We start from the raw sequence: 54319 nt of genomic DNA on the forward strand, positions 1-54319 counted from the left end.
GGCGTTCCTCCTCGATACGCTCGGTCGACTCTTCCGAAACTACTACCGCGCGACGACCGACGCGTTCTTGCCACCTCGGTGGGTGACGTCGGTCCAGTTCGCCGTCCCGCTGGGTCTCCTCGTCGGCGGAATCGGAGGATACCGCTGGGTGTCCAGCGGCCGCGCGGCGACGTCGGATTCGGCCCACCGCAACCGTGCGGTGTTCGTCGGGTCGCTCCTCGTCGGATGGGCGCTCGCCATCGTCCCGACGATGGCGTTCCAGTGGTTACTCGGAGAGCGACTGTTCACGGTGCCGTTTTTCGTCCTCCCGACCCTCGTCGCAGTCCTCGTCGCCGGTGGCTCGTACCTGCTCGCCTATCGAGTCGATGCGGCGCGGTATCGTCGCCATCGAAGTCGACTGCTCGGCGCAGTGAAGGGCGCTCTCGTCGGACTGGCGCTCGGGGTCATCGGTTTCGTCGCTTACGGGAGATACCTCGCGGCGACGCGGGACAGTTACAGCCTCGACGGCGGGCCGGGAATCGTCGCGGTCGTGTGTCTCGGTGCGTGCGCTGGCTACGTGCTCACCGACTCCCGGGGCGGCGGGGACCGCTCCGCGGAGTTCGTCGCCGCCTTTCTCGTGTCCGTTCTCGGGTTCAGTCTGGCGACGACGCTCGCGACGGTCGCACTCGGTGCGGTCGGCGTTTCTCCGTTCGGTTTCGTCCCGGCGTTCGCCTTGCCCCTCGTATCGGTCGTACTGGCGCTCGTAACCGCCGGGCATCTGGCGTACGGACTCCGGACGACGCTCTACAGACGGTTCGTCGGTCGATGATCGCTCCCGTCGCGCGACCGACGCGGGGTGCGTTCGGGCGACTCCCGTAACCGTTCCTCGTTCGGGGGTTCGACGAGACGGAACCGCCCCGCTCCCGGGGGCGAGTCTTTTGAGGACCGCCCGCCTACCTCGAAGCGATGAGCGATCTTCTGGGGTACTCGCGGTCGTCGGTCGCCGCCGACCTCGCGGTCGTGGCGGCGGTGAGCGTCCTCCTCGTCGCGGTCCACTTCGCGGTCCCCGGGGCGGTCCAGGACCGCCTCGCGTTCGACCACTCCGCGTTCGCCCCCGCCTCGCTGCTCACGGCCGCCTACGTCCACGCGGGCCGCGCCCACCTGCTGAACAACGTCGCGGGGTTCGTCTCGCTGTCGGTCGTCACCTACCTCGTCTGCCTCCACGCCGACCGCCGGTCGTGGTTCCGCCGGACCGTCCCCGCCTTCCTCGTCGTCCTCCCCGTCGCGGTGAACCTCACGAGCTACGCCCTGCTGGAGGCGCGCTATCCCGGCGCATCGCCCGTCTCGAGGGGCTTCTCGGGCGTCGTCGCGGGCTTCGGCGGCTTCCTGCTGGCCGCGCTCGCGGTCCAACTCCGGACCGTCTACTCCCGCGCGACCGCCTTCTTCGTCGGCCAGTTCGCCGTCCTGCTGTTGCTCGGCGAACTGCTCTGGATATACGCCGACCGCGTCGCGGTGCTCGAAGGCCTTGCGGTGGTTGGCGGCCTCCTGCTGTCGGTCACGGGCATCGCGTTCCAGGCCCGCGGTCGGTCGCTCCCCGGCGCGCACTTCCGGCGGGTCGGCCTCGACCTGACGTTCGTCTCGCTCGTGCTCGCGCTACTGGTCTGGCTGGTGTACGGCCTGTTCCCGGCCAATCCCCTCGCTGACGGGACGTTCACGAACATCTTCGCCCACGGCGCGGGGTTCGTCGAGGGGGCCGTGCTGTCGACGCTGATTCTGGTGACCTTCGACTGATAACTCTGCCCGAGCGACTCCCGTCCAACCTCTTCCTCGAGCACCGCCGCCGTCGTTCCGCGACCGTTTTAGTCCCCGCGAACGGCCGTCCGACCGACCGCTACCTCGCGTTTATGCACCGTTTAGTTATCTCCCGTCGGTCCGAATCGAGGGTGTGTTCGAACGCGGTTCGTTACTCGGCGGTCTGACAGCTTCCGTCGCGGCGGTGGTCGTCGCGGCGGCGGTGGCTCGCCTCGCGGGACTCTCGGAACCGTCCGCGACGCTCGAATCGGTCGTCCTGTTCGTCTCGTCGTTTCCCGGCGCGTTCCTCGCCGGATTCGTGCGGTCGTCCGGCGAACGCGCGGGTGCGACCGCGGGGTTCGTGGTAAGCTACCTCTTCTTCGTCGTGCCGACGGTGTTCCGCCTGCTGACCGACGGCGGCCTCTTCGCCGTCGTCCGGGCCGGCGATTCGACGCTCGTCGCGGCGGTGTTCGTCCCGGGGATGGGGCTGACGGTCGCGCTCGCGCTGGTGGTGGCGGTCCCGCTGGCGGTCGGCGGGTCGGTCGCGGGAGCGGCCGGCGGGTACGTCCGTCGCCGCCGGCGGTTCGGTCGGCCCTGACCTCCGCTCCGGACTCTCCGCTCCGACCCCTGCTCGGACGGGACGCGTTATCGCGGCGCGTCAGCCCTATATTCGACGCGTCCCTACGGTTCGACGACCAGAACGCATGATGGCGACCACCCACGCCCTGTTCGGCATGCTGTTGGGGGCGGTCGCGCTGTTCGTCGCCCCCGAGTTCGCGCCCGTCGCGATAGCCGCGGGTGCGGCCGGCGGCCTGTTTCCCGACCTCGACCTGCCGCTGCCGGGCGTCCACCGTAAGACGCTCCACTTCCCGGTCTACAACGCGTTCGCGGCGCTACCAGCGGTCGCGCTCGCCGCACTCGCGCCGACGACGCTCACTGTCGCCGCCGCGGCCTTCCTCGCGGCGGCCGCGGCCCACGCCGCCAGCGACGCGCTGGGCGGCGGCCTCGAACTTCGGCCGTGGGAAGCCACCTCCGAGCGCGCGGTGTACGACCACTTCCGAGGTCGATGGATTCACCCCCGGCGGTTGATTCGCTACGACGGCGCGCCCGAGGACCTCCTGCTCGCGGCCGCGCTCGCGGTTCCGGCCGCGGCCTACGACCGCCTCTCGCAGTTCGTCGCGCTCGCGTTGCTCGGCGTCTCGGTCGGCTACGTCGCGCTCCGCAAACCCCTCGTCGACGCGGGCGAGTCGCTGGTCGAGCGACTGCCCGACGGCGTGCGAGCGCGCCTCCCGATTTCCATCTGAGGCCGTCGATTCGACCTGGCCGACCGTCCGTCGCGCTTCTCGGCCCCGTCGCACTCGACCGCACGGGCCTCGAACGTATCACGGGCGTGTCGGGTCAAATTGGGGAACGTTTAACCCGTCCGACCGTATCCTCCGTGCCAATGAGTGACATCTCGAATCGGCTCCGGTCGGCGGCCGCGGCGCTCGTGCCGACCGCGGTTCGAACGCGCTTCGCGGCGAAGTTCTTCGCCGCCGTCCTGCTCATCATGATAGTCACGAGCGGGGTCGGCGCGTACAACTACGTCTCCGCGAAGGACACCGTCGAACGGCAGGCCCGCGACCAACTCGTCTCGACCGCCGAGTTGCAGGCCGACGGCCTCCAGGAGTGGCTCTCGAACGTGCGTCTGCAGACCCGGACGCTGTCGGACGCCGAGGCGTTCCACTCGACGAACGCGACCGCGGTCGACCAGTACCTCCGGGCGAAAGAAGAGAGCTACCCCGACGAGGTGGTGGCGATGCACTTCGTGAACGTCGACTCGCTGACGGTCGTCGCCAGTTCCGCCAACGGGACCGCGGGCACCGACCTCCGGACGGCGAACGTCTCGTGGGCCGACGACTCGCTGGGCTACTGGCTCGGCGACACCAGCAACGTCCTCGTCTCCACGCCCTACGAGAGCGTCGCGGGCGACGAGACGGTCGTCGCGTTCGTCAGCGCCGTCCCCGGCAACGACGACCACGCCGTCGTCGTGACCGCGACGCTGGCCGGTCGGGCCGACAGCCTCCACCAGACCGTCGCGGGCGGGTACACGAAGGTCCTGAACGAGGACGGTCGGACCATCCTCGACAGCGCGTCCGGCGACGAAGGCGGGTCGGGCGACGGGAGCGCGACCGGCGACTCCGGCGGGGGCGCGGCGGGCATCAACGAGTCGGCGGTCGTCGCCGACGGCGCCGAGAGCGACCGCACCGGATTCGTCTCGGGCGAGCGAACGGTCGCGGCGTACGCGCCGGTCGACGGGTCGAACTGGGTGGTCGTCACCTACGCGCCGAAGGCGAGCGCCTACGCGATGCGCGACGCGGTCGCGACGAGTCTGCTCTCGACGGTGCTGACCGCCGTCCTCGTCCTCGGCGTCGTGGCGACCGCGTTCGGCCGCCGGACCGCCCGCGCGCTCCGGACTCTGGCGGCGAAGGCCGGAGCCATGGAGGACGGCGACCTCGACGTGGAACTGGAGACGACCCGCGAGGACGAACTCGGCCGGCTCTACGGCGCCTTCGACGGGATGCGAGCCTCCATCCGCGAGCAGATACGGGCGGCCGAGTCGGCCCAGGACTCCGCCGAATCCGCCCGCGAGGAGGCCGAACGCGAGCGCCGCGAGGCCGAGCGCGCCCGCGAGCGCGCGGACCGGATGAACGACCGACTCGAAGCGACCGCCGCCGAGTACGGCGACGCGATGGCCGAGTGCGCCGAGGGCGACCTCACCCGGCGACTCGACGAGGAAACCGAGAGCGACGCGATGGCCGAGGTCGCCGGGTCGTTCAACGAGATGCTCGACGAGTGGGAGGCGACCATCCTCCACGTCCGGTCGTTCGGCGAGGACGCGGCCGCCGCCAGCGAGCGCCTGACCGACCGCACCGCCGAGGTCGAGGGCGCCGGCACCGAGGTCAGCGAGTCGGTCCGCGAGATTTCGGACGGCGCAGACGCCCAGGACCGCCGCCTCCGGGAGGCGGCCGCCGAGATGAACGACCTCTCGGCGACCGTCGAGGAGATATCCTCGGCGACCGACGAGGTGGCCGGCCAGGCCGACGCCGCCGCCGAAACCGGCGACGCGGGCCGCGAGTCGGCGACCCGGGCGCTGGCGGAACTCGACGCCATCGAATCGAACGTCGACGCCACCGTCGAGACGGTCGAGCGCCTCGACGACGAGATGGCCGACATCGAGGAAGTCGTCGACCTCATCTCCGACATCGCCGAGCAGACCAACATGCTGGCGCTCAACGCCAACATCGAGGCCGCCCGGGCCGACGCGGGCGGCGAGGGCTTCGCGGTGGTCGCCGAGGAAGTCAAGAGCCTCGCCGACCGGACCCGCGAGGCGACCGACGACATCGAGGCGTCTATCGACCGGGTGCGCGACCGGACCGAAACCACCGTCTCGGAGATTCGAGAGACTCGCGAGGGAGTCTCGGAGGGCGCCGAGACGGTCGAGGCCGCCCTGGAGGCGCTCGACGACGTCGCGGCCGCGGTCGAGCGCACCAACGACGGCCTCCAGGAGATAAGCGACGCCACCGAGTCCCAGGCCGAGTCGGCCGGCGAGGTGGTGGCGATGGTCGAGGAGGTCGCGTCCATCGGCGAGCAGACCGCCGCGGAGGCCGACGAGGCTGCGAGCGCGGCCGAACAGCAGACCACCGCGCTGGCGGCCGTCTCCGACGACGTCGCCGACGTGGCCGACCGGGCCGAGCGCCTCCGGGCGCTACTGGGCGAGTTCGACGTGGCCGTCGACGACACCGTCGAGCGAGAGGCGTCGCGGCCCGTGCGGGGCGACGGCGGGGTTCAGGATGCGGCTCCGCGAGACGGTGGCGACGGGAGCGGGGACGCCGACGGCTTCGAATACGTCGAATCCCCGGCCGACCGCGACGACCGGTAACCTCGGACGGAATCGGTGGTCCCGGGCGACTCGGCGATCCCGACCGTGTGTGTGAGGGCCATCGTTGCCCTCGCTTCGAAGGGTTTATCCGCGAAGTGACCCTCAGACACCAGTAATAACCATGTCCGACAAACCCGCCTCGATGTACCGGGAAATCAGTAAGCCGGCGTACACGCGACGCGAGTACATCACCGGCATCCCCGGTTCGAAGATCGCACAGCACAAGATGGGCAGCGTCGAAACCGACGAGGACGACTACCCCGTCCAGATCAGTCTCGTCACCGAGGAGGAGTGCCAGCTCCGCCACGGCGCGCTCGAAGCCTCGCGCCTGTCGGCCAACCGCTACCTGCTCAAGGAACTCGGCCAGGAGAACTACAAGATGATTCTCCGCAAGTTCCCCCACCACGTCATCCGGGAGAACAAGCAGGCGACCGGCGCGGGTGCGGACCGTGTCTCCGACGGAATGCGACAGGCCTTCGGTAAGGTCGTCGGCACCGCCGCGCGCATCCCGCGCAACGACCGCATCTTCACCGCGTGGTGCCAGCCCGAGGACGCGCCCGTCGTCAAGGACGCGTTCCGCCGCGCCTACAACAAGATCTCGCCGCCGTGCCGCGTGAAGGTCGAGCGCGGCGAAGAGCTCCTGATCTCCTGAAACCCACCTTTTGTTCCCACCTTTTTTCTTCGTCGGGTAGCTGACGTGCCGCTTCACGGCACGCCAGCTACCGCTCCTCGAAAAAATCTGGACCAAAAAAGGACACGCGCCGAGGCCGAGTCGCCGCGGCGACTCGGCCTCGGCGCATCTTCGACTTCTGGTGCGCGCACCGTCGGAGCGAAGCTCCGACGAGCCTGCGTTCGCTTCGCTCACGCAGAAGCCGAAGGCTCGCTGCAACGCGGGAAGTTCGGTATCGCGCCCGCGACGGTTTGCTGGCTGGCGCTAGCGGTCGCGTTCGGTTCTCGTATCCACCAAAAGTAATTTGTCGAGCTATGATAAGTCGGGGTATGGAACTGCGCGAGGTGGCGATATTCTCGGACGAGGTGGCGACGACGGCGGCGTTCTACGAGCGCCTCGTCGGCGAACCGGTGGTTCGGCGGGAGTCGATGGCGCTGTTCGACGTCGAGGGCGTCAGGGTGCTCGTCCACGAGACGTACGAACCTCAGGAGGGCGACCTGCCGTGCGAGGACCACTACGCGTTCGCGGTCGACGACGTCGACGAGGCGTTCGCTCGCGTCTCGGGGAGCGGGAGCGACCTCACCGTCTACCGTGAACCCGCCGACTACGACTGGGGACGGTCGGCCTACTTCCGGGACCCCGACGGCCGAATCGTCGAACTCACCGAGTAGCCGCGACCGCATTGCCGCCCGCGAAACCCACCTTTTTACCCACGCACTGCCACCGGTAGCGTATGCTGGACCTCGCGGTCGCCTACCGAGAGGAGACCTTCGAGCGCGTGCGCGACCCCCTCGCCGAGCGCGGGATTCGCGTCCGACACGTCCCCTGCGAGGCGACGACGTTTCCGCTGTCGGACCCGCCCTGGAGCCCCGACGACTTCGACGCGGGCTTCGTCTACCCCTCGCGGGCGATGGAGGGCGGCGTGCTGGAGACGATGCTCGACGTGCCGTGGGTCAACGACCGCGAGGCGGTGCTCACCTCGCGGAACAAGGCCGGGGTGATTTCGGCGCTGTCGCGGGCCGACGTGCCGGTGCCCGAGACGGTCTTCGTCTCGAACCCCGCCGACGAGGCCGACCTGCTCGCGGCGTTCGAGCGCCTCGACCCGCCGGTCGTCGTCAAGCCCAACTCGACCACGCGCGGGGCCGGCGTCGCGAAGGTCGGCGACGCCGACTCCTTCCTGGGCGTGACCGACTACCTCGATTTGGTCCACGACTACCGGGCGACCGGCGACAAATCGTTCCTCGTCCAGGAGTTCGTCCCCGACGCGGTCGACTACCGCGCGATGGTGGTCGACGACGAGTGCGTCGGGGGCGTCGAGCGCCGACTCCCGGAATCGTCGGACGCGGGCCGCTGGAAGCACAACGTCCACCGCGGCGCCGAGGCGACCGGCGTCGACCTCCCCGCGGACCTCCGGGACCTCGCCGAGCGCACCGCCGAGGTACTCGACATCCGGTACCTCGGCGTCGACCTGCTGGTTTCGGGCGACCGGGCGGTCGTCAACGAGACCAACGCCCGCCCGACCGTCGACGCGGCGACCAAGTACGACGACGGCTTCTACGACCGACTCGCGGGGCTGATTCGGAAGACGGCGGAGTCGTGACGACCGCGAAGAACGCGTCTCGACCGCGAGAAACGACCGGACCGAAGGAAGAAACGGCGCAGAGCGAACCCCTGCGAGCGCGCTACTGGACGTCGATGTCGGCCGAATCCTCCGACTTCTCGAACGTGACCTCGAGGACGCCGTTGTTGTAGGTCGCCGACGCGGAGTGTTCGTCGACGCGGGCGGGCAGTCGGACCTTCTCGTCGTACTCGCGGTGGTCGCTGGCCGCGCTGATGGTCAGCACCTCGCCGTCGCACTGGAGGTCGATGTCGTCCTTCTCGACGCCGGGGAGGTCGGCGATGACGCGGACCGACTCGTCGTCCTCGTGGATGTCGACGTGGGTTTCGGCGCCGAACCCGGCGTCGCCGCCGGTCCCGCGCTCGACGTGCATGTCGACGTTCTCGCCCATCATCTCGTTCATCATGCGCTCTATCTCGCGGAAGAGGTCGTCGAAGGGGTCGTCGCGGTCGTCTCGTCGCATGACACGAGGTAGGGAGTAGACGGAGAAAAGGTTTTGGACGGCGGCGAGCGGGTCGTCGAAACCTGAATACTGAGGTACCGGAATTGTGGGGGAGGCGCGAGAAGAACCGCGACGGAGGACCCATCGATGCCGATTACTCGATAATCGACCCGCGCTCGCATCGCCCTGAAACCGCCTCCGTTCTCGCGCCGGCCGAGGGCGTCGGTTGCTGACCGACGCCCTCGGCCGTTCTGCGTTCGCCGTCCTGCGTTCGCCGTTTTACGTCCGACGGAATTCCGTCGCTCGGCCGTTCAGATGCCCATGCCGAGCGCGGCGTTCGTCTTCTCGACGCTCGCTGCGGCGTCGGCGCTGTTGGTGACCGCCCGAATCGCGTCGACGTTCTCGGGCACCACGTCGCTCTCCTGGTGGATGGCCTGGAAGAGGTAGAGGTCGTCGCCCTCGGTGGTGACCGACTCGCCCCAGACGCAGTTCTCCCAGATGTCCCCGCGCGGGCGACCTGCGTCCTGGGCGTACTCCTTCAACTTGCCCGCGCCGTCGATGTCGTAGTGGTCGGGGATGACGAAGATGCGCGACTCGCCTTCGAGCAGTTCGCGGACCTCGTCGGCGTCGGCTTCCTCGCCGAGGGTGACGTTGACGCTGTGCATGTGCATCAGCGTCGCCGGCACCTTCAGGCCGAGCGTGTCGATGTCGAGGTCCGGGAAGATTGTGTTGACGTCCGGCCCGTGGTGGGAGGGGAGCGTCACCGGGTTCGGCACGATGTCGTTGATGGGACCGCGGCCGGTCTGGGCGGGGTCGCCGCCCCGCCGGACCAGCGTCGCCCGGACCTTCTCGACGCCGTACTCCTCGCGGAGCGGCGCAACGAGTCGCGAGAGTCCGGTCGTGTTGCAGGAGACGACCCGGACGTGGTCGGCCCCGTTGGCGTCGGAGTAGTTCGAGCGGGCGTTGAAACTGGTGTCGACGAAGTCGGCCGACTCGCCGCCCTGATAGAGCGCCGGCGTGTCGTACTCCTCGTACATCTCGGCGTTCTGCTCGCCGATGCCGGAGGGGCAGGCGTCGACGACGACGTCGCTCTCCTCGACCAGTTCCTCGACCATGCCGGCGAGTTCGATGCCCGCGTCGTCGAACAGTTCGACGCGCTCTTCGACGGCGGCGTAGAGGGGATAGTCCTTCTCGACGGCCCGCTCGGCCTCGAAGTTCGGGCGCGTCTTGGCGACGCCGACGACCTCCATGTCGTCCTGTGCGCGGACGGCGTCCGCGACGCGCTTGCCGATGGTTCCGTATCCGTTGATACCGACGCGTACCATGTACCCGAAAATCGGACGCTCTCGCGCATAATGGTTTCGGGGCTGGGGCGCCGAAAAGTAACTCTCCACCGAGTAAGTCGGTGCGCGAACGGGACGGCGATTCGCCCGGGAAGGGAACACCTAACCGCCCGCCGGACGACGCCTCGGACATGAGCCTGCGAGACGCGGCTGAAACCGCCATCGAGCAGTGTCTGGCCCTCGAGGAGACCGAGTCGTGCTGCATCGTCACCGACGACAGGCGTCTGCCCATCGGCGAGGCGCTCTACGAGGTGGCGAGCCAGGTGACCGACGACGCCACCCTCCTCCGGTACCCGCCGGGCGTCCAGCACGGCGAGGAACCGCCCGAACCCGTGGCGGCCGCGATGGCCGCCGCCGACGTATTCCTCGCACCCACGACCAAGAGTTTGAGCCACACCCGCGCCCGGGGGAAGGCCAACGACGCCGGCGCGCGCGGCGCGACGCTCCCCGGCATCACCGAGGAGGTGTTCACCACGGGGCTCGACGCCGACTACGACGCCATCGCCCGCCACTGCGACGACGTGCTCGAACAGGTCGCTGACGCCGAGGAGGTTCGGGTCACCTCGCCCCAGGGCACCGACATCACCTTCCGGCCGGGTTCACGGGAGTGGCTCGCCGACACCGGCATCGTCCACGACGCCGGCGACTTCTCGAACCTCCCCGCGGGCGAGGTGTTCGTCAGCCCGGAAACCGCGACCGGCACCTACGTCGTCGACGGGACGATGATGCCCTACGGTCTGCTCGACGAGGGACAGGAACTCGAGTTCGAGGTCGAGGACGGCTACGTCACCCGGATCTCGGACGACGACGTCCGCGAGCAGGTCGAAACCGCGAGCGAGGAGGTCGGCGACGCCGCGTACAACCTCGCTGAACTCGGCATCGGCACCAACGTCGCGGTCACGGAACTCGTCGGGTCGGTCCTGCTCGACGAGAAGGCCGGCGGCACGGTCCACGTCGCCATCGGCGACGACGCGGGCATCGGCGGCGACACCGACGCGCCCATCCACCTCGACGGCATCCTCCGGGAGCCGACCGTCTACGCCGACGGAGAGGAAGTCGACCTGCCGCGACCCTGAACGATGGACTCGGACCGCGGGGCGGCCGAGCACGAAGTCGGCGGCCACACCGTCCGCGGCGTCTCCGTCGACCCCGAAACCCGGTGCGCCCACTACGATTCGGAGCGCGACGTGGTCGCGCTCCGGTTCGCCTGCTGTGACGCCTACTGGCCGTGTTTCCGGTGTCACGAGGCGCTCGCGGACCACGACGCCGAGCGACTGCCGGTCGACGGTTCGACCGACGCGGCGCTGTGCGGCGTCTGCGGGTCGACGCTGACCGCCAGGGAGTTCGTCGACGGCGACCACGCGTGTCCCGACTGCGGGGTTGCGTTCAACCCCGGCTGTGCTAACCACTACGAGTTGTACTTCGAGTTCGAGTCGAACCGCGACGCCGCCGAACGCTGAAACGTTTGTTTCACTCTCCTGAAGACTTTTACCCCCGCGGCGAATCGTCGCCGACATGCGACGACGACGCCTCCTCGCTTCACTCTCCTCGCTCGCCGGGGCGACGGCCCTGGCCGGGTGTTCCGGCAGACTGGCCGAGGAGTCCGGCGGAACGACCCGGACCGCGACGACGTCTCGGAAGACGACGAAGGCGGCCGCGACGACCGACCCCGACTCGGCCGAGACGACGGACGACCCTGAGACGACCGCGGCCGACGGCGACTCGGAGTGGCCGCCCCGGGCGAGCGTGGTCGAACTCGAAACCGGCGACCGGACGCTCGCGCTGAACCCCACCTCCTACCGCTCGGACGACGGCGCGTCGGTTTCGGTCGCGTTCGCGGCGACGGCGACCCCCGACCGCCCGGCGCAAGTCCGGGCGACGCTGACCAACGAGAACGACTACGACAACACCTTCAGGCTGAACGAGACGCCGCCGTTCGCCGAGGTCAACGACGCCCGACTCCGCGACCGTCGGGGCCTCACCTACCGCTCGAACTGGTACCTCGTCCCGACCGAGAACCACGAACTGGTCAACGAGGAACCGAACTACCGGCGCGGGCCGGCGGGCTACTGGCGACTCGCCGACCGCACCGTCGCCCCGCAACTACCGCCGACCGTCCGCCTCGCACCCGGCGAAACCGTCGAGGGCGAGTACGTCCTGCTCGGTCAGGCCGAGGGCGAAGGTCGTCCGACCGGGTCCTACGAGTTCCGCGGCTACGACGATTCGTCGGTGACGATTACGGCCTGGACGACGAGCGCGCCCGGTCCCGAAACCGAATCGCGGTTCGAAGGCGCGTCGCCGCCCGCGCTCTCGGAGGGGATGGAGGCCGGGACGCGGTGGTACCACGATGCGGGCCCCGAGACGCCGGTCTACCTCGAACCGAGCGCCGAGCGCGGGCGCCTCCCCGAGCGCATCGACTTCACGCTCCGCAACCGCGCCGACGAACCCGTAACCGGGAATCCCTACCACTGGGTCCTGTACAAACTCCACGACGGCGAGTGGTTCCACGTCGCGCCGTGGGGGTGGCCGGCCCCGATGTCCTCGGTGCCGCCGGGCGACACCGAGGACTGGACGCTCTACGCCTTCGGGAGCGAGGCGGTCGACGTCGACGACGGAAACACGGTCGGCTTCCTCGGCGGCGGCCGGTACGCCTTCGAGGTCGGCATGTCCCGCGGGAAGCACTCCCACGCCGCCCTGTTCGAACTGACGGGGCCGTCGGTCGCCGTCGAACCGACGCCGGGCGTCGAGTCCTCGCGCGACGGCGATACCGTGACGGTGAACGCGCCGGACCCCGAGCACGAGTGGCGACCCGCGACCCTGACGGTGACCAGGGCGGCGAACGCCGACGACCGACTCGTCGCCGAGCAGGTGATGCAACGCCGGTTCAGCGCGCTCCGCGACGCGCTCGCGTTATTCGAGTCCGGCGTCGAGACGGTGGTCGTGAAGACGACCCGGAACGCCGCGTCACGGGTCGTCGGTTACGACAGGAAGCGCCGCCGGTTCCGGTTCGACGGGCAGGCCTACGAGGCGACGATGACCGTCGCGTCGGAGGAGTGACCGGTACTCTTGGCGGACGACCGCCCCCGGGGAAGTGATCGGCACTCCCGGCGAGTGACCGTCGACTCTGGGGAACGACTCGGCGGCGCCGAGTCGTTCCCGCGGAAATGCGCCCGCATCGGCGTTCGCGGCCCGCGGAACTCCACGCGTTTTTACGCTCCGAACACGTAGCCACCGATATATGAGCGAGACAGCAGAACGCGTCCCGGTCGCCTGTCCGTCGTGTTCGCCCGACGAGGCGACGGTCCACGAGGTGCTGACGACCGGCGGCGGACGCGCCACCGTCCGCTGTACCGAGTGCAGTCACGTCCACAAGGTCACGCCCGACGAAGACGAGGAGGTCGAGCGCGACGTCATCGTCTCCCAGGAGGGAGAGTCGTTTTCGGCCACCGTCGACGCCCCGCCGCAGGAGACCGTCGCGGTCGGCGAGGAGTTCGTCCTCGAAACGCCCGAGGCCATCATGGTCGTGCGAATCACCGACCTCCAACTCGGCGAGGAGCGCCGGACCGACGAGGCGAAAGTCGAGGACGTCGAGGCGTTCTGGACCCGCGCGGTCGACAACGTCCGCGTCAACGTCACCATCAACCCTAACGACGGGAGCCACGACGACTCGACCAGCGTCAAGATCGACGTGCCCGGCGACCGCGAGTTCGAGGTCGGGAAGGTCGAGGAGTTCGGCAACGAGGAGTTCCGCGTCAAGTCCATCGCGGTGCGCGAGGACGCCCACGGCTACGACTTCAACCCGCTTCGCGAGGAGGGCGACACCGCGCTCGCCAAGGACATCAAACGGCTGTACGGCGACGACCAGACGTCCTCGGCCTGGTCGGCGTGGTGATTTAGCGTGACGCGGGGGTGGGACCACGCGACCGACGGGGGCGAACGAGACGACCGCGGCCGGGGCAACCGCGACGACCGTGGCGAGTACGCAGCGGCCCGCGACCGACTCGTCGAGGTCCTCGCGAGCCGCGAGGACCTCGACGAGCGGACACTCGACGCGATGCGGGCGGTACCGCGCCACGAGTTCGTCCCGCCGAACCGCCGCGACCGGGCCTACGAGGACACGCCGCTGCCCATCGGCGACGGCCAGACCATCAGCGCGCCCCACATGGTAGCGGTGATGGTCGACGACCTGGCCCTCGAACCCGGCGAGTCGGTACTCGAAATCGGCACCGGCTGCGGCTACCACGCCGCCGTCACGGCCGAGGTCGTCGGCCCGGAGAACGTCGCCAGCGTCGAGTACCACGAGTCGCTGGCGCGGGAGGCCCGCGAGCGACTAGACCGCCTGGGCTACGGCGGCATCTCGGTCCGCGTCGGCGACGGCCACGAGGGCTGGCCCGAGCGCGCGCCGTACGACGCGGCCTACCTGACCTGCGCCGCCGCGGAGTTGCCGGACGCGGTGGTCGAGCAGGTCCGACCCGAGGGCCGACTGCTCGCACCCGTTGGCACCGCCAACCAGCGACTCGTCTTTGCCCGCCGACGCGCCGACGGCGGACTCGACCGCGACACGCGCGGGCGGGTCCGGTTCGTGCCGATGCAGGAGGATTAAGCCGGCGCCGACGCTACCGACCGACATGGACTACCGGGAAGCCCTGCTACTCCGGGCCGCCCGCGAGACGGGCGTCCTCGACGCGGTGACGACGCGCGCCGGAACGCCGACCGAAGTCGCCGACGAGACGGGCGTCACCGAGCGCGCCGCCCGTATCACGCTCGACGCGATGGTCGAACTCGGCTACCTGGAGCGAGTCGGCGACGGCTACGAGATTACGAACCGCGGCCTCGGGTTCGTCGCCAAGGCCGACGTCCACTCCGTCGGCCGGACGCCCCACGCGCTCGACTGCGTCGACCGCTGGCTCGAACTCCCCGAGACGATGCGGACCGGCGACCCGCCCGACCCGCCCGAGGACTGGACGGTCAACTTCGTCGGCGCGATGGCGGCCACCGACGAGACGACGGTCCGGGCCGGCGTCACCGCGGCCGTCCACGCCAACCCGGACGCCGAGCGCGTCCTCGACGTCGGGGGCGGCCCCGGCCTCCACGCGAAGGAGTTCGCTCGCCGCGGGTTCGACGTGACCCTTCTCGACCGACCCGAGGTGCTCGACGTCGCGCGGCCGTCGCTCGAACGCGAACCGGTCGACCTCGTGGCGGGCGACGCGACCGAGGAGTTACCCGGCGGCTTCGACGTCGTCTTCTGCTCGCGGGTCGCCCACGGACTCGGCCCCGAGGAGAACCGCCGACTGTTCGAAAACGCCTTCGACGCGCTCGAACCCGGCGGCGCGGTCGTCGTCCTCGACCGGGTGCGTAGTCGGTCCCCGGACGCCGCGCTGTTCGCGGCCCACATGCTCGCGAACACCGAGCGCGGCGACACCTACACCGAAGCCGAGTTCCGGGAGTGGCTCACCGCAGCCGGCTTCGAAGACGTCGAGGTCGGCGACGTTCCCGGCACCGACCGGCAGGCCGTCACCGGATTCCGGCCGCGCGATTGAAGTCGCTCTGGCTCTACGGTCGGGGTATGGACCCCGTGGTATTGCGCGACGACATGGTCGACAGCCTGGAGCACGACTCGAAGCGGGTCGTGCGCAGCGACGCCGTCAGCGCGGCGATGCGAGCGGTTCCCCGACAGGAGTTCGTCGGCGACGGCGACGAGCGGCAGGCGTACGCCGACCGGTCGTACGAACACCGGGGGACGCGCGTCCTCTCGCCGAGCAACGTCGCCCGCCTGCTCGAAGCCCTGGAAGTCGAGTCCGAGAACTCGGTGCTGGTCGTCGGCGCGGGCGTCGGCTACACCGCCGCCGTGCTCGCCGAAATCGTCGGGGAGCGGAACGTCCACGCGGTCGACATCACCCGCCACGTGGTGTACGACGCCCGCGAGAACCTCGCCTCGGCGGGCTACGACGGCGTGTTCGTCGACTGCCGCGACGGCGCAGACGGTCTGCCGGAGTACGCGCCGTTCGACCGCATCCTCGTCGAGGCCGCAGCGATCGAACCGCCGCGGGCGCTACTCGAACAGCTCGCGTCCGACGGTCGACTCGTCATCCCGCTGGGCGTCAGCAATCAAACGCTGACGGTCGTCGACGGCGACGACGCGGCCGCCACGCTGGCGGGCGAGCGCAATCACGCCCAGCCGCTGGGCACCGTCGCGTTCGAACCGCTCCTCGTGGAGGGCGAGCAGGCCGGCGCCATCGAGCGAAACCGGACGGTGCGCGAGGACCGCGAGCGCGCCCAGCGCGCCGCCGAACGCCGCACCGGCTGGGAGCAGGAGTGGATCGACTGGGACGGCTACCGCTGACCGATTTCGCCAGTCGTCACTCTTCTACGACCAATATCGCGGTGTTCTCCCGCTCGTCGGCGTACTGACTTCCCGCGGGCGGCTTGATGCCGATTTCGAGCGTTCCCTCCCGCTGGTTCGCGCCGAGCGTCGGGTCCAGGGTCACCTCCGCGACGCCGTCGTCTCCCGTCTCGGCCGTCCGCACGCCGTCGATGCTGGCCGTCTCTCCGCGCACAACCACCGTCGCGTCGGAGACGGGGTTGCCGTCGGGGTCGACGACCTCGATTTCGAGGGTCTTCTCGTCGGGGGAGATGACGTCCGGGGCCGGGCGCGCGTCGAGTTCGGTGACGGTCAGACCGTTGAGTCCCGACAGCATGTTCATCATCACCGAGAGGCTGGCGACTCCCACGACGAGGGCGATGACCAGGCGAATCGGAAGGCCTTCGATGCCGCGACTGTCCGACCGAAACCGCCGCCGGAGCGAACGTGACGAACGCATACCCCGCTCTGGTCCCGTCCTCCGATGTAAACCCTCGCGCGAAGGTTCAAGTGCGAAGCCGGGACCAACCTCGGCCGTGACTGAAGTCCTCGGACGGAAGCGCGCGGACGACGGCGACGCGACCGCGGAACGAGACGAGGCTACGGGCCACCTCGGGGCGTACCGCGCCCGCGACGGGAGCCCCGGCGCGACCGTGCGCGTCGACATGAACCGGCCGCACGCCGGTCTAGTCGTCGGCAAACGCGGCTACGGTAAGTCCTACACGCTCGGCGTTCTCGCGGAGGAACTCGCCCGAACTGGCGGGGTCGCGCCGGTCGTCGCCGACCCGATGGGCGTCTTCGGGTCGCTGGCCGACCTCGGTGAGGGAGACGTTTCCATCGTCACGCGCCCGCGTGTGAGTGCAGATGCACTCGCACCCCGAGCGTGGTGTGACCTGCTTGGCCTCGCCCCCGACTCGGCCGCGGGGACGCTCGTGTGGCGCGCCGCGGCCGAGCGTGACTCCCTCGCCGGCATGACCGAGTACGTCGCCGACGCCGAGGCGGTCCGTCCGGCACGCCGGGCGGCGTCCAACCACCTCGCGCTCGCGGCGTCATGGGGCGTCTTCGACGCCGGCGGCCTCGCGGCGGGCGACCTCCTCGACTCGGCCGCGACCGTCCTCGACCTGTCCGCGCTCCCGTCCGAAGCCGCCAACGCCGTCGTCCGAGCCGTCGCGAGCGGGCTGTACGACCGGTGTGCGGGACGCGGTTCGCGTTCCGAGCGCGAGGACCTCGACCGACTGCCGTGGCTGCTCGTCGACGAGGCCCACGCCTTCTTCGACGGGGTGGCCGGTCCCGCTCTCCGGACGCTCCTGACCCGCGGCCGCCAACCGGGCGCGAGTTTCGTCGCCGCCACCCAACGTCCCGGCGCGCTTCCCCCGGTCGCCGTCTCGCAGGCCGACCTGCTCGTCGCCCATCGGCTCACCTCGCGGGCCGACCTGGACGCGCTCGCGGCGGCGCGACCCACCTACGTCTCCTCGCCGCTGGCCGAACGGCTCCCCGAGCGACCCGGCGACGCGGTGGTGGTCGACGACGCGACCGAGAGCGTCCATGCCGTCCGAATCAGGGAACGGGAGACGCCCCACGGCGGCGAGAGCCCGCGCGCCTCCCGCGTCGCACGCGACGCGGGAGGCGCGCGAGGCGCACGTGACCCGCGAGGTGCGGAATGCGAACCGGAGTAGCTTCGAAAGCGGTATCTCGCCCGCGGCGGTGGTCGACGACGAAACGATGTCGGAGACGAACGCGCGGTCGGCGGGCGACGAGTCGGCGACGGCCGGGACCGAGCGAAGCGGGTCGCCGGCGACCGATTCGGCCGCCGGCGACCCGTCCCACCTCTCGCGGCTGAAGCCCGCGCTGCTCGTCGCGGCCGGCGGGTTCGCCGGCGCCGTCTGCCGTCATGCCGTCGCGCTCGCGCTCCCCGGCGGATTCCCGTGGGGGACCCTCGCGGCGAACGTCGCAGGGAGCTTCGCGCTCGGGGTGGTCATCTACGAAACCCGCCTCGTCGGCCACCTCGGCCGGGAAGCCCGCCTCGTCGTCGCCACGGGTTTCCTCTCGTCGTTCACGACCTACAGCACCTTCGCGGTCCAGACCGCGTCGCTGTCGCCCACGCTGGCGGCGGCGAACGTCGGCGCGAACTACGCGCTCGGCTTCGCGGCGGTGCTCGCGGGCCGGTCGGTCGTCCGCTCGCTCGCGGGTCGCTCCGCTGAGACGGAGGGGCCGGAGTGAACGCGTTCGTTCTGGTTGGCGTCGGCGGCGTTCTCGGTGCGCTGTCGCGGTACGCGGTCGGTCTGTGGCTCCCCGGCGAACGCTGGGACACGCTGGTCGTGAACGTCCTCGGGAGCGTCGCACTGGGCGTGCTGACGGTCGGATTCGCCGACGGCGCGGCCCTGCTGGCGCTGTTCGGCACCGGCTTTTGCGGGGCGTTCACCACGTTCTCTAGCTTCGCGGTCGAGACGGTGCTGTTGTTCGAAGACGGCGAGCGGCGACTCGCCGCCGGAAACGCGGTTGTGAACCTGGTCGGCGCGCTGGTCGGCGTCACCGTCGGCGGTTGGGCGGCGGCGCTGTTGGGGTGACCGCCGTCGGGTCACCGCACGAGGTCCCACACCCACAGCGCGACGCCGACACCGACGAGAGCGATGCCGAGGGCCGACGTGACGGGTTCGGGGACGAGGAACAGGACGACGCCGACGAGCACGAGCGCCGGAACCAGTTCCTCGTCCAGAAACGCCTCGTTCTCGTCGGCGTTCGAATCGGTTTCGGTCACGATTCGACGGACGGTTCCCTCGGAGTTACTCCTTGGGGCGCGGGTACGAGAAACCGGACGAACGTCGGACGTGACTCGAACTCGAGAACGCTGTCCCTCGATGAGTCTTCGACAGATATTCGATGAAGCTGCTCGCTCGCCGGTTAGTTCGTTGCAGAAAGCGCCCGAGGCGGGATTTGAACCCGCGTCACAACCGTGACAGGGTTGTATGATGGGCCACTACACCACCCGGGCTTTCGAACGCATCTCTACGTATTCCCCGCCCTTATTAAGCAGTGTCGGTTTCGTCCACCATTGGTAGCTGATGGCGTGGGTCTAATACGGGATCTCCCCGGTGAACTCGTACTCCGTCGCCCAGTTGATGGAAGGGTGGGGTATTTCGGCGTCGAAGCGGAGTTCCATCTTCTGTTCGGTCGCGTCGTCGATGCCGATCCAGTACATCTTCCCGTTTCCCGGATATCGGACGAAGAAGGCGTCGACTTCCCCGAGGTACGTACTCTCGTGATACTCCCCTTCTCTGGTCGTCTGTGAGTGTGTGTTGAACCGCATCGTATTCGCCTTGTTCTTCCACGCGGTCTTACACTGAATTCGGAGTAAGTGACCGTCGTCGTCAACGACAAGGTCGTACCTGTCGTTGTCCCCGAATGGAACTGAGACACTGTATCCTGCCGAAAGGAGTTCGTAAATCGCCTTCGCCTCCGTTTCGTCTCCAGTGTGCTTCGAGTTCGTCATCTCCCCCTTTTCGGCTCTTTCTCCGTGATAAATAGTCGCCCTCGTCGTAGACGACTCACGTCTGTACGGTGGTGGTGTCGTTCTACTATTCGGAAACTACGTCAACAGAAGGCGTCTAGGACGAGGCCCAATTTGGTCCAAGGATAACCTTGGATTCCGACACTCGCTCGAAGCTTCGCTCCTCGTTCGGAAGTTGAAATCGAAAGGAACGCCCGAGGCGGGATTTGAACCCGCGTCACAACCGTGACAGGGTTGTATGATGGGCCACTACACCACCCGGGCTTTCGAACGCGTCTCAGCGTTGTCCCCGGTCGAACTTAAGGCTTCTCAAACGAAACCGAGGTGCGGAACCGCCTCGGGATGGGGCCGCGGCCCGTTCGTGACCGCCGCAAACGATATATACCCAGATAGAGACTGTGCCACCAGTGGGCATCCTCCCCGCGGTCGGGTACTCCGGCGCGAGTGGGGTCCGGTAGACGACGGTCTGCGGCGCACTTAGCAAGTCTTAAATGAACTCCGCGAGTAATACCCTGTAGTATCTCGTGACAGCCATTTCTCCATCTGCGCAGAGACCACCCCACACATGGTAGACGTAAGCCAACACAACATGGTTCCGGACCACAGCATCGTCGACGACGAGGAGTTAGACGGTGTTTTGGAGGAGTACGACATCAAACCGACCGACCTACCCAAGATAAAGCGCACCGACCCGGCGTTGCCCGACGACGCCGAGATCGGCGACGTCATCAAGATCGTGCGAGACTCGCGAACGACCGACACCGCGACCGTATACCGACTCGTCGTAGAATAAAATGAACCGGGAAGACCGACGCGCGATTTCACGAGAGTACTTCTCGAAGGAACGGCTCGCAGAACACCACTACCGCTCGTTCAACAGCTTCCTCCTGCGCGGGATGCAGGAGGTCGTGAGCGAGAAGGGGACCATCGACACCGACATCGGCGACAAGGAAGACGAGGAACCCGTCCACGTCGAACTCGGCGACATTCGCGTCGTGACCCCACGCGTGCGGGAGGCCGACGGGAGCGAGGAACTGCTCTACCCCCAGGAGGCCCGCCTGCGCAACATCACCTACGCCGCGCCGGTGTTCATGGAGATGAGCATCGTCAAGGGCGAGGGCGAGGACGAGCGCGTGGTGGACTCCACGGAGACCAAGGTAGGCCGGATGCCCATCATGGTCGGCTCCGAGAAGTGTAACATCGCGGGCTTCTCGGACGAGGAGCTCATCGACATCGGCGAGGACCCCGCCGACCCCGGCGGCTACTTCATCGTCAACGGCTCCGAGCGGGTGCTGATGACGAGCGAGGACCTCGCGCCAAACAAGATCCTCGCGGAGTACGACACCAAGTACGGCGACGAGATTCAGGTCGCCAAGACGTTCAGCCAGCGCCGGGGGTACCGGGCGCTCGTGCTGGTCGAGCGGACCCGCGACGGTCTGCTCGAAGTGTCGTTCCCCTCCGTCTCGGGCAGCGTCAACTTCGTCACGCTCGTCCGGGCGCTCGGCCTAGAGTCCGACGAGGAGATCGTCCACCGCGTCTCCGACGACCCCGAGATCGTGAAGTTCATGCTCGAGAACCTGGAGGCCGCCGACGTCCAGACCGAGGAGGAGGCCATCGAATCGCTCGGCAAGCGGGTCGCCTCCGGCCAGGGCAAGAACTACCAGCTCAAGCGCGCCAACTACGTCATCGACCGCTACCTCCTACCCCACCTCCACGAGGAGGGCGTCGAGGAGGAGGACGTGCGCATCAACAAGGCGTACTACCTCTGCCGGATGGCCGAGGCCTGCTTCGAACTCGCGCTCCAGCGGCGCGAACCCGACGACAAGGACCACTACGCCAACAAGCGCCTGAAGGTCAGCGGCGACCTGATGAAGGACCTGTTCCGGACCGCGCTGAACAAACTGGCCCGGGACGTGAAGTACCAGCTCGAACGCGCCAACATGCGCAACCGACAGCTCTCGGTCAACACCGTGGTGCGCTCGGACGTGCTGACTGAACGGCTCGAACACCCCATCGCGACGGGTAACTGGGTCGGCGGCCGCTCGGGAGTCTCCCAGCTGGTCGACCGGACCGACTTCATGGGCGTGCTGTCGCACCTGCGCCGCCTGCGGAGTCCCCTCTCGCGGAGCCAGCCTCACTTCGAGGCCCGGGACCTCCACGCGACCCAGTGGGGTCGCATCTGTCCCTCCGAAACCCCGGAGGGGCCGAACTGTGGGCTGGTGAAGAACTTCGCGCAGGCGATGGAGCTCTCACAGAACATCGAGGACGAACAGGGGCTGAAGAAGGAACTGGCGTCGATGGGTGTCGAGGGCATCCCCGGCATCGAAGGCGTCAACACCACAGCGAGTGCGGACGACTAGCCATGAGTCAGGGACGAGAAGCCAAAGTGTACGTCAACGGTAGCCTGGTCGGGACGCATCCCGACCCCGAACAGCTCGCAGAACAAGTCCGACACGCCCGCCGACGCGGCGACGTCAGCGAGATGGTCAACGTCTCGGTCAAGGAGCGCACCGCCGAGGTCATCATCAACGCCGACGCCGGCCGTGCCCGCCGACCGCTGCTGGTGGTCGAGGAGGGCGAGGCGCTCATCACCGAGGAGGAGGTCGAGGCGCTCAAGAACGGCGACCTGGACTTCGAGGACCTCGTCGAGCGCGGCAAGGTCGAGTTCATCGACGCCGAGGAGGAAGAGGACATCTACGTCGCGGTCGACCGCGACGACCTGAACGAAGACCACACCCACCTCGAAGTCGACCCGCAGCTCATCTTCGGCATCGGCGCGGGGATGATTCCGTACCCCGAACACAACGCCTCGCCCCGGATTACGATGGGGTCGGGGATGATCAAGCAGTCGCTGGGCCTGCCCGCCGCGAACTACCGCATCCGGCCCGACACCCGCCAGCACCTGCTGCACTACCCCCAGCTCTCGATGGTCAAGACACAGACCACCGAGCAGATCGGCTACGACGAGCGGCCGGCCGCGCAGAACTTCGTCGTCGCCGTAATGAGCTACGAGGGGTTCAACATCGAGGACGCGCTCGTGCTCAACGGCGGCTCCGTGGACCGCGCGCTCGCCCGCTCGCACTTCTTCCGGACCTACGAGGGCGAGGAGCGCCGGTATCCGGGCGGCCAAGAGGACCGCTTCGAGATTCCGTCCGACGACGTGCGCGGCGCGCGCGGCGAGGACGCGTACAACCACCTAGACGAGGACGGCCTGGTCAACCCCGAAACCGACGTCGACGAGAACTCCGTCCTGCTGGGCAAGACCAGCCCGCCCCGGTTCCTCGAAGAACCCGACGACATGGGCGGCCTCTCCCCGCAGAAGCGCCGGGAAACCTCCGTCACGATGCGTTCGGGCGAGTCCGGCGTCGTCGACACCGTCACCCTGATGGAGGGCGAGGACGGCTCGAAGCTCTCGAAGGTGTCGGTGCGCGACGAGCGCATCCCGGAACTCGGCGACAAGTTCGCGTCCCGGCACGGACAGAAGGGCGTCGTCGGCCACATCGCGCCCCAGGAGGACATGCCGTTCACCCAGGACGGCGTCGTGCCGGACCTCATCGTCAATCCCCACGCGCTGCCGTCGCGGATGACGGTCGGCCACGTGCTGGAGATGATCGGCGGGAAGGTCGGCGCCTTCGAGGGTCGGCGCGTCGACGGTACCGCCTTCACCGGCGAGAACGAGGACGAACTCCGTAACGCGCTGGAGGAGCGCGGCTACGAGTCCTCGGGCAAGGAGACCATGTACTCTGGCGTCACCGGCGAGAAGATCGAGGCCGAGATCTTCATCGGGACGATTTTCTACCAGAAGCTCTACCACATGGTTTCGAACAAGCTGCACGCCCGCTCGCGCGGGCCGGTGCAGGTGCTGACCCGCCAGCCCACCGAGGGCCGCGCCCGCGAGGGTGGTCTGCGGGTCGGCGAGATGGAACGCGACGTGCTCATCGGACACGGCGCGGCGCTCACGCTCAAGGAGCGCCTGCTCGACGAGTCCGACCGCGAGTGGATCTACGTCTGCGGACAGTGCGGCATGAGCGCGGTCGAGAACGTCGAGCAGAACCGCGTCTACTGCCCGAACTGCGAGGAAGAAACCGACATCCACGAGATAGAGATGTCCTACGCCTTCAAGCTCCTGCTCGACGAGATGAAGGCGCTCGGCATCGCCCCGCGACTCGAACTGGAGGACGCAGTCTAACAATGTCGACCGGACAAACACCCAAGGAGATCGGCGAAATCAGCTTCGGGCTGATGGACCCCGAGGAGTACCGCGAGATGTCGGCGACCAAGATCATCACCGCCGACACCTACGACGACGACGGCTTCCCCATCGACATGGGGCTGATGGACCCCCGACTGGGCGTCATCGACCCCGGTCTGGAGTGCAAGACCTGCGGCAAGCACTCGGGGTCCTGTAACGGCCACTTCGGCCACATCGAACTGGCCGCGCCCGTCATCCACGTCGGGTTCACGAAGCTCATCCGCCGACTGCTCCGGGGGACCTGCCGGAACTGCTCGCGGCTCCTGCTGACCGAGGAGGAGATGGAGAATTACGAGTCCCAACTCACCCGGACCCGCGAACTCGGCCAGGACCTGAACGACGTCACGAAGGCCGCCATCCGCGAGGCCCGAAAGAAGGACCGGTGTCCGTACTGCGGCGAGATCCAGTACGACATCAACCACGAGAAGCCCACGACCTACTACGAGGTCCAGCAGGTCCTCACCAGCGAGTACTCCGAGAAGATCGCGGTGGCGATGCAGGGCAAGAACGAGGACGGCGAGGAGGACGAGGAGCGCGAACCGATGGCGCCACAGGAACTCGCCGACCAGACCGACATCGACCTCTCGCGGGTCAACGACATCATGTCCGGGGAGTTCCGTCCCCGCGAGGCCGACCGGAAGGCCATCGAGAAGGCCCTCTCCATCGACCTCACCGAGGAGGACATGAACAAGCTGATGCCCAGCGACATCCGCGACTGGTTCGAGGACATCCCGGACGCGGACATCGCGACGCTCGGCATCAACCCCGACCGCTCGCGACCCGAGTGGATGATTCTGACCGTCCTACCGGTGCCGCCGGTGACGGCCCGACCCTCCATCACGCTGGACAACGGCCAGCGGAGCGAGGACGACCTCACCCACAAACTGGTCGACATCATCCGCATCAACCAGCGGTTCATGGAGAACCGCGAGGCCGGCGCGCCCCAACTCATCATCGAGGACCTCTGGGAACTGCTCCAGTACCACGTCACCACGTTCATGGACAACGAGATCTCGGGCACGCCGCCGGCCCGCCACCGCTCGGGGCGCCCGCTCAAGACCCTGAGCCAGCGCCTGAAGGGCAAGGAAGGCCGGTTCCGCGGGAGCCTCTCGGGCAAGCGCGTGAACTTCTCGGCCCGGACCGTCATCTCGCCCGACCCGACGCTCAGCCTCAACGAGGTCGGCGTTCCCGAACGGGTCGCCCGCGAGATGACCCAGACGATGAACGTCACCGAGCGCAACAAGGAGAACGCCCGCCGGTACGTCGCCAACGGCCCCGAGGGCCACCCGGGCGCCAACTACGTCAAGCGCCCCGACGGCCGCCGGCTGAAGGTGACCGAGAAGAACTGCGAGGAACTCTCGACGAAGGTCGAGGCCGGGTGGGAGGTCAATCGCCACCTCGTCGACGGCGACATCGTCATCTTCAACCGCCAGCCGTCGCTCCACCGGATGTCCATCATGGCCCACGAGGTCGTGGTGATGCCGTACAAGACGTTCCGACTCAACACCGTCGTCTGTCCGCCGTACAACGCCGACTTCGACGGCGACGAGATGAACATGCACGCGCTCCAGAACGAGGAGGCCCGCGCGGAAGCTCGCGTGCTGATGCGCGTCCAGGAGCAGATTCTCAGCCCGCGCTTCGGCGAGAACATCATCGGCGCCATCCAGGACCACATCTCCGGGACGTACCTGCTCACCAACGAGAATCCGCACTTCAACGAGACGCAGGCGCTCGACCTGCTGCGGGCGACCCGCATCGACGAACTGCCCGACCCCTCGGGCACCGACGACGAGGGCGAGCCGTACTGGACCGGTCGGGACATCTTCTCGGAGCTGCTGCCGAGCGACCTCAACATGGAGTTCACCGGCACGGTCGGCGAACCGGTCGTCATCGAGGACGGCCAGCTGATCGAAGGGACGGTCGCCGAGGACGAGGTCGGCGAGTTCGGCGGCGACATCGTCGACACCATCTGTAAGGTGTACGGCAACACCCGCGCCCGCATCTTCATCAACGAGGTCGCGGCGCTGGCGATGCGCTCGATCATGCACTTCGGGTTCTCCATCGGTATCGACGACGAGTCCATCCCGGTCGAGGCCCAGGAGCGCATCGACGAGGCCATCGACAACGCCTACGACCGCGTCGAGGAACTCATCGAAACCTACGAGAACGGCGACCTCGAGTCGCTGCCCGGCCGCACGGTCGACGAGACGCTGGAGATGAAGATCATGCAGACGCTCGGGAAGGCCCGCGACTCCGCGGGTGACATCGCCGAGGACCACTTCGCCGACGACAACCCGGCCGTGGTCATGGCCGAGTCGGGCGCCCGCGGTTCGATGCTCAACCTCACCCAGATGGCCGGCTGCGTCGGCCAGCAGGCGGTTCGGGGCGAGCGCATCAACCGCGGCTACGAGGACCGCACGCTGAGCCACTACAAGCCCGACGACCTCTCGGCGGAGGCCCACGGCTTCGTGGAACACTCCTACACCGGCGGGCTCAACCCCCGGGAGTTCTTCTTCCACGCGATGGGCGGCCGCGAGGGGCTGGTCGACACGGCGGTCCGGACCTCCAAGTCCGGCTACCTCCAGCGCCGGCTCATCAACGCGCTGTCGGAACTGGAAACCCAGTACGACGGCACGGTTCGGGACACCTCCGACACCATCGTCCAGTTTGAGTTCGGCGAGGACGGCACCAGTCCGGTGATGGTTTCCTCGAACGAGGACAACAACATCGACGTCGACCAGATCGCCGACCGCGTCCTCGACCAAGAGTTCGGCGACGACGACCGCAAGGAGGAGTTCCTCGGCGAGGCGCTCCCGCCGACGAACCTCTCGGAGCACGTCGACGCTCGACAGGCCCAGAGCGACGACTGACGCCACACCAACACCCATCTCACCCAAACCATGACAGACTACGACGTATCCGAGGACATCGAGGCCGTCGTGGAGGACACCGACCTCCCGCGACGGCTGAAAGACGAGGTGTACAGCACCGTCGAGGCCCGCGACGGCGTCACCGTCGAGCAGGCCGACCAGATCGCCCGCGCGGTCGAAACCCGGTACCTCGACACCCGCGTCGACCCGCTCGACCCCGTCGGGACCGTCTCGGCCCAGTCCATCGGGGAGCCCGGGACCCAGATGACGATGAACACGTTCCACTACGCGGGCGTGGCCGAGATCGACGTGACCCAGGGGCTGCCGCGACTCATCGAACTCGTGGACGCCCGGAAGACGCCGGACACGCCGATGATGACCGTCCACCTCGAGGACGAGTACGCCACCGACCGCGAGAAGGCCCACGAGGTCGTCTGGCAGATCGAGGCGACGAAGATCCTCGCGCTTGGCGACATCTCGACGAACGTCGCCGACATGATCGTCTCGATCAACCTGAACGAGGACACCCTCGAAGAGCGGATGATCACGCCCGAGGAGGTCGCCGAGATCATCGAGGACGAACTCGGCGTCCAGACGAACCAGCAGGGCACCGTCATCGAGTTCGGCCCCGAACAGCCCAGCTACCGCGAACTCCTGCAGCTGGTCGAACAGCTCCGCGAGATCGTCTTCAAGGGCATCGAGGACGTCACCCGGGTCGTCATCCGCAAGGAGCAACTCGACGACGGCGAGGAGTTCGTCCTCTACACCGAGGGGTCGGCGTTCGGCGACGCCATGGAGATAGAGGGCGTCGACGCCTCCCGGACGACGTGTAACAACATCCACGAGATTCGCAAGAACCTCGGCATTGAGGCGGCCCGCGAGGCCATCATCGAGGAGACGATGGACACCCTCGAAGAGCAGGGCCTCGACGACGTGAACGTCCGGCACCTGATGCTGGTCGCCGACATCATGACCAACCGCGGCACCATCGAGTCCATCGGCCGCCACGGTATCTCGGGCAGCAAGGAGTCGGTGCTGGCGCGGGCGGCGTTCGAGGTGACGGTCAACCACCTGCTCGACGCCGCCATCCACGGCGAGGTCGACGACCTCAACGGCGTGACCGAGAACGTCATCGTCGGCAAGCCGATCAAGCTCGGAACGGGCGACGTCGACCTCCGGATGGGGTCGATGACCGGCGACGCCGAACCGGAGGCGTCGGACTAATCCGCACATGCGCGTCACGCTCTCGGACACGGCCCGCCAGTATATCGCGCTCTTCGAGGACGAAACGGGCGCGACCGCCCGCGACTGCGTCGTCGTTGAGGACGGCGGCGAGGACGACGACGGCGAGGAACGGGTCGTCTTCCTGGTGAAGGCCGACGAGATGGGCAAGGCCATCGGCTCGGGCGGCGAGACGGTCCGGCAGGTCGAGGACCAACTGGGCAAGCCGGTCACGCTGGTCGAGAACGACGACACCGCCGAGGGGTTCGTCGCCAACGCGCTCGCGCCCGCGGCGGTGTACAACGTCACCATCAGCGAGAACGACGACACGGTCGCCTACGCCGAGGTCGACTCGGCCGACACCGGCGTCGCCATCGGCGAGGGCGGGCGCAACATCGCGGTGGCGCGCCAGTTGGCCAAGCGTCACTTCGACATCGACGACATCCAGTTGACGTAGGAATCGTTTTTATTCGGGCGTTTTCGAGTCGGATTACGTTCCGCTTCGGTCGCGTGGGCCGCGAAGGTCGAGTTGCGATTCGGTCGTCGATGCGGAAACGGGGGGCGGCGTGACGAGTGCTAGCCCGAGCGGCCACGACCGACATCACCGGCCGACGCACCTAACGAGGTGCCAGACGGTCCACACCGTCCGTCGAAATCAATCTCGTTCGTTGCGAGGAGTTATATTTGGGAGGGAGTAAGGCTAGAATATGTCTGATACCTCCACCCTGTCCCGTCGTTCAATTCTCTGTACTCTCCTCGGATCGATTGCTGGCTGTAGCGGTCCTGTTCTCAATGACGATTCGCTAGGATTCGTAAGAATAATAAATAACACTTCTACGGCTCAGTCGTTCGATTTCGTCGTATATTCTATCAGTTCTGGGGATTCTGTCCTCTCTGAACATTTGATACTGGGTCCAAGTCAGACGAGAAACTTCGATAAATCCTTCCCTTCACCCGGTCGATACGCCATCGAAATAATCTTTGCGTCCGGGGAACGGAGTCAGAAACGGTATCCGATTTCTCGAACCGAGAAGAAAGATGTCGTGATAACTATTACTGGAGAAGACGAAGCAGGCTTCTCGTTAACGAAGGGGTTGTAAAAATCGACGCTCTACACGAGGCCTAACTCGCACTCAGTTCGACGCGTTCGCTTCGTAATTTTACGCGGACTGCCACTGGCCGCGAGCCGAAGCTAAATATCGACCACTACCGACTCTCCGTTGGGAATGGGGATGTCAAACGAACGCACAGACGGCGTCGACGCCGTCCCGACGGTGGACGAACGAGACAGACGTAACTTCCTGAAGATACTCGGCGTGGCCGGCAGCGTGGGGGTCGCGAGCGAGTTCTCGCTCGCCGACGTCCGCGAGGCGGTCGGCGCGGAGGGCAGCGAGGAACTCGCGACGATGGGTCAGGCCATCCGCGGGGACCTGACCGGCGAACTCGACCCCGACCGGCTGGGGACCGCGCTCGGCGGCATCGAGTCGGCCGTGGCGGAACTGCCGGCGCTCCGGGAGGCCGGCTTTCCCGACGAGCCGACGTCCGACTACGCCGCGCTGACCGAACCGGCGTGGGACGCCTACGAACACCTCGAATCAGTCGGCCTGTTCGAGGCGGCCGAGCAGCACCTGCCGGAGTTCACGGCCGACCACGTCCGGGCGACGACGACCGAACTGATCCGCTCCGAACCGCTGGTCGGGTCGCTGGCGACGGCGGGACTCGACGAGCGCGAGCGGACGGCCCTCGTCGTCGACGTGGTCAACCGCAACGAGCGGCTTGCCAACTGGGTTTCGACCGAGGCCCTGCCGGCGAACCCGGACGACTACGACCCCGGGGACGTCGCCCCGCTCCACCAGCGGGCGGTCGGCGGGTCGCTGCTCTGGATCGACGGACTCGACCAGCACCTCTGGCAGCGCGAGGTGCTGCTGACCGACGAGATGCTCGAACGCGGCCTCCGCGACGTCAAGCGGATGCTCGCGGGGACGTACCTCCTCGTCGAGGGCGTTCGGAACGTGGCCGATTCGGGGTCGGGGATGCTCTCTGACGGCCAGTTGACCGCCGCGCTCGCGGCCGGGAGCGCGGTGTCGATACTGGGCCAAGAGGACATCGAGGCCGACCTGTTCAGGATAACCGACGAGGAGCGTGCTCCGAGGGGAGGTGTCGCCAGATGAGCACCGACGAACCGCAGGACCACGCCCGCGTCACGCGGACCGAGGACGGGACGACGGTCGAGTACCTGGCGGACGGCCCGACGACCATCCGCCAGGACGGCCAGCGGATTCCGCGGCTGAACGTCACCCAGCAGATGCTGCTGGACTCGGGCGAGAACCCCCAGAGCTGGCTGATGTACGGCGGCGGCTATCACCAGCAGCGGTTCACGACCGCCGACGTCATCACGCCCGAGAACGTCTCGAACCTCTCGCTGGAGTACACCATCGGCGTCGAAACCGACGTCGAGCGCGGGAAACTGGAGGGAACGCCGGTCGTCGTTCCTTCCGACCCGCCCATCATGTACCAGACGAACGGGCCGGACGTGGTCCGGGCGGTCAACGCCCGGACCGGCGACATCATCTGGACTTACCGGTACGCCCCGTCCGAGCAGGGTGGCGAGCGCAAGCCGGCCATCTACTGCTGCGGGTCGAACAACCGCGGGGTCGCCGTGCTGGGCGACACGCTCTACATGACGACCCTCGACGCCAACGTGGTCGCCATCAACCGATACACCGGCGAGCAGAAGTGGCTCTATAGCTCCGCGCCCACCGCCCGGGGCTACTCCGCGACGTGGGCTCCGGTCGTCTACAAGGGGAGCATCCTCAACGGGAGCGCCGGCGGCGAGTACGGCGTCCAGGGGTTCATCGAGTCCATCGACGCCCAGACCGGCGAGCGCGAGTGGGTGACCTCGATGCTCCCGAAGGAGCAGTGGGTCGGCGACTCGTGGCGCAACGGCGCGGCGACCAACTGGATGACGGTGACCGTCGACCCCGACACCGACACGCTGTACGCCAACGTCGGCAACCCCGGCCCGGACGTCAACGGCATCGTCCGCCCGGGGCTGAACCCCTACTCCGACTCGGTGGTCGCGCTCGACACCAACTCCGGCGACGTGAGGTGGTACTTCCAGGAGGTGCCCCACGACTGGTGGGACTGGGACGCCTCGACGCCGCCGGTGCTGTTCGAAACCGAGGTGGACGGCCAGAACCGCAAGGTCGTCAGCCACCCCGGCAAGACCGGGTGGAACTACCTGCTCGACGCTGGTAACGGCAAACTCTACGAGCGCAGCCAGGAGTTCTGCCAGCACCTCAACATGTGGTACCTGCCCCAGCAGACCTACGAGGACTCGCCGTGGGTGATGCCGTCGGCCGACGGCGGGTCGGAGTGGAACCCGATGTCCTACAGTCGGGTGACGGGCAACGTCCACATCAAGGCGATGAACTACCCGAGCAAGTTCCAGTGGGACCCCAACCCGCAGTGGGAGTACCCCTCGACGTACCTCGGCGGCGGGTTCACCGTCTACCCGGAGATGGAGGACCCCGGACCGCCGCCCGAGGAGTGGGACCGGAACCGCGCCGTCTTCTCGGCCGTCGACCCGGTCAGCGGCGAGGTCCAGTGGCAAAAGCGGTGGCGGCAGTTCTCGATGGGCGGGTCGATGAGCACGGCCACCGGACTGACCTTCGTCGGAAAGGGCAACGGGCAGTTCATGGCGTTCGACTCCGAGAACGGCGACCGGCTCTGGAACCACAAGTTCGACGCCTCGGTGAACGCCTCGCCGATGAGTTGGTACGACCCCGGCACCCAGAAGCAGTACGTCGCGGTGCAGGCCGGCGGCGGCGGCCTCCGGACGTACCGGAACGGGAACACCATCGGGGTGTTCTCGCTCCAAGGCGGGAACTGACCGAGAGCGCCGACCGGACTACCGAATCCTCTTTTCGAATCTTCACCTTCGACGCGGCGCGCGCTGGCGCGACGCCGCGGTTTGGGGTCGCGACCATGCGCGCGAGGGATGACTGAACGAGCGCCGACGGCGCGAGTGAGGGAGTCGGCTGGGGAGGCGTGTGGCTGTCGCGGGGCGGTGCGGTACTCACTTGCATCGTGCAAGTAGCGGTCGCAGTTGCTGTCGGTCGTCTCGGTCGAGGTCGTCATCTGCGCTCCGGTTCACACGAGCAGCAGCCACCGTCGAGAGGTCGCGCGAGTCCCTGAGATAGTATCCCACAATAACACAGTTCTTACACCCAACCACCGACTCTCCTCGAAGAACCGAACCTAAGCGTCCCGCAGAACGCTTCGATTCGATTCGCTGAGACGGCCTCAAATCGGTTAATCGACCCCGCTAGAGCGACCTACAGCCGTAACTCCGTCCGCAAAGAGGGAGGCTTAAGTGTCTCCAACGGAAATCCACGAGCATAATGGCGAACGGCAAGTACGCAGCTCGGAAGCTGAAGAAGGACCGCCAGAACCACCGGTGGTCCGACTCCGATTACGCCCGACGCGAGCGCGGTCTCGGGGAGAAGTCCGACCCCCTCGAAGGCGCGCCGCAGGGCCGAGGCATCGTGCTGGAGAAAGTGGGCGTCGAGGCGAAACAGCCCAACTCGGCGATTCGGAAGTGCGTCCGGGTCCAGCTAATCAAGAACGGCAAGCAGGTCACCGCGTTCTGTCCCGGTGACGGCGCCATCTCGTTCATCGACGAACACGACGAGGTCACCATCGCCGGCATCGGCGGCGCGAAGGGTCGCGCGATGGGCGACCTCTCCGGCGTCAACTACAAGGTCGAGAAGGTCAACGGCGTGAGCCTGAAGGAACTCGTTCGCGGTAACGCGGAGAAACCGGTGCGATAACCATGGCGGCCGAAGACCAACCCGAACCCGACAAGCCCGCGGGTACCGACGAAGAGAGCAGCGCGGCCGCCGACCTGTTCGGCGTGTGGGACATCACCAACATCGAGTACAACAACCCCTCGACCGAGCGCTACATCACGGTGACGCCGGTCGCCCACACGATGGGTCGCCACGCCGGCAAGCAGTTCAAGAAGAGCGAGATCTCCATCGTCGAGCGCCTCGTCAATCGCCTCATGCAGACCGAGGAGAACACCGGCAAGAAACAGCAGACGCTCCAGATCGTCCGGGACGCGTTCGAGGACATCCACGACCAGACCGAGGAGAACCCGGTCCAGGTGCTCGTGGAGGCCGTCGAGAACGCCGCCCCGCGCGAGGAAACCGTCCGGCTGAAGTACGGTGGCATCTCGGTCCCCAAGGCGGTCGACGTCGCACCCCAGCGCGGGGTCGACCAGTCGCTGAAGTTCATCGCCGAGGGCGTCTACGCCGACTCGTTCAAGACGCCGACCGACGCCTCGGAGGCGCTGGCCTCCCAGCTCATCGGCGCGGCCAACTACGACGTCCAGACCTACGCCATCAACCAGAAGGAAGAGAAAGAGCGCGTCGCGGCCGCGGCTCGCTAATCTCGGTTTCTTCTCTCCCGTTCTCGAATTTCCGCCAGCGACGGCCGTAGCTTCCGCGAGCGACGGTGCTCGTTATCGCCGCAGGACGTACCACCCGACGCCGACCAGCGCCGCGGCCGTCCCGCCGCCGATGAGTGCGGGGGTGACGGCCCCGGCGAGCGCGACGAACAGCGCGAAGCCGAACGCGAGCAGTCCGAGGACGAAGCACGCGCCGGCGACGCCGCCCGCCCACCATCGCTCGGTCGGTTCTGCTCCCCTTGACGGCTCGCGGACGCGAACTCGCACGCGCGAGGTGACCACCGCCCCGACGATGGCGAGGATGCAACAGTAGCAGAAGACGGCGATTTCGAACGCGGTGCCGCCGAGCCCCGGCCAGAGCGGGTTCTGGACGATATCGAAACTCGCTATCAGGAAGTAGCCCGGCGGGAAGCCGACGTTTCCGAGCGCGTAGGTCGAAAGCAGGACGGCGAGCGCGACGCCGGCGTCGCGCTCGCGGGGCGTCGCTCGCTCGGCGGGGGTCGAGGCGGTCGCCATGTGCGCGAGTAGTTCTCGAACTTACAAATAGGTTCGTCCCGGTCGTCCGCTCGCACCGTCGGGCCCCGACTACTCGCCCGAAGCGCCGGCGAGGACGAACCTGCTCTCGGTGTCGCCGTTGTGAATCTGGCGGGTCGCGTCGGCGGGAATCCGGAGCGCCTCGCCCGCCGACAGTTCCACGTCCTCGCCCTCGACCGTGACGGTGGCTTCGCCTTCGAGTAGGACGTACACCTCCTCCTGGCCGTCCTCGGCGTGGTCGTGCTCCTTGCCGGTCCAGCCGGGGTCGACGTCGAGGATGGATACGCCGAGGTTCTCGCAGTCGAGGGGGTCGCGCAGGAACCGCAGACCCTCTCCGACCGGTTCGACGTCCTGTGAATCGACTTTGGTGTAGGACATGCGAGCAGAGGTTCGTCTTCCGGCGAGTAAAAGGTGGGTGTGGTACGGTCGGGGATGAGGAGTTCGCGTCGCCTGCTTCGAATCATCGCAACGGCCATTGAGAGGGACGATTCGAGAGCGTCTACCACTTCATCAGGAACGACAGCAACGACACTGAACGTGACCACTCCGAAAGTCCCACCAACCGCAGACCGCACCGCCACACGCTTCCCCAGCCGACTCCCTCGCGTGCATGGGCGCGGCCGAAACCGCCATCGACCGCGCCAGCGCGCGCCGTGTCGGAAATCAGTCGGCCGCCGTCTCGCCGTTTCCTATCGCGTACGCTCTGGTCGCTCCGACGAGCGCCTTGCGGTACTCGCTCTCGTCGGGGTCCGGCCCGAGCGACTTGAAGCGGTGCTTGAAGTCGGCGAGGCTCACGCCGGGTGCGTCGTTAGCGGCGGCATGGGCGAGGTCGTAGAGGCGGTGGTCGGGGTCGACGAGGTCGTGGCGTTCGACCAGCGCCAGCGCGAACGCCGCGTTGACCACCGTGATTTCGGGGTCGGCCGTGCTGGTGAGTCGCTGGCCGTCCTGAGCGCGGGCGGGTCGGTCGGCCACCGCGGCCGCCAGTTCGGATTCGAGGAACGCGACCAGTTTGTCGGTCGGGCCGACCCGCAGCGTGATGTCGTCGGCGTAGATGTCCTTCATGTGGTTGGCGATCTGATAGCAGTGGGTGAGCCGGCGGCGCTCGACCGATTTGCCGGTCAGCGCGAGGAACAGCGCCTCCTCCATCGACTGGGTGTGGGAGGGATGGGCCTGCTCGTGGCGGGCCATGTGGGCGAACTCGTGGAGCGCGAGTTCCCGGGCCATCGCGCTCGTGGCCGCCTGTCGAGAGATGTTCAGGACGTGCTCGCCGTCCGGGTGGGCGGTCCACGTCCGCTCGTCGGGGTTCTCCCGGACGTGGACGTGGACGGGTCGCTCGAGGTCGTGTTCGGTTTCGAAGAGGTCGCGGGCGCGGAGGAACGGTGCGGCGCGACCGGGGCCGTGAACGCGAACGTCCATGCGTTCGTACCGCAAGGTTCGCACGAATAAGACTCTTGTGTTGATTGTGACCGTTTCCCAGGGTATGGCGGCCGTTCACCCGGGTTTCGGTGAACGCGAAACACTACGCTTTTCAACTTCGTACAGGTAGAACATCCACAATGGGAAGACGAAAGAAGATCGTCGAACAGTGCGAGCGACTGATGGACAAGCCGGAGAACATCCGGAACATCGCCATCGCCGCACACGTCGACCACGGTAAGACGACGCTGACGGACAATCTCCTCGCCGGCGCGGGCATGATCGCCGACCAGGGCGAGGCGACCCAGCTGATGATGGACACCGAGGAGGACGAGCAGGAACGCGGCATCACCATCGACGCCGCGAACGTCTCGATGACCCACGAGTACGAGGGTGAGGACCACCTCATCAACCTCATCGACACGCCGGGCCACGTCGACTTCGGGGGCGATGTGACCCGCGCGATGCGCGCCGTCGACGGCGCGCTCGTGGTCGTCGACGCTGTCGAGGGCGCGATGCCCCAGACCGAGACGGTGCTCCGGCAGGCGCTCCGCGAGGGCGTCAAGCCGACGCTGTTCATCAACAAGGTCGACCGCCTCATCTCGGAGCTCCAGGAGGGCCCCGAGGAGATGCAGCGCCGCCTGCTCAACGTCATCGACGACGTCAACGAGCTCATCCGCGGCATGACCGACGAGATGGACGACGTCGACGACTGGACCGTCTCCGTCGAAGAGGGGACGGTCGGCTTCGGGTCGGCCCTCTACAAGTGGGGCGTCTCGATGCCGTCGATGCAGCGCACCGGGATGGACTTCGGCGACATCATGGAGCTCGAGCGCAACGACAAGCGCCAGGAGCTCCACGAGCAGACGCCGCTGTCGGACGTCATCCTCGACATGGTCTGTGAGCACTTCCCGGACCCCATCGAGGCCCAGCCCCGTCGTATCCCGCGCGTCTGGCGCGGCGACGACGAGTCCGAACTCGCCGAGCAGATGCGGCTGGTCGACCCCGACGGCGAGGTCGTCCTGATGGTCACCGACATCGGCATCGACCCCCACGCGGGCGAGATCGCCGCGGGCCGCGTCTTCTCCGGCACACTGGAGAAGGGCCAGGACCTCTACGTCTCGGGCACCGCCGGGACGAACCGCGTCCAGAGCGTCGGCATCTACATGGGTGGCGAGCGCGAGGAAGTCGACCGCGTCCCCGCGGGTAACATCGCGGCGGTCACCGGTCTCAAGGACGCCATCGCGGGTTCGACCGTCTCCAGCGTCGAGATGACGCCGTTCGAGTCCATCGAACACATCTCCGAGCCGGTCATCACGAAGTCCGTCGAGGCCAAGAGCATGGACGACCTCCCGAAGCTCATCGAGACGCTCCGGCAGGTCAGCAAGGAGGACCCCACCATCCAGATCGAGATCAACGAGGACACCGGCGAGCACCTCATCTCCGGACAGGGTGAACTCCATCTGGAGGTCATCACCCAGCGCATCGAGCGCAACCAGGGCATCCCGGTCAACACCGGCGAACCCATCGTCGTGTTCCGCGAGGCCATCCAGCAGGCCACCGACACCATCGAGGGCATCTCGCCGAACCGCCACAACCGGTTCTACATCAAGGCCGAACCGCTCGACCAGGCCATCGTCGAGAAGGTCAAGCTCGGCGACGTCTCGATGGACATGCCCGAGCAGGAGCGCCGTGAAGTCCTCCAGGAAGCCGGCATGGACAAGGACACGTCCCAGAACGTCGAGCACATCCACGGGACCAACGTCCTCATCGACGACACGAAGGGTATCCAGCACCTGAACGAGACGATGGAACTCGTCATCGAGGGTCTCGAAGAGGCGCTCGACAACGGCCCGCTCGCCGGCGAACCCGTCCAGGGGACGCTCCTGCGACTCCAGGACGCAAAGCTCCACGAGGACACCATCCACCGCGGTCCCGCGCAGGTCATCCCTGCGGTCCGCGCGGCGGTCCACAACACGCTCGTCGCGGGTAAGGTTCGACTCCTCGAACCGATTCAGGACGTCCGCATCGACGTCCCCAACGAGTACATGGGCTCGGCCTCCGGCGAGATTCAGGGTCGCCGCGGCCGCGTCGACGACATGTACCAGGAGGGTGACCTCATGGTCGTCGAGGGTATCGCGCCCGTCGACGAGATGATCGGCTTCTCCTCGGACATCCGGAGCGCGACCGAGGGTCGCGCGTCGTGGAACACCGAGAACGCCGGATTCCGCGTGATGGCCGACAACCTCCAGGAGGAGACCATCATGGAGATTCGCGAGCGCAAGGGCATGAAGCTGGAACTGCCCCAGCACGTGGACTACTTCTAAGTCCGCGTCCGTCTCGCCGTTCTTCTCTCGTTTTCGTCTCGCTACCGCTTTCGACGAGTTCGGTCAGCGGCGTCCTCGCAAGCGCGTCTTCCCCTTCTGTTTTCGCTCGGGCCGACCGAGAGCCGCTCTCGCTCGACTCTCGCCGGATTCCGCCGACCGTTGCACACGGTTTCAGGTCGGGGTTGACCGGCGACTAGGAGGCACATAATGAAGGCACTTGTTAACATACTTCCACCCGGTCCCGGACAATGCTCCCAATCGTCACCCTCCTGTGGGTCGGGTTCGTCACCCTGCTCTGGGTCGGCATCACCGCGGGCGTCTGGGCGATGGTGTCCGCGAGCGGCGAGTACCCCGAGAACGTGACCCGGCCTCCCGCCGACGACTGACGGCCTTCCGCCGCTTCTCGGGCGGTTCGGCCGAGGACTCGACGCGTCGAGTCCTCGGCCGAACCGCCCGCCGGAACCGCATCCAGAACCGACGGTTTCACGACATCGCCGAGGCGGGCCGGGTTCCGGGAGTCCGGAACCCGGCCCGCGACGCGACCGGCGGTCGCCTCGACCGCTCGTCCCGCCCGGCTCGACTCGACCGCGAGCGATGCGTCGCGGTCAGTTCGCGCCGGTTTCCGCCCCCTCGACGAGTTCCAGGAGTCGTTTGGCGTCGGTGACCTTGGCGTCGATGCGGTGGCAGTGCACCTCGATCGTATTCTTCGCGATTCCGAGCCCGTCGGCGTTCTCCGCCTGCGTGAGCCTGCCCCGTCGCGGCACGGAGTTCGTCCTCGTCGACGCCGCGTCCGGTCGCGACGGCATCGACGAGCGCCGTCGGAAGAGCGTCCCGCTCGCCGCGGAGTTGTCGGTTCCGATGAGACGTTCGGAGACACCGCTTGCACAGACGGTTCACGGGTATCGTAAAATCGCTTCTGCGTCGGCACGCGCTACGCGCAGAACTGCGTCGCGTGTCGTCCGATACGGAGAGTTCGGAAGATCGTTCGCCCGACCTTGCGCGTACCGCTCGGCCGGTCGGCTGTTCGTCGCGCGGTTTCGGATTCGGAATGTGGTCGGCGAGCGCCGACCGGTACCGGAAAAAACAGACTACCGTGCTCCGCGGACGACGACTTCGGCGTCGCACAGCGGGCAGTCGGTCGTCTCGCTCACGTCGAAGACCGTCTGGCAGAAGGCGCAGACGTGTTCGTTCTCCGCGAGGCGCTTGCGTTCGGTCACGTGGTCTGACGCACTCATACCTGGGCCGACGATTCGACCGCCTATTATTATACGCCGACTAAGAGAATCGGTACCACACACCACGTTTCGGATGGTTGCGTCTACTCCCGACGTTCCTGACCGTTTCGCACCGTCCCCCGGCGTTCGACGCTCGTTTCGAGGGTTTCGCCGCTCGACCTACCGGCGGAACTCCCGGACGGTTTCGAGGAGCGGTCGTCCGAACATGGCGAAGACGATGCCGAACCAGAGGACCGAGAGGACGATTGCCCCGGCGTTCTGGGCGACGATACTCGTCTGATTCGAGGGGGTCGGCGCGAACCAGTACGCCGCGTCGCTCGTCCTGAGTTGCTCGACGAGCGAGTAGAGCCAGAACAGCCCCGGCGCGTTGAACACGGTCATCGTGAAGAGCATAGCGACGAGGTTCCGGGTCGACGCCCACTTCGAACTCCAGTCCTCGCGCAGGAACGCGTAGTCGACCGACGCCGCGTCGGACGCGGAGCCTTCCTCCCGTTTCGTATCCATGTTGGTTTTACTCCGTCCTCTGACACGGTTAAACGTTGCTATATTGACCATTCTGATCACACCTGCACTATTTGCGACCGCCTGAAGCCTTATGCCCGCCCGCGCGTGAGAGACGTACCATGAGCGACGACGCCGAGCGAACGGACGGGTCGGGCATGCAGGCCCACACCGTTCGGCTCGAACTGGTAGACGAACCCGGGGAACTCCTCCGGGCGCTCGAACCCATCGCGGCCAACCGCGGCAATCTCCTCTCGGTCTTCCACGAGCGAGGCTCGCTGACACCCCGGGGCCACATCCCGGTCGAAGTCGACTTCGAGTGTCCGCCCGAGCGCTTCGACGTCATCGTCTCGGCGCTCCGGGACGCGGGGGTCAACGTCATCCAGTCCGGCGCCGAGCGCTACGGCGAGGAGGTCACCGTGTTGCTGGTCGGCCACCTCATCGAAACCGACCTCTCCGGGACCCTCTCGCGGATTCAGGACGACGCCGGCGCGGCGGTCGAGGACGTCTCGCTGTCGGCCACCCAGGGAACCGACGAGGTGGCCAGCGCTCGGCTCAGGCTCGCGGCCGAAACCGGCCGCACTGGTGCGGTCCTCGACGCGGTGCGGGACGTGGCGGCCGAGAAGGACCTGCGCGTGGTCGCGCCGCTCGACGCGGAGGGGTCGGCGTGAAGTTGGCCATCCTCGGCGCGGGCGCGGTCGGCCGGTCGGTCGCGGAACTGGCGGGCGACTACGGACACACCGTGGCCGCGCTGGCCGACTCGACCGCCGCGGCGGTCGAGTCCGACGGTATCGACGTGGCGGCCGCGCTCTCCCGGAAGGACGCCGGCGAGGCGGTCGGGTCGAAGTCGCCAGAGGACGCCCTCGACGCCGAGTACGACGCGCTGGTCGAGGCGACGCCGACGACGCTGGGCGACGCCGAACCAGGCTTCGGCCACGTCCGGGCGGCCCTGGAACGCGACCGCCACGTCGTGTTGGCGAACAAGGGGCCGGTCGCCGAGCGCTACGCCGACGTGCGCGCGCTCGAAGCCGACAGCGAGGGGACGGTCCGCTTCGAGGCCACGGTGGGCGGGGCGATTCCGGTGCTCTCGACCATCGAGAGCTACGGTCCCGAGACCGTCACCGCGGCCCGCGGCGTGCTCAACGGCACCGCGAACTTCATCCTCTCGCGGATGGCGGCCGAAGGACTGGACTACGAGCACGTCCTCGCGGAGGCCCAGGACCTCGGCGTGGCGGAGGCCGACCCCGCGTTCGACGTCAACGGCACCGACGCGGCGCTGAAGTGCGCCATCCTCGCCAACGTCCTCGGCGACCGGGAGTACTCGCTCGACGACGCCGAGGTCGAGGGCATCGCCGACCTGCCGGGCACCGCGCTCGAACTCGCGGCCGAGGACGGTCGGACGGTTCGACTCATCGGCGAGGCGACCCCCGACGGCGTCCGGGTCGCCCCGCGACTCGTCCCCCAGAACGGGACGCTCGCCGTCTCGGGCACCCGGAATATCGTCCAACTCGACACCGAGAACGCCGGTCGACTGAACCTCAGTGGCCGCGGCGCCGGTGGTCCCGAAACCGCCAGCGCGGTGCTCGCCGACGTGAACCTGCTGGAGTGAGCCGACCGGTCGTGGCGGTCTGCCGTCGGGACGTCTCCGGTGCGACCGGCGAGCGAACCTGTCTCGCGTGCAACCCGTTGGCGTGCTAGGAGCCAACACAAACCGCCGGACGGCGTCGGGGTGGGGGTCGTAGCGTATCGAAATGGTTTTAACTGCTTCTGCCAAAAGATACCGACAGAGCGCGTCTGCGCGTGAGATACCAACCATGAGCGAAGACAAACCGCACCAGAACCTGGCCATCATCGGCCACGTTGACCACGGAAAGAGCACGCTGGTCGGACGACTCCTCTACGAGACGGGGAGCGTACCCGAGCACGTCATCGAACAGCACAAGGAAGAGGCCGAGGAGAAGGGCAAGGGCGGCTTCGAGTTCGCCTACGTCATGGACAACCTCGCCGAAGAGCGAGAGCGCGGTGTCACCATCGACATCGCCCACCAGGAGTTCGACACCGACGACTACTACTTCACCATCGTCGACTGTCCCGGCCACCGCGACTTCGTGAAGAACATGATCACGGGCGCGTCCCAGGCCGACAACGCCGTGCTCGTGGTCGCCGCCGACGACGGCGTCGCGCCCCAGACACAGGAGCACGTCTTCCTCGCCCGCACGCTCGGCATCAACGAGCTCATCGTGGGCATCAACAAGATGGACGTCGTCGACTACAGCGAGGACGACTACAAGTCGGTCGTCGACGAGGTCACCCAGCTCCTCAAGCAGGTCCAGTTCAACACCGAGGACGCGAGCTTCATCCCGATCTCGGCGTTCGAGGGCGACAACATCGCCGAAGAGTCCGAGAACACGGACTGGTACGACGGCGAGATCCTGCTCGAGGCGCTCAACAACCTCGACGCCCCCGAGCCGCCGACGGACGCCGACCTGCGCATCCCGATTCAGGACGTCTACACCATCTCGGGTATCGGCACCGTCGCGGTCGGCCGCGTCGAGACCGGTCTGCTGAAGTCCGGCGACAACGTCTCGTTCCAGCCCAGCAACTCGGGCGGCGAGGTCAAGTCCGTCGAGATGCACCACGAGGAGGTCCCGCAGGCCGAACCCGGTGACAACGTCGGGTTCAACGTCCGGGGCGTCGGCAAGGACGACATCCGCCGCGGCGACGTCTGTGGCCCCGCCGACGACCCGCCGAGCGTCGCCGAGACGTTCCAGGCCCAGATCGTCGTTATGCAGCACCCGTCGGTCATCACCGACGGCTACACGCCGGTCTTCCACGCCCACACGGCACAGGTCGCGTGTACGATCGAATCCATCGACAAGAAGATGGACCCCGCGAGCGGCGAGGTCGCCGAGGAGAACCCCGACTTCATCCAGTCGGGCGACGCCGCCGTCGTCACGGTCCGACCCCAGAAGCCGCTCAGCATCGAGCCGTCGAGCGAGATTCCGGAGCTCGGCAGCTTCGCCATCCGCGACATGGGTCAGACCATCGCGGCCGGCAAGGTCCTCAGCGTCAACGAGCCGTAACACATGCAGCAAGCACGTGTGCGACTGGCGGGCACCAGTCCCGAAGACCTGGACGACATCTGCGACGATGTCCGCGAAATCGCCAACAAGACCGGCGTTTCGCTCTCGGGACCCATCCCGCTGCCGACGAAGACGCTGGAAATTCCCACCCGCAAGTCCCCCGACGGTGAGGGGACCGCGACGTGGGAACACTGGGAGATGCGCGTCCACAAGCGTCTCATCGACATCGACGCCGACGAACGCGCGCTCCGCCAGCTGATGCGGATTCAGGTACCGAACGACGTCAGCATCGAAATCGTCCTCGAGGACTGAGCGGGTACCCCCGCTGACAGTTCGAGGACATCGGTCCGACTCGACGCCGGCCACCGCGGCCGGCGTCGAGTCGCGGCCGCTGTACGCCCGCCGCCAGCCGGCGGACTACCTTCTCCCTATTTCACTCTCCAGAGCCACGCACACGTGCGCGCAGACGCCAACCGTCCGTCTTCGCCCGGCTCTTTTCGCGACGCTTCCCGTCGCTGTCTTCCCCCTCGCCGAACTCCCACGCTCGTCCGTTCTCTCGCCCCTGTCTTTTTGTCGTCTCCTAGCCAATCGTCGTCCGTGAACGAACAGTTTCGCGCGGTTCGCCGCGTCCGGCGAACGCTCCGGCGCGAACCGGGAGGGCAGACGCCGTGAGCCGCGGTCGGCCGAGTCCGTCGAAGCGCAGGCCCCGGCGTTCGGGCAGTCCGACCCTCCAGACGCTGGCGATATTCGCCGTCGTGTTCGCGGTCCAGTCGCTATTCCGACTGGTCGCGCCGCGACTCGCGGTCGGCCTGTTCGCGCTCGCGCCGCCGGTGTCGGTGCGGCCGTGGACCCTGCTGGTCAGCGTCTACGCTCACGCCGGTATCGGCCACTTGCTGTCGAACGCCGTCGTCCTCCTGCTCGTGGGTTTCGCCGTCGAGCGGGTCACCACCACGTGGCGATTCCACGGGTTCTTCGCCGTCGTTGGGATGCTCGCGGGGCTCGCACAGATCGCCGTCTCGGGCATCGTCGGCCCCACTCCGGCGGTCCTCGGCGCGAGCGGCGCGGTGTTCGGCCTGCTCGGCTACCTGCTCGCTGGCAACGCAGTGACCGGTGCGGTCCTCCAGCGACTTCCGCTGGGCGGCCGAGCGAAGGCGGCGTTGCTCCTGGTCGTCGCGTTCGGCCTGACGCTGCTGACGGCCGCCCCGGGCGTCGCGCTGGTCGCGCACTTCACCGGTTTCGTGCTGGGCGCACTCGCGGGCCGTGTTCACCTCTTGCGCGCCCGCCCCGAAACATAAGCTTCTAATAAGTGCGGGCGCTACGAACAGTTGCGCTTGCGGGCTCGTAGATCAGCGGTAGATCGCTTCCTTCGCAAGGAAGAGGCCCTGGGTTCAAATCCCAGCGAGTCCATTCCACTTTTTGCTGCGTTCAGCACACCCGCGAGCCGTCGGCTCGCGGGTGTGCTTCACTGGCAAAAACTTGGGGAAAAAGCACGGCGTCACCGCCTCTGAAGCGCCCTTCGGGCGCTTCTTCGGGGGTTCCTTGGCCCGCTCGCTCACTTCGTTCGCTCGCGGTAGAACTATCTGGAGACACAACACCGCCCCGCCTGGCTTCGACTTTTGCGATGAGTATATCGCTTCCTACAGCTCAGTACCGGCTCATAGCCCTCCTAGTTCGAACTTTACGGCGCGACGACCTTCGGACGAACGGGGTGCCAATCCGAATGACCTCCCGCGCGAACGGGAACTGGTGTGCCGCCGAACGAACCATCCTGCAGACCATCGAGCGACAGAACACGTCCCATGTCGGGTCGCTGGAGGACGAACTCGACGCCGGCCCGGTGACGATAGACCGCCACTGCTACGACCTCCAGCGGAAGGGGTTCATCCGCCCCGTCGGCTCCGGCCGCTACCAACTGACCGCCGAGGGGAAGGACCGACTCCGGCGACTCCACGCCCTCGACGGGTAGTAGGGAGTTACTCCTTGCCTTTGAAATCGGAGAGCTCTGATTGGTACCAGTCTCTTTCCATCGTTAAGAGCATGAATATCGTCCCGAATGTCATATAAACGATCGAAAACGCTACCGACTGCATTGAGTGAACACCCAGACGGACTTCTTCCGTAACGTACACTGCTAGCATTGAACTTGCTATTATTGCGATTACAATGTTAGTCCAGAAATTGAATGGTCTGTTAGGATTGTAGAACTCTCCTGGTTTTCCCATGTTGTTTATTGCGTTTTGAATCCGTAGAGAGGCACCACCTAACAGAGACTCCACTATCTCACAGACAGAATACGCGGTCGCTATGGCCGCAATTGACCTTGCAGCTATCAAAAGTGGAGATGGCTTATTTACTGGAAGTGGTACGATTAGTAAGTAAGATCCTACAATCGCACCTAATATAATCGCTACAAAGAATGAAGAAGTAGAAACAATCCCGTGAATGACTCGTAGAATGACTTCTCCCACTCTTCCTATATTGATATTTGGAATTCTCAACGGGATTGGGTCTAGTTCGTGGAAAAATATCCGTCTCAGGCTCGGTGTTAGCACCGCAATTCCGAGGAATATGATCTCGAGATCCTCGTACGTCAACATATATGCTATGATTCTAATCTTACCATAGATGAGTCTTACTTTCACATTTTGGAAATATCGTCTGCCACCCGTCATACGCCGAAACACAGGCTTTACCACCTATGACCGTAAGGAACAGCACGATGAGTTTCAGGTGTTCGCTCCTCGGTCACACCTACGGGGAGGCCGAAATCGAGCGCGAACGGGAGGAAGAGGGAACCGAAGTCGTCGTCACAGTGCGCGAGTTCCAGGAGTGCGAGCGCTGTGGCGAACGGCGCATCGTCACCGAGAACAAGGAGGTCACGGCCATCGAGGCGCCCGACACCGAACCGGAACCCGCCGGAGCGGCTGGTGGCGGAGCGGCCTCCGGCACGGGCCAGTCCGGCGTCGCCTCCGGCGGCGTCGGCGGAACCGGCAGCGCGACCGACGTCACGGAAGCGACCGCGCCGTCGGTCGACGACGAGTTCGAGCGCCCACAATCGGCCGAGGAGGACGACGCTATCATCCTGGACGACGACGGCGACGATGAGGACGACGGGAGCGACGCCGGCGGCGACGACGACCGTCAACCGGGCGAGTGGCCCGAGGCCGACTCGACCCACCCCGCGGAGGTCGACGGCGACGGCCCGACCCCGTGGCCCGACGTCGGCCAGGAGGACGAGGGCTTCGACGCAGAGGTCGGCGACGGCGCGAGCGCCGACGTGGAGTTCGGCGGCGGCCTCCAGCCCGAATCGGCTCCCGAGGTCGACGAGAACGAGGAGGTCGAGTTCGTCAACGCCGAGGGCGACACCCTGGCGGCCCGCGACGGGTCGACCGGTGGGTCGTCGACCGCCCGGCGCTCCCGACCCGAACTCTCGACGGGGTTCACCTCCAGCGGGAGCGTCCCGGCCCCCGACGGCCCCTCCGAGGAGGCCGAACCGGACGCCGAGTTCGTCTGCCCGAACTGCGGCCACAGCGCACCCGTCTCCGGGTCGTCGATGCGCGCGGGCGACATCTGCCCGGAGTGCCGAAAGGGCTACATCGCCCGGGAGTGAGAATGGCGCTCACCCGAGGTAAAACGGACGATTCAAGAGTAGGACCGACGCGAAAAGGGTATACATCATCCTCACCAACAGGCAGATTACCATGAAAGAGTACAAAATGCGCCGCGGCGAGCATCTCGAGGATCGCATCCCCGACATGAAGGCGAAGATCGAGGATTACTTCGGCGAAGTCTCGGGTACCGAGGAGCACGACGGCCACGAACTCTACGTGGTCGAAGACCCGGACAACCCCGTCTTCGACAAGATCATCGCCGGCGCCGCCCAGTACAGCGGTAAGAAGGACAAACTCGCGGTCCACTTCGAGGAGCGACCCGCCGAGGACGTCATCGCCGAGGGCAACGCCGACGCCGCCGCCGACGCCGTCAGCAAGAAGAACAATTTCCTGCTCGAAGCCACCGGCCGGGACGCGAAGGCCCGCCGGGACTCGATGAAGCGACAGGTCGAGGACGACGCCGACAAGCCCGACGGCGTCTCGTAACTCGCGTCCGTTTCGCTCGCCGCAGAGCGCCGCCCGTCCCCGGTATCTGCGGACTCCCCACGTTTTCTCGACGCGGAAATGGACACCGCTAACTCCCAGCGACGGCTACCGTCGCAGATGCACTATCGACTCGCAGACGACCTGCCGACGCCCGCCGAGTACGTCGCGCTCCGCGCGGCGGCCGGGATGGGCGAGCGAACCGAGACGGCCGCTCGTCGCGGCCTCCCGAACACGATATACGGCGTGACGGTCCGCGAAGCGGACGGCGCGGGCGACCCGACCGACCCGCCGGTGGGCATGGGCCGCCTCGTCGGCGACGACGGCTGTTTCTACCAGCTCGTGGACATCGCGGTCCACCCCGACCACCAGGGACGGGGCCTCGGTTCGCGGGTCGTGGAGGTCCTGATGGAGTACGTCGAGGAGAACGCGCCCGAGTCAGCCTACGTGAGCCTCATCGCCGACGTCGACGGCTTCTACGAGCGATTCGGATTCGAGGACACCGCGCCGGACTCGAAGGGGATGTACCTGTGCGTGGAGTGATCGAGCGTCGGCCTAGATGCCGAGCCACTCGTCGTTCCGGACCTGGTACCCGTTCGCCCGACAGAACTCCGCCGCTCGCCGGCGGACGTCCCGGGACCCCGGGAGCTTCTCCTTGTCGCGAATTCGTTCGACGACCCAGTCCGTGACGACCTGAATCCCCTCGTCGTCGTCGTCGGCGTCGATCGATTCGAGTTCTCGGAGCGTCTTCTCGTAGGCCTCGCGCTGCGACCCGCGGAGATCGGCGTCCTGGAGCGTCTCGCTCGCTTCCACGATTCGCTTCATGGCCGCGGCGATCGTCGGCCGCTGTACCCGCAATCGGACGGCAGCGGGAGAGTCGAACGTCTCCTCGTCCGTGTCCGGGACGAGTTCCTCGACGGTGTAACTCCCGTCGACCGATTCGACCTCGCTGTCGCCGACCGCCTCGACGACCTCGGTTCCCGTCGCCGGAAACGCCAGCGAATCGAGTTCCGCCTCGAAGTCGGCGAGTTCGGCCGCTTCGACCGGCGGTTCCGTCTCGTCCCCGCGTTCCAGTTCGTCGGCGATGGCGCGCTCCTGTCGGCGCCGCTCGGCGTCGTGGGCTTGCTTGTCTCGGCCCCGCTTGTCGTCTGCCATCCTCGAACGTAGGCTCTCCAACCGGATAGCCCTGTGGTCGGTGAGGCGTATACGACTCTCGCGCGCGTTCGCCGTTTCGACTGCCGTCGCAGTCGAGGGATTTCGACGGGACCGAAAGAAGAGACGGAACGGTCGGCCGCTCAGCGCCCGAGTTTCTCGCGGCTCACGCCGACGCCGGTCGGCGTGACGATGATCTGGTCGTCGCCCTTCTGGACGATGTCGCCGTCGACCTCGCGGGCGACCTGCTGGAGTTCGTTGGTGATGCGCTCGACGGTGGTGTCCTCGGTTCGCAGGCGCGTGATGTCGGCGACCACGAGGTCGCCGTCGTAGACGGCGTCCTTGATGGCGATCATGTCCTGTTGTCCTTTGATCTCGGCGATGTGGACCTGCATCGCAGCGCCGTCGGCCGCCGTGTCGAAGTCGTCGAGGTTGAGTTCGACGTAGTCCTCGGCGGTGTTGGAGTCCCGCTCGCCGAGGATTTTGCTCATAAAGCCCATAGACACATGGCCCCGGTGTAGCAGTATAGTTCTTACGTCAGACGGGCCGGAAGACCGACCTTTTTCTCGGCGCGAGGCGTGCGTTCGGGCGTGACCTTTAGCATCTGCGTCCGCGAGGAGTACGAGGACGAGAACGGCGACGACCAGACGCGCTTCGGCGTGGCGGTGACCACCCGCCTGCCGGGCGTCGGGACGCTCTGTCCCCACGTCGGCGAGCGCGGCGCGATAGCGACCCAGAGTCTCACCAACGTCGAACTCGGCCGGAAGGGCATCGAGTACCTGGAGGACGGCCTCGCCATCGAGGACGCCCTCGAAGCCCTGCTGAACGCCGACGACGGCGCGCCCCAGCGCCAACTCCACGGCGTCGACGCCGAAGGGACCTTCGCGTTCTCCGGCGAGGAGTGCATGGACTGGTACGGCCACGAGGAGCGCGAGACGTTCACCGTCGCGGGCAACCTCCTCGTCGGCGAGTCGGTCGTCGAGGCGACCGCCGACACCTACGCCGCGGGCGCGCCGGACTCCGGCGCGCCCGCCGACGACGCGGACGCACCGCTCGCCGAGCGACTCGTCGACGCGCTCGAAGCGGGCCACGCCGAGGGCGGCGACAAACGCGAGGACCTCCGGGTCCAGAGCGCGGCCCTGCTGGTGGCGACCACCGAGGACCGCGAGATGGAGCCGTACTACAACGACCTCCGGGTCGACGCGACCGAGACGCCGATAGCGGACCTCCGGGAAACCTACGAACTGGCGAAGGAGGGCTTCGAGGCGGCGGTCGAACGCTACGGCGACGTCTACGAGGACGACGACCTGGACGCGGTCGACGGCGAGGGGTCGGAAGTCGAGTCGGTCGACGCCGGCGAGTCCGCCGGCGTCGACGACCCTCGCGCGGACGCCGAGGAGTGACCCGCGAATCGGTCGCCGCGCCCTCGTTCTGGACGACGCGGCGGGTCCGCCTGGCCGGGACGGCCGGACTCGTCGGCGGCGTCGGCTGGGCGCTTCTGGCGGCGGTTTCGTACGCCGCCGGCGCGAACGTGTTCACACCGACGACCCGCTCGTACGCTGTCCTCGACGCGCTCACGCCGCTGGCGCTCCTGCTCGCGACGGTCGCCGTCGCGGCGTATCGCGCCCGAACTGAGCCGCGGTGGAACCGCCTCGCCGCGGTCGGATTCGTCGCCCTCCTCGTCGGCCTCGCGGGCGCGACCGTCGGAACGGCTGCATCCGCGCTCGGCGCCGTCGCGGGGCCCGAAGGCTGGACGCTCTCGCTCGTGGGGTGGGAGGTTTCGGCGTTCGCGTACCTCCTCGCGTTGCTCGGCGCGGCGGCGTTCGGCGTCGGGCTCCTCCAGGGCGAGGTGCCGCCCCGCGTCGCGGCCGTCTCGCTCGCGGGCGCGCTGCCGGTCGGGGCCCTCGTCTCGCTCGGCCTCGGCGTCGCGGTGGGCGACGAGGCGGTCGTGCCGGTCGGCCCGGCGCTGCTGCTCGGCGCGGGCGTCGCGGCGCTCGGTCGGTTTCTCCGGACCGGGCGAGAAATCGAGAAGTGACGGAGCTCAGACCACGAACTGGTAGAGTTCGTCGCCGACGTGGTGGAGCGACTCGACGACCTTCCCCTCGCTGCCCACCATGTCGTCGCCTGACGTCTTCGCGCGGCCGATGGCAAGCACCTTGCCGTGGGACTCCTCGGCGATGGCGACCAGGTCGCCGGCTTCGATGTCCTCGTCGGCTTCCGTGATGCCGGGTCGCATCACGTCGGCGCCGTCGCTGACGAACGACACCGCGCCCGCGTCGACGGTGACGACGTGGGTCTGGGGCGAGTAGTCGTTCGCGCCGCTGACGGTCAGGAACGGTTCGTCGTCCACGTAGAGGACCGCCGGGTCGCCGTTCACCAGCACGAGGTCGAACTCCGAGTCCTCCAGTTCGACCAGTTCGTAGGTGTCGGCGTCCAGTTCGACGCCGAGGCCCTCGTCGAGCGCCTCCTCGATTTCGCGCACCTCGTCGCTCCGGAGGTGGTGGCGAGACTTTACCTTCATACCTCTACGTGGGGCGCTTCGCGGCTTAATACCCCCGCCTTCGGGGCGGGGATAAGCGTAAGAACCCGCCCGACATACTGCCACGTATGAAGGCAAAGCGGGAGTACCGGGACCGCGAGACGGTCGAGGTTGCGGTGCTGGACGCCCTCGTCGACCGGGGCGAGGAAGGGATGACCGTCTTCGAGATTCGGTCCCAGGTCGACGCCGACATCGACGAACTCGAAACCGCGCTCGGCGGTCTCAAGGACGACGGCCTCATCCACGCCAACAGCAAGGACCAGCGGACCCTCATCACTCCCGACGACCGCGTCGTCCCCGACCCCGACGAGGAACCCGAAGAGCCCTCGTTCGTCGACCGCATCATCGAACGCCTGCCGCTTTGAGCGGGTGGTCTTTCGTTTCTCCCTCGACGGGAACGTTCTCTTTCGGAGCGATTCGCTAAAACCGCGACTGTCACTGCAATCGGGACCGCTACTGCAACTGCGACCGCCACTCGCACGATACAACTGAGTACCGCGCCGCCGCACCGCAACCGCAGACCACGCACCTCCCCAGCCGACTCCGTCGCGCCCTCCGGGCGCTCAGTCGTCCCTCGCGCGAGATGGTCGCGCCACGAGGGCGCGACCGCGCGCGCCGTGCCGGATGTGAAGATGCGCGAACCTAATTTTTGGTAACGGCGCGCGCCGGCGTCCTCGTGAGCGAAGCGAACGGGGGCCCGTGGGAGCGAAGCTCCCACGGCGCGGCTTCATGCCGCGCCGAACCGCGCGAGGGATGAGCGAACGAGCGTCAGCGAGTGAGGGAATCGGCTGGGGAGGCGTGTGGTTGCGGTGCGGTACTCATTTGGACCGTGTTAGCTTGCGGTTTCGTTGTCGTCGCGTTACGGTAGTTCTCGGAATTGGGCTGGTCTACGGTCGCGTCGCGGTCGCAGTCACACTGTTTCTGGTCGCATAGCACCACGACTCTTGACCACCGAAATTCTATAGAGCGATTCCAACCGTTTAATCCCGCTCGGCCACCAATAACGCGACATGACCGTCATCGAGGACCAGCAGTCGGACCTCGGCGCGACGTGGACCGAGGTCGGCGGCCGCCGAATCCCCGCCCACTACGGACGCCCGGAGCGGACCCACCGCGCGGTCCGGAACGTGGTTGGCGTCACCGAGATGCCCTACGGCGTGATGGTCGTCCGCGGCGACGACCGAGTGGAGTACGTCGACAACGTCGTCTCGAACGCCGTCCCCGCGACCGACGGCGAAGGGACCTACGCCCTCCTGCTCGACCCGCAGGGCCGGGTCGAGTTGGACATGTACGTCTACAACGCCGGCGAGCAACTCCTGCTGTTCGTCCCGCCCGGCCGCGCCGAGGACCTCGCCGCGGAGTGGCGCGAGAAGGTGTTCGTCCAGGACGTCGAAATCGACGCCGCGAGCGACGACTTCGCCGTCTTCGGCGTCCACGGCCCGAAGTCGACCGAGAAGATAGCCAGCGTGCTCAACGCCGCCGGCGCGCCCGACGGCCACCTCACCTTCGAGCGCGGCCGGATGGCCGAAATCGGCGTCACCGTGATTCAAACCGACGCGCCGGCCGGCGAGGAGGGGTACGAGGTGGTCTGTACGACCGGAACGACCGAAACCGAGACCGGCGAGACGAGCAACGCCGAGCGCGTCTTCGACACCCTGCTCAACCACGGACTGAACGCCGCGCCGTTCGGCCGCGACACCTGGGAGACGCTCACCCTCGAAGCCGGGACGCCGCTGTTCGACGCCGAACTCGCGGGCCGGATTCCGAACGCGCTCGGACTCCGCAACGCGCTGGACTTCGAGAAAGGCTGTTACGTCGGCCAGGAGGTCGTCTCCCGCGTCGAGAACCGCGGCCGGCCGAGCGAGCGCCTGGTCGGTCTGCGCACCGAGGCGCTCCCCGAGTCCGACGCGGCCGTCTTCGTGGACGACGAGGCGGTCGGCGAGGTCACCCGCGCGGCCGAGAGTCCCTCGCTCGACGAACCCGTCGCCTTTGCGTTCGTGGACTTCGAAGTCGGCGAGCGCGCCGACCAGGGAGCGGGAAGCGACGGCGAGGGGGACGACGCGCCGCTGACGGTCCGCGTCGGCGGCGAGGAGGTTCCCGCCGAAGTCGAACCGCTCCCGTTCGTCGAGGGGAGCGACCGCTCGGCGCGACTGCCGACCTACTGACCTGCGGGCCCGCACTTCGGCGGTCGTGACCGCCGAAGTGCGGACTTACGGCTCAGTTGTCCTCGATGGCGTCGACGACCATCGCGGCCGCGACCACGGCCTCCCTCCCGACGTCCAGTTCGTCGGCCAGTCGGACGACGTAGGTGTCCCGGAGCGAGAACTGCCCGTCGATGGTTCCCACCTGCCGGCCGTCGACCGTTATCACGTAGGAGTGGGGCAACAGGTCGAAGAGTTCGCTGACGTGGCGCAGCAGCGAAACCAGTTTGCTCTTCGAGGCGATCTCGGCGTACACCGTGCCGGAGTCGGGGTCCCGGAGCGTCCACTTGTCGTGGAGCAGGGTGAAGTTGCGGTCGAGCACGACCGCCGGTTCGCCGGTCCCCTCGTCGATCAGCGTGTAGTTGCCCGCGACATCGAGGACGCCGCTGGCCTTCACGGTGAACGCGGGGTCGCCGTTCGCGTCGGCGAACGGGAACTCCTCCTTGAGTTTGAACCGCTTCTGGCGGCCCTGGAGGACGAGGTTCCCGTCGCCGTCGTAGGCCTTGTACTTGTTCCGAACGAGCGACTGGACGACCTCGTACTCGTCGTCCGTGAGGTCGATGGTCGAGAGGGAGTCGTCGGTCACGGTCGCCGGTTGTTCGTTTCGGGTTATATACTTTCGCGCCGTGTAACGGTCGATGTCGTTCGGTCGAAGCGATTCGACTCCGTCATCGGGCGAGGTGAGCAGTTTCCGCTCTCCATCGGGAACCAGCACTCCGAGGCCGCTCGGTTCGCGATACGAAATCGGTGGTTCTATCCGTCAATTTCATCACGTGTCTCTTCCACCCTCGAAGCATGTCCGATGCCGTTCGCCGTCGACTCGATGCGCTCCTCCTACTTTGTTCGGCGCTTCTCGGAATCGTCGTCACGTACCTGTTCCTAAGCCCGAATGTGACGATTGCGTTCTTCGGTTACGCAGTCCTACCGACGGCGCTCATCTTTGTCGGCGTATCGTGGTACGTGCAGAAGTAACGCCGCGTAGTCGAACACTAGCTGTAACGGGAGGTCGGTAACTCACCGAGGCGAGCGGGCGGGCGTTTCGACGATGCCGACGCTTCCGAAAGCCCTCGGCCGGCCGCGGTCACTCGCTGGCGTACTCGCGGGCCGCCACGGTGACGAGCGTCTTCGTGAACCCGAGGACGATGGGGCCGACGAAGATACCCATGACCCCGAACACCGCGAGGCCGCCGAAGATGCCGAGGATGAGGATGGCGGGGTTGAGGTTCGCGCTCCGGCCGCCGAGCACCGGGCGGAGGTAGTTGTCCGAGAGGTTCACCAGCCCGAACCCGTAGACGAGCAGCGCCGTGCCGGCGACCGGCCTGCCGGTCGCCAGCAGGTAGAACCCCGCGGGACCCCAGATGAACATCGACCCGACGAACGGGAGCACGCCCAGCACCACCGATACGACCGTCCAGAACACGACGTTCGAGAAGCCCAGCACGGCCAGCGCGAGCCCCGTGAGCACCGCCTGGACCACGGCGATGACGAACGTCGTGATCAGCACCGCGTAGGTGAGGCGGTCGAGGTCGGCGATCAGTTCCTCCTGTACGTTTCGGGGCAGCGGCGTCACCTGGCGGAACCACGCCACCGACCGCTCGCCGCCGACGAGCAGGTAGTAGAGCACGAAGCCGAAGATCGTGAACCCGATGAAGACCTTCGAGACGCCGCCGACCAGCCCGGAGGCCTCCTGGAGGATCCGACCGACACCCGACTGGACGACGCTGGCCAGCTCCTGGAGCCCCTGGTCGACGTACTCCAGCGGGTCGACCCCGAACGTCTCGATGACGAAC

General features: G+C 67.2%; 61 protein-coding genes and 3 tRNA genes (2 of these 64 cut by a window edge). 45 read left to right on the forward strand and 19 right to left on the reverse strand.

The features are described 5' to 3' along the window. From NGM07_RS14855 to NGM07_RS14890, 8 genes are all read left to right on the forward strand, one after another. On the forward strand, window positions 1–808 hold the 3' portion of the coding sequence (locus tag NGM07_RS14855; protein WP_253512971.1) for a hypothetical protein. It extends 71 nt beyond the left edge of the window; only the last 808 of its 879 coding nucleotides appear in the window; the start codon falls outside the window, past its left edge; the stop codon is at window positions 806–808. A 137-nt stretch (window positions 809–945) separates the two neighbouring features. Further along, entirely contained in the window at window positions 946–1770 is an 825-nt protein-coding gene (locus NGM07_RS14860) for a hypothetical protein (protein WP_253512973.1), read from the forward strand. A 154-nt stretch (window positions 1771–1924) separates the two neighbouring features. Then, entirely contained in the window at window positions 1925–2368 is a 444-nt protein-coding gene (locus NGM07_RS14865) for a hypothetical protein (protein ID WP_253512974.1), read from the forward strand. A 106-nt stretch (window positions 2369–2474) separates the two neighbouring features. Next, entirely contained in the window at window positions 2475–3074 is a 600-nt protein-coding gene (locus tag NGM07_RS14870; RefSeq protein WP_253512976.1) for a metal-dependent hydrolase, read from the forward strand. Between the two features lie 140 nt (window positions 3075–3214). Then, entirely contained in the window at window positions 3215–5692 is a 2478-nt protein-coding gene (locus NGM07_RS14875) for a methyl-accepting chemotaxis protein (RefSeq protein ID WP_253512978.1), read from the forward strand. 121 nt (window positions 5693–5813) lie between these two features. Beyond that, window positions 5814–6344: a 50S ribosomal protein L16 gene (locus NGM07_RS14880; RefSeq protein ID WP_253512979.1), complete on the forward strand. Its 531-nt coding sequence runs from the start codon at window positions 5814–5816 to the stop codon at window positions 6342–6344. A gap of 347 nt (window positions 6345–6691) precedes the next feature. Then, window positions 6692–7033, forward strand: coding sequence for a VOC family protein (locus NGM07_RS14885; RefSeq protein WP_253512981.1), 342 nt, complete (start codon window positions 6692–6694; stop codon window positions 7031–7033). A gap of 62 nt (window positions 7034–7095) precedes the next feature. Beyond that, entirely contained in the window at window positions 7096–7962 is an 867-nt protein-coding gene (locus NGM07_RS14890) for an ATP-grasp domain-containing protein (RefSeq protein WP_253512982.1), read from the forward strand. A gap of 82 nt (window positions 7963–8044) precedes the next feature. On the opposite strand, the gene NGM07_RS14895 is transcribed toward NGM07_RS14890, so the two are convergent. Together NGM07_RS14895 and NGM07_RS14900 are read right to left on the reverse strand one after the other, a co-directional pair. After that, window positions 8045–8443: an Hsp20/alpha crystallin family protein gene (locus NGM07_RS14895; RefSeq protein WP_253512983.1), complete on the reverse strand. Its 399-nt coding sequence runs from the start codon at window positions 8441–8443 to the stop codon at window positions 8045–8047. Window positions 8444–8733: 290 nt separating this feature from the next. After that, a complete protein-coding gene (locus NGM07_RS14900) occupies window positions 8734–9747 on the reverse strand; it encodes a type II glyceraldehyde-3-phosphate dehydrogenase (RefSeq protein WP_253512984.1) in 1014 nt (337 codons plus the stop codon). 149 nt (window positions 9748–9896) lie between these two features. Between NGM07_RS14900 and NGM07_RS14905 the strand changes: the two genes are divergently transcribed. The 7 genes from NGM07_RS14905 (at window position 9897) to NGM07_RS14935 (ending at window position 16108) form a co-directional block, all read left to right on the forward strand. Continuing rightward, the gene (locus NGM07_RS14905; protein WP_253512985.1) at window positions 9897–10841 is read left to right on the forward strand and encodes an aminopeptidase; all 945 of its coding nucleotides are present in this window, start codon (window positions 9897–9899) and stop codon (window positions 10839–10841) included. A 3-nt stretch (window positions 10842–10844) separates the two neighbouring features. Beyond that, window positions 10845–11225, forward strand: coding sequence for a CHY zinc finger protein (locus NGM07_RS14910; protein WP_253512986.1), 381 nt, complete (start codon window positions 10845–10847; stop codon window positions 11223–11225). A gap of 55 nt (window positions 11226–11280) precedes the next feature. Continuing rightward, window positions 11281–12822 (forward strand): hypothetical protein, encoded by a 1542-nt coding sequence (locus NGM07_RS14915; protein WP_253512987.1) that lies wholly within the window; start codon window positions 11281–11283, stop codon window positions 12820–12822. A gap of 181 nt (window positions 12823–13003) precedes the next feature. Then, entirely contained in the window at window positions 13004–13657 is a 654-nt protein-coding gene (locus tag NGM07_RS14920) for an HVO_0476 family zinc finger protein (protein ID WP_253512988.1), read from the forward strand. A gap of 6 nt (window positions 13658–13663) precedes the next feature. Then, window positions 13664–14368 carry a protein-L-isoaspartate(D-aspartate) O-methyltransferase gene (locus tag NGM07_RS14925; protein ID WP_253512989.1) on the forward strand — a complete coding sequence of 235 codons (705 nt, stop codon included), beginning with the start codon at window positions 13664–13666 and terminating at the stop codon, window positions 14366–14368. A gap of 25 nt (window positions 14369–14393) precedes the next feature. Continuing rightward, the gene (locus NGM07_RS14930) at window positions 14394–15305 is read left to right on the forward strand and encodes a methyltransferase (RefSeq protein WP_253512990.1); all 912 of its coding nucleotides are present in this window, start codon (window positions 14394–14396) and stop codon (window positions 15303–15305) included. Window positions 15306–15331: 26 nt separating this feature from the next. Continuing rightward, entirely contained in the window at window positions 15332–16108 is a 777-nt protein-coding gene (locus tag NGM07_RS14935) for a protein-L-isoaspartate O-methyltransferase family protein (RefSeq protein ID WP_253512992.1), read from the forward strand. A gap of 16 nt (window positions 16109–16124) precedes the next feature. On the opposite strand, the gene NGM07_RS14940 is transcribed toward NGM07_RS14935, so the two are convergent. Further along, on the reverse strand, window positions 16125–16586 hold the full coding sequence (locus NGM07_RS14940; RefSeq protein ID WP_253512994.1) for a DUF7382 domain-containing protein: 462 nt from the start codon (window positions 16584–16586) through the stop codon (window positions 16125–16127). Between the two features lie 76 nt (window positions 16587–16662). Between NGM07_RS14940 and NGM07_RS14945 the strand changes: the two genes are divergently transcribed. From NGM07_RS14945 to NGM07_RS14955, 3 genes are all read left to right on the forward strand, one after another. Beyond that, complete coding sequence (locus tag NGM07_RS14945; RefSeq protein ID WP_253512996.1) at window positions 16663–17802, forward strand: ATP-binding protein; 1140 nt, start codon at window positions 16663–16665, stop codon at window positions 17800–17802. A gap of 160 nt (window positions 17803–17962) precedes the next feature. Then, on the forward strand, window positions 17963–18346 hold the full coding sequence (gene crcB, locus NGM07_RS14950) for a fluoride efflux transporter CrcB (RefSeq protein WP_253520215.1): 384 nt from the start codon (window positions 17963–17965) through the stop codon (window positions 18344–18346). Further along, the gene (locus tag NGM07_RS14955) at window positions 18343–18693 is read left to right on the forward strand and encodes a fluoride efflux transporter FluC (protein ID WP_253512998.1); all 351 of its coding nucleotides are present in this window, start codon (window positions 18343–18345) and stop codon (window positions 18691–18693) included. Before crcB ends, NGM07_RS14955 begins: the two co-directional genes overlap by 4 nt. A gap of 11 nt (window positions 18694–18704) precedes the next feature. Here the strand turns inward: NGM07_RS14955 and NGM07_RS14960 are convergent, their stop codons facing one another. From NGM07_RS14960 to NGM07_RS14975, 4 genes are all read right to left on the reverse strand, one after another. Continuing rightward, on the reverse strand, window positions 18705–18884 hold the full coding sequence (locus NGM07_RS14960) for a hypothetical protein (RefSeq protein WP_253513000.1): 180 nt from the start codon (window positions 18882–18884) through the stop codon (window positions 18705–18707). Between the two features lie 161 nt (window positions 18885–19045). Further along, window positions 19046–19118: transfer RNA gene (locus tag NGM07_RS14965), tRNA-Asp, on the reverse strand. Window positions 19119–19199: 81 nt separating this feature from the next. Further along, window positions 19200–19616 (reverse strand): group I intron-associated PD-(D/E)XK endonuclease, encoded by a 417-nt coding sequence (locus tag NGM07_RS14970; protein ID WP_253513002.1) that lies wholly within the window; start codon window positions 19614–19616, stop codon window positions 19200–19202. A gap of 209 nt (window positions 19617–19825) precedes the next feature. Beyond that, window positions 19826–19898 (reverse strand) — tRNA-Asp (locus NGM07_RS14975). Window positions 19899–20199: 301 nt separating this feature from the next. Here NGM07_RS14975 and NGM07_RS14980 point away from each other — a divergent pair. From NGM07_RS14980 to NGM07_RS15025, 10 genes are all read left to right on the forward strand, one after another. Then, a complete protein-coding gene (locus NGM07_RS14980) occupies window positions 20200–20427 on the forward strand; it encodes a DNA-directed RNA polymerase subunit H (RefSeq protein ID WP_253513004.1) in 228 nt (75 codons plus the stop codon). A gap of 1 nt (window position 20428) precedes the next feature. Then, window positions 20429–21994 carry a DNA-directed RNA polymerase subunit B'' gene (locus NGM07_RS14985; protein WP_253513005.1) on the forward strand — a complete coding sequence of 522 codons (1566 nt, stop codon included), beginning with the start codon at window positions 20429–20431 and terminating at the stop codon, window positions 21992–21994. Window positions 21995–21996: 2 nt separating this feature from the next. Continuing rightward, window positions 21997–23823, forward strand: coding sequence for a DNA-directed RNA polymerase subunit B (rpoB, locus tag NGM07_RS14990; protein ID WP_253513007.1), 1827 nt, complete (start codon window positions 21997–21999; stop codon window positions 23821–23823). 2 nt (window positions 23824–23825) lie between these two features. Beyond that, window positions 23826–26756 carry a DNA-directed RNA polymerase subunit A' gene (locus NGM07_RS14995; RefSeq protein ID WP_253513009.1) on the forward strand — a complete coding sequence of 977 codons (2931 nt, stop codon included), beginning with the start codon at window positions 23826–23828 and terminating at the stop codon, window positions 26754–26756. Between the two features lie 30 nt (window positions 26757–26786). Continuing rightward, window positions 26787–27980, forward strand: a complete 1194-nt coding sequence (rpoA2, locus tag NGM07_RS15000; protein ID WP_253513010.1) for a DNA-directed RNA polymerase subunit A'' — start codon at window positions 26787–26789, stop codon at window positions 27978–27980. Between the two features lie 7 nt (window positions 27981–27987). Continuing rightward, entirely contained in the window at window positions 27988–28434 is a 447-nt protein-coding gene (locus tag NGM07_RS15005; RefSeq protein WP_253513012.1) for a NusA-like transcription termination signal-binding factor, read from the forward strand. Between the two features lie 769 nt (window positions 28435–29203). After that, on the forward strand, window positions 29204–30148 hold the full coding sequence (locus NGM07_RS15010; RefSeq protein ID WP_253513013.1) for a hypothetical protein: 945 nt from the start codon (window positions 29204–29206) through the stop codon (window positions 30146–30148). After that, window positions 30145–31869 carry a pyrroloquinoline quinone-dependent dehydrogenase gene (locus tag NGM07_RS15015; RefSeq protein WP_253513015.1) on the forward strand — a complete coding sequence of 575 codons (1725 nt, stop codon included), beginning with the start codon at window positions 30145–30147 and terminating at the stop codon, window positions 31867–31869. Before NGM07_RS15010 ends, NGM07_RS15015 begins: the two co-directional genes overlap by 4 nt. A 511-nt stretch (window positions 31870–32380) precedes the next feature. Next, a complete protein-coding gene (locus NGM07_RS15020; protein ID WP_253513017.1) occupies window positions 32381–32809 on the forward strand; it encodes a 30S ribosomal protein S12 in 429 nt (142 codons plus the stop codon). 2 nt (window positions 32810–32811) lie between these two features. Then, the gene (locus NGM07_RS15025) at window positions 32812–33429 is read left to right on the forward strand and encodes a 30S ribosomal protein S7 (RefSeq protein ID WP_253513018.1); all 618 of its coding nucleotides are present in this window, start codon (window positions 32812–32814) and stop codon (window positions 33427–33429) included. Window positions 33430–33501: 72 nt separating this feature from the next. Here the strand turns inward: NGM07_RS15025 and NGM07_RS15030 are convergent, their stop codons facing one another. The 3 genes from NGM07_RS15030 to NGM07_RS15040 form a co-directional block, all read right to left on the reverse strand. Then, the gene (locus NGM07_RS15030; protein ID WP_253513019.1) at window positions 33502–33963 is read right to left on the reverse strand and encodes a hypothetical protein; all 462 of its coding nucleotides are present in this window, start codon (window positions 33961–33963) and stop codon (window positions 33502–33504) included. A gap of 69 nt (window positions 33964–34032) precedes the next feature. Then, window positions 34033–34359: a cupin domain-containing protein gene (locus NGM07_RS15035; RefSeq protein WP_253513020.1), complete on the reverse strand. Its 327-nt coding sequence runs from the start codon at window positions 34357–34359 to the stop codon at window positions 34033–34035. A gap of 285 nt (window positions 34360–34644) precedes the next feature. Continuing rightward, the gene (locus tag NGM07_RS15040) at window positions 34645–35397 is read right to left on the reverse strand and encodes a DUF5781 family protein (protein WP_253513021.1); all 753 of its coding nucleotides are present in this window, start codon (window positions 35395–35397) and stop codon (window positions 34645–34647) included. Window positions 35398–35537: 140 nt separating this feature from the next. Between NGM07_RS15040 and NGM07_RS15045 the strand changes: the two genes are divergently transcribed. Then, complete coding sequence (locus NGM07_RS15045; RefSeq protein WP_253513022.1) at window positions 35538–37724, forward strand: elongation factor EF-2; 2187 nt, start codon at window positions 35538–35540, stop codon at window positions 37722–37724. Window positions 37725–37972: 248 nt separating this feature from the next. Then, on the forward strand, window positions 37973–38110 hold the full coding sequence (locus tag NGM07_RS15050) for a hypothetical protein (RefSeq protein WP_253513023.1): 138 nt from the start codon (window positions 37973–37975) through the stop codon (window positions 38108–38110). A gap of 219 nt (window positions 38111–38329) precedes the next feature. Here the strand turns inward: NGM07_RS15050 and NGM07_RS15055 are convergent, their stop codons facing one another. The 3 genes from NGM07_RS15055 to NGM07_RS15065 form a co-directional block, all read right to left on the reverse strand. Further along, the gene (locus NGM07_RS15055; RefSeq protein ID WP_253513024.1) at window positions 38330–38488 is read right to left on the reverse strand and encodes a hypothetical protein; all 159 of its coding nucleotides are present in this window, start codon (window positions 38486–38488) and stop codon (window positions 38330–38332) included. Between the two features lie 324 nt (window positions 38489–38812). Further along, window positions 38813–38959 carry a hypothetical protein gene (locus NGM07_RS15060; protein WP_253513025.1) on the reverse strand — a complete coding sequence of 49 codons (147 nt, stop codon included), beginning with the start codon at window positions 38957–38959 and terminating at the stop codon, window positions 38813–38815. A 159-nt stretch (window positions 38960–39118) separates the two neighbouring features. Continuing rightward, a complete protein-coding gene (locus tag NGM07_RS15065) occupies window positions 39119–39463 on the reverse strand; it encodes a hypothetical protein (RefSeq protein ID WP_253513026.1) in 345 nt (114 codons plus the stop codon). A gap of 119 nt (window positions 39464–39582) precedes the next feature. Between NGM07_RS15065 and NGM07_RS15070 the strand changes: the two genes are divergently transcribed. The 7 genes from NGM07_RS15070 to NGM07_RS15100 all read left to right on the forward strand — a co-directional run bounded on the left by NGM07_RS15070 (window position 39583) and on the right by NGM07_RS15100 (window position 44509). Continuing rightward, window positions 39583–40131: an amino acid-binding protein gene (locus tag NGM07_RS15070; protein ID WP_253513027.1), complete on the forward strand. Its 549-nt coding sequence runs from the start codon at window positions 39583–39585 to the stop codon at window positions 40129–40131. Further along, window positions 40128–41069, forward strand: a complete 942-nt coding sequence (locus NGM07_RS15075; RefSeq protein ID WP_253513028.1) for a homoserine dehydrogenase — start codon at window positions 40128–40130, stop codon at window positions 41067–41069. The genes NGM07_RS15070 and NGM07_RS15075 overlap by 4 nt, the downstream gene beginning before the upstream one ends. 205 nt (window positions 41070–41274) lie before the next feature. Next, entirely contained in the window at window positions 41275–42543 is a 1269-nt protein-coding gene (tuf, locus tag NGM07_RS15080) for a translation elongation factor EF-1 subunit alpha (protein WP_253513029.1), read from the forward strand. Window positions 42544–42546: 3 nt separating this feature from the next. Beyond that, window positions 42547–42855: a 30S ribosomal protein S10 gene (gene rpsJ, locus NGM07_RS15085; RefSeq protein WP_115794767.1), complete on the forward strand. Its 309-nt coding sequence runs from the start codon at window positions 42547–42549 to the stop codon at window positions 42853–42855. 356 nt (window positions 42856–43211) lie between these two features. Beyond that, the gene (locus tag NGM07_RS15090) at window positions 43212–43838 is read left to right on the forward strand and encodes a rhomboid family intramembrane serine protease (RefSeq protein WP_253513030.1); all 627 of its coding nucleotides are present in this window, start codon (window positions 43212–43214) and stop codon (window positions 43836–43838) included. A 40-nt stretch (window positions 43839–43878) separates the two neighbouring features. Further along, window positions 43879–43950: transfer RNA gene (locus tag NGM07_RS15095), tRNA-Ala, on the forward strand. A gap of 313 nt (window positions 43951–44263) precedes the next feature. Continuing rightward, window positions 44264–44509 (forward strand): hypothetical protein, encoded by a 246-nt coding sequence (locus NGM07_RS15100; RefSeq protein ID WP_253513031.1) that lies wholly within the window; start codon window positions 44264–44266, stop codon window positions 44507–44509. Between the two features lie 7 nt (window positions 44510–44516). Here the strand turns inward: NGM07_RS15100 and NGM07_RS15105 are convergent, their stop codons facing one another. Continuing rightward, window positions 44517–45215 (reverse strand): hypothetical protein, encoded by a 699-nt coding sequence (locus NGM07_RS15105; RefSeq protein ID WP_253513032.1) that lies wholly within the window; start codon window positions 45213–45215, stop codon window positions 44517–44519. A 47-nt stretch (window positions 45216–45262) separates the two neighbouring features. On the opposite strand from NGM07_RS15105, the gene NGM07_RS15110 reads away from it, so the two are divergent. The 3 genes from NGM07_RS15110 (at window position 45263) to NGM07_RS15120 (ending at window position 47180) form a co-directional block, all read left to right on the forward strand. Continuing rightward, window positions 45263–46153 carry a DUF7093 family protein gene (locus tag NGM07_RS15110; RefSeq protein WP_253513033.1) on the forward strand — a complete coding sequence of 297 codons (891 nt, stop codon included), beginning with the start codon at window positions 45263–45265 and terminating at the stop codon, window positions 46151–46153. A 91-nt stretch (window positions 46154–46244) separates the two neighbouring features. Beyond that, entirely contained in the window at window positions 46245–46640 is a 396-nt protein-coding gene (locus tag NGM07_RS15115) for a DUF5611 family protein (RefSeq protein WP_253513034.1), read from the forward strand. 117 nt (window positions 46641–46757) lie between these two features. Continuing rightward, on the forward strand, window positions 46758–47180 hold the full coding sequence (locus tag NGM07_RS15120; protein ID WP_253513036.1) for a GNAT family N-acetyltransferase: 423 nt from the start codon (window positions 46758–46760) through the stop codon (window positions 47178–47180). Window positions 47181–47192: 12 nt separating this feature from the next. Here NGM07_RS15120 and NGM07_RS15125 read toward each other — a convergent pair whose 3' ends face one another. Continuing rightward, window positions 47193–47792: a DUF5789 family protein gene (locus NGM07_RS15125; RefSeq protein ID WP_253513037.1), complete on the reverse strand. Its 600-nt coding sequence runs from the start codon at window positions 47790–47792 to the stop codon at window positions 47193–47195. Window positions 47793–47932: 140 nt separating this feature from the next. Continuing rightward, window positions 47933–48289: a cell division protein SepF gene (locus NGM07_RS15130; protein WP_253513039.1), complete on the reverse strand. Its 357-nt coding sequence runs from the start codon at window positions 48287–48289 to the stop codon at window positions 47933–47935. A gap of 90 nt (window positions 48290–48379) precedes the next feature. Between NGM07_RS15130 and NGM07_RS15135 the strand changes: the two genes are divergently transcribed. Then, the gene (locus NGM07_RS15135; RefSeq protein ID WP_253513041.1) at window positions 48380–49192 is read left to right on the forward strand and encodes a DUF1028 domain-containing protein; all 813 of its coding nucleotides are present in this window, start codon (window positions 48380–48382) and stop codon (window positions 49190–49192) included. After that, window positions 49189–49824: a hypothetical protein gene (locus NGM07_RS15140; RefSeq protein ID WP_253513043.1), complete on the forward strand. Its 636-nt coding sequence runs from the start codon at window positions 49189–49191 to the stop codon at window positions 49822–49824. The genes NGM07_RS15135 and NGM07_RS15140 overlap by 4 nt, the downstream gene beginning before the upstream one ends. A gap of 6 nt (window positions 49825–49830) precedes the next feature. Here the strand turns inward: NGM07_RS15140 and NGM07_RS15145 are convergent, their stop codons facing one another. Further along, the gene (locus tag NGM07_RS15145) at window positions 49831–50310 is read right to left on the reverse strand and encodes an RNA-binding protein (protein WP_253513044.1); all 480 of its coding nucleotides are present in this window, start codon (window positions 50308–50310) and stop codon (window positions 49831–49833) included. 86 nt (window positions 50311–50396) lie between these two features. On the opposite strand from NGM07_RS15145, the gene NGM07_RS15150 reads away from it, so the two are divergent. Continuing rightward, window positions 50397–50693, forward strand: a complete 297-nt coding sequence (locus NGM07_RS15150; RefSeq protein WP_253513046.1) for a DUF6432 family protein — start codon at window positions 50397–50399, stop codon at window positions 50691–50693. A 645-nt stretch (window positions 50694–51338) separates the two neighbouring features. Beyond that, the gene (gene ygfZ / locus NGM07_RS15155; RefSeq protein WP_253513048.1) at window positions 51339–52493 is read left to right on the forward strand and encodes a CAF17-like 4Fe-4S cluster assembly/insertion protein YgfZ; all 1155 of its coding nucleotides are present in this window, start codon (window positions 51339–51341) and stop codon (window positions 52491–52493) included. Window positions 52494–52545: 52 nt separating this feature from the next. Here the strand turns inward: ygfZ and NGM07_RS15160 are convergent, their stop codons facing one another. Then, window positions 52546–53115, reverse strand: a complete 570-nt coding sequence (locus tag NGM07_RS15160) for an LURP-one-related family protein (RefSeq protein ID WP_253513049.1) — start codon at window positions 53113–53115, stop codon at window positions 52546–52548. Between the two features lie 209 nt (window positions 53116–53324). Between NGM07_RS15160 and NGM07_RS15165 the strand changes: the two genes are divergently transcribed. Continuing rightward, window positions 53325–53501, forward strand: coding sequence for a hypothetical protein (locus tag NGM07_RS15165; RefSeq protein WP_253513051.1), 177 nt, complete (start codon window positions 53325–53327; stop codon window positions 53499–53501). 109 nt (window positions 53502–53610) lie between these two features. Here NGM07_RS15165 and NGM07_RS15170 read toward each other — a convergent pair whose 3' ends face one another. Next, a protein-coding gene (locus NGM07_RS15170; protein ID WP_253513053.1) for an AI-2E family transporter crosses the window boundary here: on the reverse strand, window positions 53611–54319 show its 3' portion. The gene runs 311 nt beyond the window's last position; the window shows 709 of its 1020 coding nt (coding positions 312–1020); its start codon lies off the right edge, out of view — the gene reads right to left on this strand; the stop codon is at window positions 53611–53613.

The organism is Halorussus vallis, assembly GCF_024138165.1.
GTDB classification, from domain to species: domain Archaea; phylum Halobacteriota; class Halobacteria; order Halobacteriales; family Haladaptataceae; genus Halorussus; species Halorussus vallis.

What these genes read in the sequence shown, in the direction of transcription:
- NGM07_RS15015 (WP_253513015.1), top strand. Translation starts at nt 30,145, where the DNA reads ATGAGCACCGACGAACCGCAGGACCACGCCCGCGTCACGCGGACCGAG.
- NGM07_RS15005 (WP_253513012.1), top strand. Translation starts at nt 27,988, where the DNA reads ATGCGCGTCACGCTCTCGGACACGGCCCGCCAGTATATCGCGCTCTTC.
- NGM07_RS14900 (WP_253512984.1), bottom strand. Translation starts at nt 9,747, where the DNA reads ATGGTACGCGTCGGTATCAACGGATACGGAACCATCGGCAAGCGCGTC.
- NGM07_RS15040 (WP_253513021.1), bottom strand. Translation starts at nt 35,397, where the DNA reads ATGGACGTTCGCGTTCACGGCCCCGGTCGCGCCGCACCGTTCCTCCGC.
- NGM07_RS14980 (WP_253513004.1), top strand. Translation starts at nt 20,200, where the DNA reads ATGGTAGACGTAAGCCAACACAACATGGTTCCGGACCACAGCATCGTC.
- NGM07_RS14860 (WP_253512973.1), top strand. Translation starts at nt 946, where the DNA reads ATGAGCGATCTTCTGGGGTACTCGCGGTCGTCGGTCGCCGCCGACCTC.
- NGM07_RS14895 (WP_253512983.1), bottom strand. Translation starts at nt 8,443, where the DNA reads ATGCGACGAGACGACCGCGACGACCCCTTCGACGACCTCTTCCGCGAG.
- NGM07_RS14920 (WP_253512988.1), top strand. Translation starts at nt 13,004, where the DNA reads ATGAGCGAGACAGCAGAACGCGTCCCGGTCGCCTGTCCGTCGTGTTCG.
- NGM07_RS14870 (WP_253512976.1), top strand. Translation starts at nt 2,475, where the DNA reads ATGATGGCGACCACCCACGCCCTGTTCGGCATGCTGTTGGGGGCGGTC.
- NGM07_RS15150 (WP_253513046.1), top strand. Translation starts at nt 50,397, where the DNA reads ATGAAGGCAAAGCGGGAGTACCGGGACCGCGAGACGGTCGAGGTTGCG.
- NGM07_RS15145 (WP_253513044.1), bottom strand. Translation starts at nt 50,310, where the DNA reads ATGAAGGTAAAGTCTCGCCACCACCTCCGGAGCGACGAGGTGCGCGAA.
- NGM07_RS14915 (WP_253512987.1), top strand. Translation starts at nt 11,281, where the DNA reads ATGCGACGACGACGCCTCCTCGCTTCACTCTCCTCGCTCGCCGGGGCG.
- NGM07_RS14995 (WP_253513009.1), top strand. Translation starts at nt 23,826, where the DNA reads ATGTCGACCGGACAAACACCCAAGGAGATCGGCGAAATCAGCTTCGGG.
- NGM07_RS15045 (WP_253513022.1), top strand. Translation starts at nt 35,538, where the DNA reads ATGGGAAGACGAAAGAAGATCGTCGAACAGTGCGAGCGACTGATGGAC.
- NGM07_RS14935 (WP_253512992.1), top strand. Translation starts at nt 15,332, where the DNA reads ATGGACCCCGTGGTATTGCGCGACGACATGGTCGACAGCCTGGAGCAC.
- NGM07_RS15110 (WP_253513033.1), top strand. Translation starts at nt 45,263, where the DNA reads ATGAGTTTCAGGTGTTCGCTCCTCGGTCACACCTACGGGGAGGCCGAA.
- NGM07_RS14940 (WP_253512994.1), bottom strand. Translation starts at nt 16,586, where the DNA reads ATGCGTTCGTCACGTTCGCTCCGGCGGCGGTTTCGGTCGGACAGTCGC.
- NGM07_RS15115 (WP_253513034.1), top strand. Translation starts at nt 46,245, where the DNA reads ATGAAAGAGTACAAAATGCGCCGCGGCGAGCATCTCGAGGATCGCATC.
- NGM07_RS15060 (WP_253513025.1), bottom strand. Translation starts at nt 38,959, where the DNA reads ATGAGTGCGTCAGACCACGTGACCGAACGCAAGCGCCTCGCGGAGAAC.
- NGM07_RS15105 (WP_253513032.1), bottom strand. Translation starts at nt 45,215, where the DNA reads ATGACGGGTGGCAGACGATATTTCCAAAATGTGAAAGTAAGACTCATC.
- NGM07_RS15130 (WP_253513039.1), bottom strand. Translation starts at nt 48,289, where the DNA reads ATGGGCTTTATGAGCAAAATCCTCGGCGAGCGGGACTCCAACACCGCC.
- NGM07_RS15020 (WP_253513017.1), top strand. Translation starts at nt 32,381, where the DNA reads ATGGCGAACGGCAAGTACGCAGCTCGGAAGCTGAAGAAGGACCGCCAG.
- NGM07_RS15065 (WP_253513026.1), bottom strand. Translation starts at nt 39,463, where the DNA reads ATGGATACGAAACGGGAGGAAGGCTCCGCGTCCGACGCGGCGTCGGTC.
- NGM07_RS15070 (WP_253513027.1), top strand. Translation starts at nt 39,583, where the DNA reads ATGAGCGACGACGCCGAGCGAACGGACGGGTCGGGCATGCAGGCCCAC.
- NGM07_RS15025 (WP_253513018.1), top strand. Translation starts at nt 32,812, where the DNA reads ATGGCGGCCGAAGACCAACCCGAACCCGACAAGCCCGCGGGTACCGAC.
- NGM07_RS15100 (WP_253513031.1), top strand. Translation starts at nt 44,264, where the DNA reads ATGACCTCCCGCGCGAACGGGAACTGGTGTGCCGCCGAACGAACCATC.
- NGM07_RS14880 (WP_253512979.1), top strand. Translation starts at nt 5,814, where the DNA reads ATGTCCGACAAACCCGCCTCGATGTACCGGGAAATCAGTAAGCCGGCG.
- NGM07_RS14930 (WP_253512990.1), top strand. Translation starts at nt 14,394, where the DNA reads ATGGACTACCGGGAAGCCCTGCTACTCCGGGCCGCCCGCGAGACGGGC.
- NGM07_RS15010 (WP_253513013.1), top strand. Translation starts at nt 29,204, where the DNA reads ATGGGGATGTCAAACGAACGCACAGACGGCGTCGACGCCGTCCCGACG.
- NGM07_RS14985 (WP_253513005.1), top strand. Translation starts at nt 20,429, where the DNA reads ATGAACCGGGAAGACCGACGCGCGATTTCACGAGAGTACTTCTCGAAG.
- NGM07_RS14885 (WP_253512981.1), top strand. Translation starts at nt 6,692, where the DNA reads ATGGAACTGCGCGAGGTGGCGATATTCTCGGACGAGGTGGCGACGACG.
- tuf (WP_253513029.1), top strand. Translation starts at nt 41,275, where the DNA reads ATGAGCGAAGACAAACCGCACCAGAACCTGGCCATCATCGGCCACGTT.
- rpoA2 (WP_253513010.1), top strand. Translation starts at nt 26,787, where the DNA reads ATGACAGACTACGACGTATCCGAGGACATCGAGGCCGTCGTGGAGGAC.
- rpoB (WP_253513007.1), top strand. Translation starts at nt 21,997, where the DNA reads ATGAGTCAGGGACGAGAAGCCAAAGTGTACGTCAACGGTAGCCTGGTC.
- rpsJ (WP_115794767.1), top strand. Translation starts at nt 42,547, where the DNA reads ATGCAGCAAGCACGTGTGCGACTGGCGGGCACCAGTCCCGAAGACCTG.
- NGM07_RS14910 (WP_253512986.1), top strand. Translation starts at nt 10,845, where the DNA reads ATGGACTCGGACCGCGGGGCGGCCGAGCACGAAGTCGGCGGCCACACC.
- NGM07_RS15120 (WP_253513036.1), top strand. Translation starts at nt 46,758, where the DNA reads ATGCACTATCGACTCGCAGACGACCTGCCGACGCCCGCCGAGTACGTC.
- ygfZ (WP_253513048.1), top strand. Translation starts at nt 51,339, where the DNA reads ATGACCGTCATCGAGGACCAGCAGTCGGACCTCGGCGCGACGTGGACC.
- NGM07_RS15035 (WP_253513020.1), bottom strand. Translation starts at nt 34,359, where the DNA reads ATGTCCTACACCAAAGTCGATTCACAGGACGTCGAACCGGTCGGAGAG.
- NGM07_RS15050 (WP_253513023.1), top strand. Translation starts at nt 37,973, where the DNA reads ATGCTCCCAATCGTCACCCTCCTGTGGGTCGGGTTCGTCACCCTGCTC.
- NGM07_RS14890 (WP_253512982.1), top strand. Translation starts at nt 7,096, where the DNA reads ATGCTGGACCTCGCGGTCGCCTACCGAGAGGAGACCTTCGAGCGCGTG.
- NGM07_RS14875 (WP_253512978.1), top strand. Translation starts at nt 3,215, where the DNA reads ATGAGTGACATCTCGAATCGGCTCCGGTCGGCGGCCGCGGCGCTCGTG.
- NGM07_RS15125 (WP_253513037.1), bottom strand. Translation starts at nt 47,792, where the DNA reads ATGGCAGACGACAAGCGGGGCCGAGACAAGCAAGCCCACGACGCCGAG.
- NGM07_RS14970 (WP_253513002.1), bottom strand. Translation starts at nt 19,616, where the DNA reads ATGACGAACTCGAAGCACACTGGAGACGAAACGGAGGCGAAGGCGATT.
- NGM07_RS14905 (WP_253512985.1), top strand. Translation starts at nt 9,897, where the DNA reads ATGAGCCTGCGAGACGCGGCTGAAACCGCCATCGAGCAGTGTCTGGCC.
- NGM07_RS15165 (WP_253513051.1), top strand. Translation starts at nt 53,325, where the DNA reads ATGTCCGATGCCGTTCGCCGTCGACTCGATGCGCTCCTCCTACTTTGT.
- NGM07_RS15030 (WP_253513019.1), bottom strand. Translation starts at nt 33,963, where the DNA reads ATGGCGACCGCCTCGACCCCCGCCGAGCGAGCGACGCCCCGCGAGCGC.